The sequence below is a fragment of the Micromonospora sp. GCM10011541 genome (genome assembly GCF_042650725.1).
GTDB lineage: Bacteria > Actinomycetota > Actinomycetes > Mycobacteriales > Micromonosporaceae > Micromonospora > Micromonospora sicca.
The window spans coordinates 56856-113537 of sequence record NZ_JBHSBP010000010.1 but is presented as its reverse complement, the minus strand read 5'-3'; the positions used below and the strand labels follow the sequence as shown (position 1 = coordinate 113537).

Sequence of the window (56682 nt, the reverse complement as noted above, 5' to 3'; positions counted from 1 at the left end):
GGCGCCCACCTCACCGACTGCCCGCGTTCGGACTGACGCGGGCTCGGCACGGTGCGGGGCGCGGCGGCTGCGGGAAGCGCCGACCGCCTCCGTTCCGGCTGGCGCCGGCCGCGCGACCGCCCCCGGTGTGAGCGAGGCCATGATCCTCGTTCCCGGGTCCGACGCTTTCGGGTCGGGACGTCATGAAGATCATCGTTACGCTGCGGTCATGGACATCGAGAAGCGCCTGCGCCGGGTGCGGGGGTGGCTGTGGGTCGTGCTGGTCGGTCTGTTCCTCAGCGGGGTGACCGCGTTCCCGCTGGAGATCGAGGTGCGCTGGCTGCTGCGGGCGCTCGACCCGCTCGCCGGCCAGCTTCCCGCGCTGGTCGGCTGGATCGAGCGGGTCCACACCGGACTCGTCGAGACCGGTGACCGCTATCCCTTCATGCGCTACGGCACCGACTGGCTCGCCTTCGCCCACCTGGTGCTCGCGGTGGCGTTCTGGGGGCCGCTGCGGGACCCGGTGCGCAACGTCTGGGTCGTCCAGGTCGGCATGCTCGCCTGCGCCGGGATCGTGCCGCTGGCGCTGATCTGCGGGCCGATCCGGGACATCCCCTGGTTCTGGACGCTGGTCGACCTGTCGTTCGCGGTCGGCGCCTTCCCGCCGCTGTGGATCGCGTACCGGCACATCCGGGCGATCGAGGCGGCCACCGCCGCGCCTGTTGATTCACCGGCGACATCAGCTTCATAGCGTCCGGCCGCCCACTGGCGCCCCCCACCGCACGACTCGGCCCGACCCGGGCCCGCCGGGCGGGACCGTCGGCCGGGCGCCCGCCCCGGATCAGCGGAGCGGGCGCCCGGCCGGCGGTCAGCGCGCCAGGATCTGGTGCGCCGCCCGCACCATCGCCCACGACTTCGGCTGCGCCGGAGCGGCGGCCGACCGCGCCGCGGCGGTGGTCAGCTCGGGGCGGCCGGCGGTGAAGAGCCAGGTGGTGAAGACCTCCGCCAGGTCCTTGCCGGAGATCCGCTCGGCGAGCGCCCGGAACTGCGCGATGGTGCCGTTGCCGTACCGGTGCCGGGCCGTCCAGGCCGGCAGGATGCGGAAGAACGCCTTGTCGCCGACGGCCAGCCGGATCTGGTGCAGGGCCATCGCGCCCCGGTCGTAGACCGCGCCGTCGAAGACCCGGTCGGCGCCCGGGTCACCGGGGAGCACCCGCCAGAACTCCGAGTCGGCCGGGTAGTCGGCGTACGTGAAGTCGAACAGCTCCTGCGCGGTGCCCTCGCCCTGCTCCTCCGACCAGAGCCACTCGGCGTACGAGGCGAAGCCCTCGTTCAGCCAGATGGCGCTCCAGTCCGCCACCGAGACGGAGTCGCCGAACCACTGGTGGGCGTTCTCGTGCACCACCACGTACGGGTTCGCGCCGCGCCGCCAGAAGCCGGGCCCGTACACCGGGCGGGTCTGCGTCTCCAGGGCGAACCCGATCCCGTCGATCGGGCCGGCCACGCCGCCCTGCGCCTCGAACGGGTAGGGCCCGAAGAGGCCGGTCTCCCAGTCGACGATCTCCGCGGTGCGCTCGATGCTGGCCCGCGCGGCCGGCTCCCGGTCGCCCAGCGTGGTGCTGTACGCGTTGGTCACCGGCTGCCCGTTCGGCGCGGTGTCGGTGACGATGTCGTACTGCCCGATGGCGAGGAAGGCCTGGTAGGTCGCGCCGGGCCTGGTGCTGCGCCAGCTCCACCGGGTCCGGTCGCCGGCCTCCGGGAGGGGATCGCGCGGCTGGACGCCGTTGCTGACCACCTCGACGCCGGTGGGCACGGACACCGAGATGTCCCAGGTGGCCTTGTCCTTCGGGTGGTCGTTGCTGGGGAACCACCACCAGGCCGACTCCGGCTCGTTGACCGCGAGCGCGCCGTCGGCGGTGCGGGTCCAGCCGGTGTAGCCGTTGACCAGCGTCTCCGACGGCACGCCGGCGTACTTCACCACGATGGTCAGCTGCTGGTCCTTGGCGATCGGCCGGGGCGCGGTCACCACCAGCTCGTGGACGCCCGCTCGATTGAAGGTGGCCGGCCAGCCGTTGACCCGCACCGACTGCACGTCGAGCAGGAAGTCCAGGTTGAACCGGGAGAGGGCCTGGGTGGACTTCGCCAGGATGGTGGTGGTGCCGGTGAGCCGGTCGGTGGCCGGCTCGTAGCGCAGCCGCACGTCGTAGTGGCCGACGTCGTAGCCGCCGTTGCCGTAGTCGGGGAAGTAGCTGTCGCCCAGCCCGGCGCTGCCGGGCCTCGGGGTGGCCGAGGCGGACGCCGGCCGGCCCTGGCCCAGTAGGGCGGCCTGGCCGGGGGCGCCGGTGGTGACGGTGCCGGCGGTGGTGACGGTCAGGGCGGCGATGGCCGCCGTGAGAACGCGTCGCACGAGGTGGACTCCCTCCATCGGGGTGTACGCACCGGCCAACCTAATCGACAGTTGTGAACGTCGCCGACCCGGTGGAGCGTTCCCGGCTATTCATTTTATGGAAATGTTTCGATAGCATTACGCACTAGTAACAACCGCTCCACCCCTGGCCACGCGCGCGGTCACGAGGGCTCCACCACCCGCTTCGGCAGCACGTCCACCTGCACCAACGCGGTGAACGAGGCCAAGAGCTTCGCCACGGCCACCCTGCCCGGCCGGCTCGACGCCACGTACGCCGCGATCCGGAACCGGGCCCCGAACGCCCGGCTCGTGGTGCTCGGCTACCCGCGGCTGTTCGAGACGAACTACTGCGGCCTGCTGGCGATGAGCACGTACAAGCGGACCATCCTCAACGAGGCCGCCGACCTGCTCGCCTCGGTCATCGCCGGTCGGGCCGGCGCGGCCGGCGCCACCTTTGTCGACACCCGGCCGTACTTCGCCGGCCACGGCGTCTGCGCCGCCGACCCGTGGATCCACGACGTCAGCGGGGTCGTCGAGGCGTACCACCCGGACGTCGACGGCTACCGCTACGGCTACCTGCCGGCGCTGACCGCCGCGGTCGGCTGACCTCGCCCGGCCCGTCGGCCGGTGGTCCACCCACGGGCCGCCGGCCGCCGGCGTGTTGCGGCCATCGGCGACAATGGACAGTCCTGGATCCACCCAGCGTGGCGGAGGTGACATGCGGGAACCCACCACCCGGCCCCGGCCCCGGCCCAACCGTGACAAGCTCCCGGGAGGCGGCGCGGAGCTGCTCTCCCTGCTGGCCTGGCTGCTCCGGCGGCCCCGTCGCGGCGACCGGCGACTGCCACTGCTCTGGCTGGTCCGCCCGGCCGGCGCGGGCGACGCGGCGGCGGTGCTGCGCCGGTTCGTCGGTCAGGGCACCGGGCGCCGGGTGCCGCACGTCGTGCTCGACCTGGCGGCCCGGCCGGAGACCGACGACGTCGCGGCGGTGCTGCGCGAGCTGCACCGGCAGCTCTGCCTGGAGGCCTTCGGGGCGGCCCGGCTGCGCTTCCGGCACTACCCGCTGGCCGACTGGCTGATGCACCAGACCCTCGCCGTGGGCGCCGATCCCGGCGACAGCGGACGGGCCGCGCTGGTCCGCCGGCTGCGCGACTGGCGGGGCCGACGCTCCACCGAGGAGCCCCAGGTCGGCGGCGAGTCGGGGCTCGGCACCGCGCTGCAGGTGCTGCTCTGGCTGCTGCGCCGGGCGGTGCCGAGCGCGGTGTTCCGGATCGCCGTGTCCGGACGGGTGCCGGTGGTCGGACGCCAGTACCGCTGGTTCATGCGGCAGCAGTACCTCGCCCCGCGGCAGTCGGTGACCTTCCTCGGTTTCGCCGAGCGGCTCACCGCCGGCTGGCGCGACGGCGAGCAGCCGGCCCAGGTGGAGAAGCTGCTGCTGCACGCCTTCCTGGAGGACCTGCGGCAGGCGTACCGCCGGCGGTTCTGGCGGCCCGGGGACTGGCGTCGCACCGCGTACCCGGTGCTGCTGCTCGACCGGGTGACCGTCGGCGGCGTCGGGCACACCCTGGTCCGGCTGCTCAACGACGTGCGCAACGAGACCGGCCGCAACGATCCGCTGCTCGTCGTGGCGGTGGCCGCCGACCCGCCGCCGGAGCTGCCCGCGGCCCGTCCGCTGCGGGAGGCCGAGCAGGCCTACGAGGAGTGGACCGAGGCCCTCCCGGAGACGCGGCGGCTGCGCCGGGTCGCGGCCTGGCTGGTCGTGCTGCGGCTCGGCGGCGGCGACCTGCTGCCGCAGCCCGGCGTCCCGCCGGCGCTGGTGGCGCCGGACCCGCCCTGGTGGTCGCGGCGGTTCCTGCCGGCGGCGGTGGCGGTGACCCTGCTGCTCGGCCTCGGCGCGTGGGCGAACGGCCGCTGGGCCCCGGACTGCCACCCGACGTTGAGCGGCCGGGTGAAGGTGCAGGTGGTCGACGGGGAGTGCGTCGGGTACAGCGACAGCGCGGCCCAGGTCTTCAACAGCGATCCGGGGCAGGACCGCCTGCGGGCGGTGCAGCGGCGGATCTTCGCGCAGAACCGGGCCGCCGAGGAGGTCTGGCGGCGCAGCGACCGGCGGCGGCCGTACCTGACGCTGGTCTACCTGGGCACCCTCACCGGCAACCGGACCCGCGCCGACGAGGAGTCGTACGTCTCCGAGCGGGAGGAGCTGGAGGGCATGGCGACCGCCCAGTACGCCCTGCTCAAGGAGTCGGCCGGGGCCGACGGCGCCGCCCTGCTGCACATCGTGGTGGCCAACGCGGGCCGGCAGATGCGCCACGCCGGGCGGGCGGTGACCATGCTGGAGGAGTTGGCCGGCGACGACCCGACCCTGCTCGGCGTGGTCGGCCTGGTGGAGAGCCGGACCACCACGGCGGCCGCGTTGCGCGAACTCAACCGGGTGGGCCTGCCGGTGCTCGCGCCCAACCTCTCCGCCGACCGGATGGACGAGAACTCCAGCCTCTACCTGCAGATCTCCGCGCCTAACCGGGACCAGGCCCGGCTGATCGAGACGTACGCCCGGCAGGTGCTGCGGGTGGGCGAGGCGCACGTCTACTACACCACCGGGGAGGACAGCTCGCTGGCCGAGGACCTCTACGTGTCCACCCTGGTCGACGGGCTGCGGGAGCGGTTCGGCGGCCGGCTGACCCGGCTCGACGAGTGGCGTACCGGGCGGCGGCTGACCGTCGAGTGCGGCTACCCCGGCGTGCTGCTCTTCGCCGGCCGCTGGTCGGAGTTCGACGGGTTCCTGCGCGCGCTCAAGGAGTGCGGCAGCGATCCGCCGCGCCACCCGCTCGCCGACGACTCGGTCAACCGGTACATGGCGAACCCGGGGCTGCGGGCGAGCGCACCGGGCAACCTGCCGGTGACGTACGTGTCGAAGGCCGCGCTGGCCACCTGCGCCGCGCTGCGGGCCGCGCAGGCCCGGCGTGACGACGCCCGGGGCAGCTTCCTCACCTGGGTCCGCGCCGACGACCTGCTCGACCCGCCGCGCTGCCGGGAGGGCGGCGGGACCGCGGTGGGGGAGCGGGTCAGCCTCGCGTACGACGCGTCGATGATGATGGTGCGGGCACTGGAGAGCCTCGCCGCCCGGCTCCGGCACGCCGACACGGGCCGTCGGTGGGAGCCCCGCTCGGTCAACCCGGTCGGGGTGCACGCGGAGGTGCTGCGCCAGAACGCCGCGGGCGGCTACCCGGGCGTCGGCGGGGTGATCCGGTACGGCCCGGACTCCGGCGAGCCGGTGGCCAAGCGGATCGCGCTGCTCACCGTGGCGCGGGTGCCGGACGTCGACGCCGAGCCGGTGGAGGTGTTCCACTGCGGCGCCGCCGACGGCGCGCCGGACCCGGGCTGCCGGCCCGGCTGAACGCCGGACGGCCGGCGGCCCCTCGTGAGGACCGCCGGCCGTGGCGCGACGCGGTCAGGCGTCGGTGACGTCCGCGTTGCTCGGCCGGCCCCACGGCCCGGTGATGGCGAAGACGTAGCCGGGGGACTGGATGTTGGCGAAGAGGATCTTCCCGTCCGCGCTGAACGTCGGCCCGGTGAACTCGCTGTCGTTCAACTCGTTGCGGGCCAGCGGGTACGCCTTGCCCTGCGCGGTCACCCCGACCAGGTGGGACACCCCCTCGCCGTCCTCGGCCAGGATCACCCCGCCGTACGGGGAGACGGTGATGTTGTCCGGCCCGTCGAAGTTGCCGGCGTCGGCGTCCGGGTCCTGGTTCACCCCGAAGATGGTCTTCAGGGTGACCGTCTCGGTCCGCGGGTCGTAGAACCAGACCTGCCCGTCGTGCTCGTTGATGCTGCCGTCGGAGTGCCGGGCGAAGCTCGCCACGAAGTACGCCCCGCCGTCGGCCCACCAGGCGCCCTCCAGCTTGCGGCTGCGGGTCACCTGCTCGTCGGTGAACTGCTTGCGCACCGAGACGGTCTTCGCGTCCCGGTCCGGCACGTCCACCCACTCCACCTTGTACCGGGTGCCCGGGGTGGTGGCCTCCGACAGGTCGGCGACGTGGTTGCTGCCGAGGTAGCAGCTCATCGCCTGGAGGCTGCCCGCGGTGTCGCCGTCGGGACGCTGCGCCAGCACGCGCAGCGCGCCCTTGCCGCCGCGGAAGCCGGCCGGCGGCGTCCACCGGAAGTACAGGCCGTTCGGCCCGCCGGCGTCCTCGGTCAGGAAGATCGCATGGGTGTACGGGTCGACCGCCACCGCCTCGTGCGAGTAGCGGCCGAGGAACTTCAGCGGCACCGGGTTCTGGTTGGCGGCCCGGTCGTGCGGGTCGACCTCGAAGACGTACCCGTGGTCGTAGAGGAACTTCCCGCCCTTGCGCTGCTCGGTCTCCTCGCAGGTCAGCCAGGTGCCCCACGGGGTGATGCCGCCGGCGCAGTTGTTGTGCGTGCCGGCCACGCTGACGTACTCACGCAGTCGCCGGCCCTGCCCGTCCACCTCGATGGTGGTGGTGCCGCCCTGAGCGCCCGGGTCGTAGGTCAGCCCGGCCAGCGCCGGCACCGGGTACGGCTCGCCGCCGCCGATCTCGTGGTTGTTGACCAGCACCGAGCCCTCCCGGCCGAGGAAGCAGCCGGTGCCGTCGGCGTCGCTGGGGGTCGGCTGGCCGGATTCCAGCAGGGTCGCGCCGGCCTGGGCCACGATGGTGTACGAGAAGCCGGGCGGCAGGGCCAGCAGGCCCGCCGGGTCGGGGACGAGGTCGCCGTAGCCGACCGCCGGACGGGTGGCGGCCCGGGCCGCCACCGGTCCCGCGATCGCTTCGAGGTTGCCGGCCACCACGATGCCGAGGCCGCCGGCCGCGCCGCCGCGCAGTACGGCCCGGCGGGAAATGGGGGAGGAGGTCACGTCGTCGCCTTTCCTGTTCACGATGGTTCCCTGAGCAGGCAAGCCGGACAGGACCAACGACGCCGGCGTGGCCGGCGGCGGGCGGGTGAACAGTCGACCAACCCTCGGTGCGTCGCGCGCCGTGCCGGGTCGGCGCGCGTCCGTTAGGGTTCCCCTCGATCGTGGACCGCGGCGGCGTCGGGGGGCAGAGGGTGGGCAGGCTCGCGACGGCGTACGGGCACGCGATCGCCGCGCACCGCGAGGCCGTACGGCGCTGGGAGGACGCCCGCCGGGCGCTCGCCGCCGCCGGGCCGCCGCCCCCCGACAACGCGGAGCTGGTCGCCCGGCTGGCCCGGGTCGGCGGCGACCTCGCCTCGGCGTCCGGCGCCGCCGACCTCACCGCCGCGCCGGTGCCGGTCCGCGTCGGCGAGGCGACCACCCTGGACGGGGGCTTTCCGGTGCTGCTGCCGCTGGCCGGCGGGATCCATCTCGCGGTGGACTGCGACGCCCGGGACCCCCGGGTCGGCGAACTGCTGCGGGCGGTGGTGGTACGGCTGCTCGCCGCCGCCCCGGCCGGCGCGGTCCGGGTCGCCGGGATCGACACCGTCGCCTTCGGGGCGGCCTTCCTGCCGCTGCGTCCCCTGCTCGACGCCGGGGTGCTCGCCCCGCCGGCCACCACCGCCGCCGACGTGGCCGCCCTCCTCGACGAGGCGGAGCGGCACGCCCGCGCCGCCCAGCACGCCGGCCCGGCCGACCGGGAGCTGCTGCTGCTCGTCGCCGCTTCCGCGCCGCCGCCGCGGGAACTGGCCCGGCTCGCCGCGCTGACCCACGCCGGCCCGGACGCCGCGGTCTGCGTCCTGCTCGCCGGTCACCCGCCGGCCGGCCCGGGGGACGCCCCGCCGCCGCTGGGCGCGACCACCCAGCTCCGGCTCAACGAGCGGTACGCGCTGGTCGGCGACCCGCCCGGGCAGCCGTACAGCGCCGACGGCACCGGGCTGGCCGCCGCGGTGCTGCTCGACGGGGATCCGCCCGCCGCTTCGGTGGCCGCGCTCGGCGCGCGGCTCGCCGCGGCCACCCGCCGCGCCGGGACGCCGCGCTTCACCGACCTGCTTCCCGCCCGGCGCTGGGCGGAACCGGCCGGACCGGGACTGCGGACGGTGCTCGGCCGGGCCGGTCGGGAGCCGGTGACGGTCGCCTTCGACGACGCCACCCCGCACTGGCTGGTGGGTGGTCGCACCGGGGCGGGCAAGACGGTGTTCCTGCTCGACGTGCTCTACGGGCTGGCCGCCCGGTACGCCCCGGCGGAACTCCAGCTCCTCCTGCTCGACTTCAAGGAGGGGGTGAGCTTCACCGAGTTCGTCCCCACCGAACGTGACCCGTCCTGGCTGCCGCACGCCCGCGCGGTCGGCATCGAGTCGGACCGCGAGTACGGCGTGGCCGTGCTGCGGGAGTTGCGCGCGGAGCTGACCCGGCGGGCCGACCTGCTCAAGCGGCACGGCGTCACCAAGCTCGCCGACCTGCCCCCGGACGCCCGGCCGCCCCGGATCGTCACCGTGGTCGACGAGTTCCAGGTGCTCTTCGCCGGCAACGACGCCCTCGCCCGGCAGGCCGTCGACCTGCTCGAGGAGCTGGCCCGCAAGGGCCGCTCGTACGGCCTGCACCTGGTGCTGGCCAGCCAGAGCACGACCGGCGTCGAGGCGCTCTACGGCCGGGCCGAGGCCATCTTCGGCCAGTTCCCGCTGCGGGTGGCACTGCCCGGCGGGGGCGGCGTGCTCGACCCGCTGAACGACGCGGCGAAGGCCCTGGAAGTCGGCTCCGCCGTGGTGAACACGGCAGGCGGGGCGGCGGGCGCCGACACCGTGGTCCGGTTCCCCGACGCGCACGCCGCCGCCAGGGACCTGGCCACCCTCCGCCACGAGCTGTGGACGGCCCGGCCGGCGGGTTCGCGACCACCCGCGGTCTTCCGGGGGTACGAGACGCCCCGGCTGACCGACCACCCCGCCTGGGCCGGGCTGCGACCCGGCGACGGGGTGCCGCTGGCCCTGGTCGGCCGCGCCGTCGACGTGGCCGGCAGCGCCGCCGGGTTCACCCTGGACGCCACCCCCGGCCGGCACCTGGCCGTGGTGGGCACCGCCACCGCCGGGGCGGACGTGCTCCGGTCGGCCACGCTCAGCCTGGCCCGGCAGCACGTCCCCGGCACCGCCCGCTTCCTGCTCGCCCCGCTCGCCGCCGGGGCGGTCGAGCCGGCCGACGACCTGGCCATGACCCTGGCCGCCGCCGGCCATCCCGTCGAACGCCTCGACGCGACCGCCGTGCCGGAGCGCATCGCCGTGCTCGCCACCCCGGATGACTCCGGCGGCACCACCGCCGGCCGGACCTACCTCGTGGTGTTCGGCATGGACGCCGCCTCCGCCGCGCTGGGCGTCACCGACCCGGCCACCTTCCGCTCGGGACACGACGACCTGCGGGCGCTGCTGCGCCAGGGACCGGGCCACGGGGTGCACCTGCTCGGCTGGTGGCGGGGGCTGCGCCGGCTGGCCGAGGACCTCGGCGGCGCGCAGCACCGGGACGACGTCGCCTGCCTGGTCGCGCTGAACGTGCCCGGCGCCGACCTCGGCCTGCACCTCGGCGTGCACGACCTCGGCTACACCCCGCGCGCCGGCCGGGCGCTGCTGGTGGACCGGCACGACCAGCGCGTCCGGCTGATCGTTCCGTTCGTCCATTCCGGACCCGAGCCGGACGGGGGTGAGGGCCGGTGACCGCCCTGGAGGAGTACGCGGCGCTGGCCCGGCAGCTCTCCGCCCAGCGGCGCGGCGCGGATCGGGCCGCCATCGCCGAGGCGGAACGCCGCCGGGCGCTGCAGGCCGGGCTCGACCAGCTCGGCCGGCGGCTCGCGGCCCAGCGGCAGCGGCTCGGCCAGCTCGGCCGGGCCATCGGCGCCGCCACGCCCGGCACGGACCTCGCCGTCCCGTCCGGCGCCGACACCGCCTCGTCGGACGCCGACCTCGCCGCCGCGTCCGGGCCGGCGGTGCCATTGGCCGTGCCCGCCCCGACCGTCATGGCGCCGTCCGGTCCCGGTCACTCCGGAGCGGTGGGTTCCGGCGGCGCAGCCGCCGCGCCGGGGCGGCCGGGGGTCGGGGCGTACCCGCCGGGGGTGGTGGTGGCGACCGGCGCGAGGCCCACGACGGGCGTCGGGGTGCCGGCGCCCCGCGCGGCGGAGGCCGACCCGGCGGCCGAGTTGGCGGCGGCCCGGCAGCTCGCCGACGAGGCGGACCGGCACGGGCAGTGGGCCGACGCGCTCGCCCGACGGCCGGCGCTGCTGCCGACCTGGTCCCCGCCGGCCCGGGCGGCCGCCGTCTACACCTGCTGCGCGCTGGCCGGGGCGGTGCTGATGCTGGCCATGGTCGTCGCCTCCGGCCTGGCGATGGTCGGGCTCGGCACCCTGTACGCCTCGATGTGCGCCGGCCTGCCGGTGGCGTCGTTCGTCGCCGGCTACCTGGTGCTCGGCCGGTGGGGACGACCGGTGATCGACGGTGACGCCCCGGCGTCGCGGTTCGTCCCGCTCGGCTTCGTCATCTGCGTCCTGCTGGTGCCGCTGGTCTACTGCGCGTACCTGCTGGCGTTCCGCGTGCTGCGCTGAGCGGGCCGGAGTTCGTCCGCGCCGTCCAATGCCAGCCGGGCCACCTCGGCCGCGCAGCCCCACGAGAGGGTGACCCCCGCGCCCCCGTGGCCGTAGGCGTGCACCAGCCGACGCCCGGGCGGGCTGCCCGGCGCCACCGCCACCCGCGGGCCGCCGTGCCGGGCCGGTCGCAGCCCGACCCGTTCGCCGAGCACCGGCGCGGTGGCCAGTTCCGGCACCAGGGCCATGCACCGGCGCCGGATCGCCGCCGAGGTGGCCGGGTCGGGCCGGGTGTCCCACTCGCCCGGCTCGAACGTGCCGCCCAGCACCACGTCGTGCCGGCGCGGGTGCACGTAGGTGATGCCCGCCGGATTGTCCTCGTCGCGGACGGAGGTGGTCAGCCCCGGGTTCGCCACCAGCACGAGCTGACCGCGGACCGGGTGCACGGCCGGGTCGTCGGCGAGCCGACCGGCGGCCAGCCCGGTGGCGTTGACCACCGTCGGCGCCAGGGCGAAGCCGTCGGTGAGCCGGTCGAGCCGGCCGCGCAGCAGCCGTCCGCCGGCGCCGGCGAACCGCTCCCGCAGCCAGCGGAGGTACGGCGGCATCTCCACGGTCGGCGCGGTGAACCGCAGCTCCGTCGAGTACGGCCCGGCGCCCGGCGTGGTGACCAGGTCCGCGGTCGCCGCCGCCCACCAGGGCGGGCCCGCCCACGGCCGGCGCAGCAGCATCCGGGTCGGCCGGGCCACCACCCCCGGTACGCCCGCCGCGGCCTGCCGGCCCAGCTCGGCTTGGGTCTCCCGGGCCCAGCGCAGCACCCGCGGGTCCGCCTCGGTGTGGCTGGGATACCAGACCGCGGCGGCCACCGCCGAGACGGTGTCCGCCGGGTCATCGGCGGCCAGCAGGGTCACCCGCGCGCCCCGTTCCCGCAGCCGCACCGCCGCGGTCAACCCGATGATCCCGCCACCGACCACCACCACGTCCGCCCGGTCCGTCATGGTCAGCCTCCGTTTCCAATCATGTTGCGTGGGTGAGCTCATGATTGGATGTCCTGCCTTGCGGTGGGACGGTCCCGGTGTTGCCCGCTTTGGCGGTGCCGGGTTGACGTTTCACGGCCACCAGCCCCGTGGGCGGGGTCTTACGGTCGGCTCCACGTCCGTTTCGCGTCTCCGAGCCACTCCCGGCGACGGTGACCGCGAGCGCGGCCAGGTTCCGTGCGGCGTTGACGTCCCGGTCCAGGACGAGGCCGCACAGGGTGCAGGTGTAGGTGCGCTCGGACAGGGCGAGTTTGGTTTTCACTACGCCGCAGCCCGAGCAGGTCTTCGAGGACGGATACCAGCGGTCGGCCACCACCAGCCGCCCGCCGTTCCATGAGGTTTTGTAGGCCAGTTGCCGGCGTAGTTCGGCGAACCCGGCGTCGGCGATGCGCCGGGCCAGCCGCCGGTTGGCGAGCATCCCGGCCACGTTGAGGTCCTCGACCACGATGGTGCCGTACTCGCGGGCGAGCCGGCTGGTGAGCTTGTGCAGGCCGTCGCGGCGCAGATGAGCGACCCGGGCGTGCGCCCGGCCGAGCCGGGCGCGGGCCCGTTCCCACCGCTTCGACGCACGCTGGCCGGTGCGCCGGTCAGGGCCGACCCGGCGACAGACGCGCCGGGCCAGACGCCGCATCCGGCGGGCGGCGGCGTCCAGGTAGCGCGGGTTGGGCTCCACCTCACCGGTGGACAGCACCGCCAGATGCGTCACACCCAGGTCGACACCGACTGTCGCATCCGGGCAGGTCGGCATACCCTGGACGCGCTGCACCGCGCAGGTGAAGGACACGTACCAACGGCCACCGTCGCGGCGCACCGTCGCCGACAAGACCCGACCGGTGCCTGCCTCCAGGCGGCGGGCGAGCTTACGGGCGGACTCGTGCAGCCTCAACCGGCCCAGCCGGGGCAACACCACATGCCTACGGTCCGGCTCGACCCGGATCGCCCCCGTGGTGAACCGCACCGACGGGGTCGACCGGCGGCGTGACTTGAAACGCGGGAACCCCACCCGCCGCCCGGCACGCTTACCGGCCCGGGAGTCCGACCAGTTCTTCAACCCCCTGGCCAGCGCGTCCAGACCCGTGTTGAACGCCTCCTTCGAACACTCGGCCCACCACGGCGCCACATCGGCCTTCGCCGCGTTCCACGCCCTGCGTAGCGCCGACAGAGACCAGCCGATCGTGGGGGTGAGGTGCTCGTCGAGGATGCCGTAAGTACGTTCGGCGGCCCGCTGGTCCATGACCGCTATGACCCGGGCCAGCGCCCAGTTGTGGGCCACCCGCGCCGCACCAGCATGCGCGAGCACCATCCGCTCCTGGCGGGGTGTCAGGTCCAACGCGAACCGGTACGCCTGCACCACACTCAACCGCTCGCGGCCCGCCACGCCCAGCAGCGTAACCATCCGATACGACATTCATCCGCAACCACCACCGCCACACCCCCAGGGCACCGACCCCCGCCGACCGCCTGATCCCCCGTCACAACGCACCACCCACACCGCAAGCCGCTCTTTTAAGGCCACCAACGCATACCAACACCTACTCAACCGGCAACAGTTGACACCCCCGTCGGACCGCCCCCAGCGGGCGGCTGGACCCGGATCGTCTCCACGCGGGACGGTGCGGTCCAAGACGCGTCCACCGCCCGGATCCGTGACCTGGTCCGGGGCCGGGGCGGCCGGCTCCGGTTGGCATACACCCGCTCGGCGCGCGGCGGCCGGGTGGACGCGCTGATCGCCCGCTTCCGGGCGGAGAACCCGGAGGTGGAGGTGGTCGCCGAGACCGGCTGGACGGCGCCGAACGTCGCGGGCCTGCTCGCCGGCCGCCTCGACGCGGCCTTCGTCCGCCCGCCGGTGCCCGAGCCGGGCCTGACCTGCCGGATCGTCGACACCGAGGAGCTGCTGCTGGCCGTGCCGGCGCGGCATCCGCTCGCCACCGGCCGCCGCCGGCTCGACCGGGCCGAGGTGGCCGGCCTCCCCGCGGTGATGTGGCCGCGGGAGAACGGCCCGGGCATGTTCGACCGCACGATCGCCCAGATCTGGCCGGACGGGAGCTTCCACCTGGTCCGCCAGGAGCCCGACGACGAGCAGTTGCTGCGCGCGGTGGCCGAGGGGGAGGTGGTCGCGGCCGTGCCGGCCGGCCGGGCCCGGGCGTTGACCCTGCCCGGGGTACGGCTGCGCCGGTTCACCGCACCGACGCCGACCGTCGACATCGGACTCGCCTGGCGCCGGGGCACCACCAACCCCGCCGTACGCCGCCTCGCCGCCCTGCTCGCCGCCGGCTGACGGGTGCCGGCCGGGCCGTTGTCGTGTCAGGATCTGTCCCCGGCCCCTCGGCGTGATGTGGCCGGGGCGGTCGACCGCGTCATGCGGGTAGACGAGGACCAGTCCAGGGGAGGGCGCGTGAGCGCGGCGCAGATCATGGCGAGGCTGGCGGCGGCGGCCCAGAAGCTGGACGAGGCGAAGGCCAAGACGGCCGCCGCGGCGCAGGACGCCGCCGAGGCGCGGGCCCTGGTCGCCGGCGCCCTCGAAGGCGTGGCGGCCGGTCCGCTGGTCGGCGCGATCGACGCGTACCGGCAGGCCCTCGCCCAGGCCGCGCAGGGCGGCGAGCCGGCGAAGCAGCATGTCCAGGAGACCATCGCCAAGGTCCAGGCGCTGGGCAGCTGACCGGGGTCACCGGGCCCGGGCCCAGGTGAGGAAGCGCTCGGTCAGGTTCTCCGGTGCGGCGCGCCCGTTGAGCTGGGAGAGCTGGGCGCCGGCCTCGGCCATCAGGGTGCTCAGGTAGACCAGCAGCGCGGTACGGTCGGCGCGGTACTCGACCAGCAGGGCCAACCGCGCCGGTTGGTAGGGCCACTCGGCGCCACAGGCCCGGCAGCGCCACAGTGGACGTATTGGCAGGTGCGGCCGGGACGGCCGGCTCACCGCGGATTGCCGTTCTGCCACCACCCGCCGGCCCGCCAGCGCTGCGCCCTGGTGAGGTTGCCGGCGCGGCCCGGGTTGGTCGTGGGGAAGACCTGGGTCGGGGCGCTCGTCCATGTTGGCCGCTCGTTGAGGGGTGTCCGGTGCTGGGGGGCCGGGAGCGTCGGTTCGGGCCTGCTGCGCCATAACAGGAAACGCATGGGGGAGGCCTCCTTCAGAGTGGATGGGGATCGCCTCGACGGCCTTGGCGGGGTGGTCCTGCGCCGACGCCGCCGGGCTGCTCGCCTCCACCGCGCCGTTCGCAGCTCAGCCGCGTTCAGCGATTCGCCTTGACCAGCAGGGCGAAGCGAACCTCGGGGCAGGGGTAGTCCTCGCCGCAGTGGCAGAGCCAGCGGGTGACCCGGCGCGGGGGATGTGCGAAGAGGATGTCGTCGGCATCGTCCATGTCTTGCTCGGACACAAAGGGCGGTTGGTCGCGTTGCTCGTCCACGGGTGTCTCCCGTCGGTCTCCCTCGGCTCGGCTGCGGTGTTGCGGGCATGCGCAGTGTCGCTCAGGACGTCCGGCATGGGTGGGCTCCGGCACGCCCGGCCGTCCCGGGGGACCGGCCGACCGGGCGCTCTGCGCGGTGGGAAAGGACCAACTCCAAGGGTGCTGACCAGGGAGCCGATCAGCTTGGAGCCTATGATAACAAGCTATCGCAGTCAAGCTATCACTTGCGATAACAAGGCGAGGAGTGGTCGAATAGCGGTGCTGACCAGGGAGCACCGCTATGCCGCCAAGCCCCAAGTGGGTTGAGCTTGCCGAGCACATCCGCAAGCAGATCTCCTCGGGCGAGTTGTCGCCCGGAGAGAAGCTGCCCTCCACCTCGCAGCTCTGTCAGATCCACGGCGTCTCCGCGATCGTCGTGCGGAACGCGATGCTGACCCTCAAAGCCGAAGGCCTCGTCGTGGGCGTGCCAGGAGTCGGTGTCTTCGTCGCCGACCGCTGAGGCCGGCCGCTCGCTGTGGCCAGTCGACCTCATCACGGAACTGGCGGAGACATGGCGCTGACCAAGGCTGACCCTTCCGACCCGCTGCTGGGCGCCGAGGTGATCGCCCAGAGATCGTCAAGGACCTAAAGGCGGTGCCGGCTGAGTTCGTCGCCATCGCCGACGCGCTCTCCCGGCGGGAGGCGGCAGGACCGGCCGAGTAGGGTCAGCTCCGCGACCGGGGCAGGCAGCACTTCTTGTACTTGCTGCCTGACCCGCGCCAGCACGGCTCGTTGCGGCCCGGCGGCCACGGTATCGGGTCGGCCTCCGCGAGCAGGGAGTCGGCATACTCGTCCACCGTCGTCAGGTCCGTCGGGTCGAGGTCGGCGTCCCCGGCGAAGGTGGCCAGGCCCTCCGCGGAGCCGGCGACGAGCCCCAGCTCGGTCACGCCCTCCTCGGCCAGCGCGACCAGGTGGCGCTCGGCCCGGGCCCGGTGGTCGTCCCAACCCGTCCCGTACGTCTCCGCCAGCGCCGGCCAGCGCAGCAGCAGCGCGTTGAACTCCGGCCGGGGCCAGAAGACGATCCCGTTCGGACCGTCGTCGAGCTGGTCGAGGGCTCGTGAGCTGGCGGCCCGCAGCCGGTCGGCCAGGTTGTCGAGGTCGTCGTGGGGCAGCTCCATCTCCCCGCGTAGCCGGTGCCGCTGCTGAACGAGTCCGTACACCATGGCGGCGGTCTGCTGCTGCGACTCCTCCGCCGCGTACGGCCGGTCCGTGCTCCGGTCCAGGAGCTCGCGGACCGCGTCGGTCAGCCAACGCTCGGCGAGGTCGTCGTACCCGACTTCCTCCAGCACCTCGGTCACGTAGATTGCGGTCGGGTCGACGGTCAGCAGCGGGCGCAGCTCCTCCAGCCCTGCCATGGCGTCGTCGACACGGCCCAACCGGTGCAGCAGCCGGGCGCGCATCGCTCGGGAGTAGCCGTCGGGCTCGCCGTGGGTGCGGTAGACGTCGATGGCGCGTTCGGTCAGGGCCAGCGCCCGTTCCGGGTCGTCCTCCTCCCGTTCGACGATCTCCGCGGCGAGGGTCAGCGCGTACCCGAAGTCGCGCTTGTCCAGGATGTGGCCGCCGTCGACCGCGTCGACCAGGCGCGTGACCAGCGCCTCCGGGTCGGGCGCGGAGTGCGCGACGTGAGCGATCTCGTCGAGGTCGTCGCTGCTCAGTAACTCGGTGGAGGGGGTCATCGCACCTCCCGTGATCTGCCCGGACGAATCGGCACAGCGTAACGCCGCCGACCGGTGGCAGAACCGTTGACACGAAGGAGATCCGGCGGTCAGCGGTGCGTGACGCCGCCGCGCAACCGATTCATGCGCCCGAAATGCCTGATCGCGCTCCCATCGGGAGTTCACGTTACCCGTCCGTAACTTTTCATTGACGAGCACGAATTGTGACCCGCATCATCGTTCCACGATCGATCGGATCCCCCCACCCACCGTCCCGGCTCCCCGGGTGCCTCCCACCGGAGGTGCAGCCATGCTGCTCCGAACGATCCTCGCCGCCACCACCGCCGTCGCCGCCCTGCTGGTCCCGGCCACCGCCGCCCAGGCCGGCCCCCATCGCGCCACCACCAGCGCCGCAACCACCACCAGCGCCGCAACCGCCACCAGCGCCGCAACCGCCGGCACCGCGGCCGGCACCGAGGCGATCGCCGCCGCCGGCGCCAACCCCGTCATCGTCGTCGGGGGACTGATCGGCGTCTCCATCGCGTACGAGCCGATCGCCGCCCGGCTGCGCGCCGACGGCTTCCGGGTCTCCATCTACCAGCTCCCCGGGCTCGGCTTCGGCGACATCCGCGAATCCGCCCGCGCCCTCGCCGCGTACGTCAACCAGGTCCGCGCCGCCACCGGGGCGGCCAAGGTGGACCTGGTCACCCACTCCGAGGGCGGCCTGGTCTCCCGCTGGTACGTCAAGTTCCTCGGCGGCGTCGACAAGGTCGACCACTACCTCAGCCTCGGCAGCCCGCAGCAGGGCACCTACGCCGCCAACATCCTGAAGTTCGTCGGGCTCGGCAGCTGCGCCGGCATCGTCGCCTGCGAGCAGATGTCGATCGGCTCGGACCTGCTCACCGCCCTCAACGGCGGCGACGACACGCCGGGATCGGTGCGCTGGACCACCGTCCGGACGTGGCAGGACGAGCTGGTCTGGCCGATCGACAACGCCGGCCTCGCCGACGGGGCGACCAACGTGCTGATCCAGTCGTGGTGCCCGCTGCGGCTGGTCGGCCACCTCGGTCTCATCCTCGACGGGACGACCTACACGGTGGTCCGCCAGGCGCTCACCGACGCCGCGATCCGCCCCAACTGCTTCGCCCTGTAGCGCGCCGGAGACGGCCGGCCGCCGAGGTGGCGGCCGGCCGTCGCGCGTACGGGAGTCAGGTGGCCTTGGCGAGCGCCTCGAACTCGCCGTCCGTGAGCTTCACCTCGGCCGCGGCGATGTTCTCCTCAAGGTGCGCCACGGAGGACGTACCCGGGATGGGGAGCATGACCGGCGACCGGCGCAACAGCCAGGCGAGCGCGAGCTGCGCGGGCGTCGCGCCGTGCTCGGTGGAGATCTCGTCCAGCGGACCGCCCGGCTTGGCCAGGTTGCCGGTGGCGATCGGGAACCACGGGATGAACGCCAGGTCGTTGCGCTCGCAGTGGTCGAGCACGTCCTCCGCGCTGCGGTCGGCGAGGTTGTAGAGGTTCTGCACGGAGACGATCGGGGTGATCTTCCGGGCCGCCTCGATCTGCTCCACGGTCACCTCGGACAGGCCGATGTGCCGGATCTTGCCCTCCTGCTTGAGCAGCGCCAGCTCGCCGAGCTGGTCCTCCAGCGGCACCTTGGCGTCGATCCGGTGCAGCTGGTAGAGCCCGATGCTGTCCAGGCCCAGGTGGCGCAGGCTCAGCTCGCACTGCTGGCGCAGGTACTCCGGGCGACCCAGCGGCCGCCAGTCGCCGGGGCCGGAGCGGGACAGCCCGGCCTTGGTGGCGACGACCAGGTCGTCGGGGTACGGGTGCAGCGCCTCCTTGATCAGCAGCTCGCTGACGAAGGGCCCGTACGAGTCGGCGGTGTCGATGAACGTCACGCCCAGCTCGTACGCCCGGCGCAGCACCCGGACCGCCTCGGCCGGGTCCTTCGGATCACCCCAGACCCCGGGCCCGGTGAGCTGCATCGCCCCGTAGCCCAGCCGGTCCACCTGGAGGTCGCCACCGATCCGGTACGTGCCGGAGGCCTTCGCGGGCTGCTTGCCGGGGTCGATCGCCATGAGCCGCTCCCATTCCTGTTCCGTCGTCGTCAGCGTCCGGTGTTGTTCCCGCAATACGGCGGGCGCAACATCCGGGCCCGGGTTGTGGGCGGAGACACGCCCAGCCGGGGTGATCGTTTCCGATCCTGCCGCGCCGCGACCCCTGCGGGGACGGAGGGCCCAGCAGGTCGGCTACCGGGCCGGCGCGGGGCAGTTGCGGCGAGCGCCCGCTACGGCCGTCCGGCACGTGCGACGCTGTGCCCGGGTCGGACGTACGTCGGGAGGGGGCGCCATGTCGGGAACGCCGCAGGTCGACTTCGCGCTCGACACGTTCGAGTGCATCGTGCTGTACCCGGGGCCGTCCGGTCGGGCCCTGCCGGACGAGACGGTGCAACGGTTGCAGGCCGAGCACGTCCAGCACATGCGGGCGCTGCAACGGCGGGGCATCCTCCTGGTCGACGGCTCGGTGGACGGGCCGGCCCGCGAGCCGGACCCGCCGATCGGCTTCGGCCTGGCCCGGACCGGCTCGGTGGACGACGTCCGCAGCGTGATGGAGGCCGACCCCGCCGTGCAGGCCGGCCTCTACCGGGTGGACGTGCTGACCTTCCTCTGCCCGGCCGGCTCGCTCGAGTTCCCGCTGGCCAAGACGCAGACCTGAGGCCGGCCTCAGCTCCGGCCTCTGCCGGACCGCCCCCGCGGCGCAGTCGACCAGCGCGTCCAGGTCGCGTCGCCAGGTTCCCTCGCCGACTCGTGCGGACGCCCGCGGCCGCCGTGGACCCGCCGCCGGGTGGACTCCAGGAGGACCTCAGTCGGGGCACAAAGGCGAGCGGTACGATTTCGGCCGCGCGGTCGCCGGTGCCCGCCGACATACGATGTTCCGGTGCGGTTCCGTCCGCCCGCTGCGCGGGGATCGCGCCGTTGGACAAAGTTCCGCAGCCCGCAAGGGATCGGCCGGCAGGTCGATCCGAAGGAGAGACTAGCCTGATGGGCGTGACACGCCGCGCGAAGATCGTCTGCACCCTCGGCCCCGCCACCTCGTCCCCCGAGCGCATCCGGGGCCTGGTCGAGGCGGGTATGAACGTGGCGAGGCTCAACTTCAGCCACGGCAGCCACTCCGACCACGAGTCGGTCTACCGCCTGGTCCGCGAGGCGGCCGAGGCGGCCGGCCACCCGGTGGCGATCCTCGCCGACCTGCAGGGCCCCAAGATCCGGCTGGGCCGGTTCGCCGACGGCCCGCACGAGTGGCGCACCGGCGACTCCGTCGTGATCACCGGGGACGACATCCTCGGCACCAAGGACCGCGTCTCCTGCACCTACCGCAAGCTGCCGCAGGAGGTGAAGCCGGGCGACCGGCTGCTGATCGACGACGGCCGGGTCGCCGTCGAGGTCAGCGACGTCACCGGCAACGACATCCGCTGCCTGGTCACCGAGGGCGGCCCGGTGTCCAACAACAAGGGCATCTCGCTGCCCAACGTGGCGGTCAGCGTGCCGGCGATGTCGGAGAAGGACGCCGAGGACCTCCGCTTCGCCCTCGGCCTGGGCGTCGACCTGATCGCGCTCTCCTTCGTCCGCTCGGCCGAGGACATCAAGCTGGTGCACGGCATCATGGCCGAGGAGGGCGTGTACCGCCCGGTGCTGGCCAAGGTCGAGAAGCCCGAGGCGGTGGACCACCTGGAGGCGATCGTGCTCGCCTTCGACGGTGTGATGGTCGCCCGCGGCGACCTCGGCGTCGAGATGCCGCTGGACCAGGTGCCGCTGGTGCAGAAGCGCGCCGTCCAGCTCTGCCGGGAGAACGCCAAGCCGGTCATCGTGGCCACCCAGATGCTCGACTCCATGATCGAGAACTCCCGGCCGACCCGCGCGGAGGCCTCCGACGTGGCCAACGCGGTGCTCGACGGCGCGGACGCGGTGATGCTCTCCGGCGAGACCAGCGTCGGCAAGTACCCGGTGCTGACCGTCAGCACCATGGCGAAGATCGTCACCACCACCGAGTCCGGGTCGATCGGGGTGCCCCGGCTCCAGCACGACCCGCGTACCCACGGTGGCGCGCTGACCGTCGCCGCCTCCTCGATCGCCCGGGCCATCGGCGCCAAGGCGCTGGTCGCGTTCTCGCAGACCGGCGACACCGTCAAGCGGCTGAGCCGGCTGCACTGCGACCTGCCGCTGCTGGCCTTCACCCCGGTCCCCGAGGTGCGCAACCAGCTCGCGCTCTGCTGGGGCGTGGAGACCTTCCTGATGCCGTTCGTGGAGCACACCGACGACATGTTCCGTCAGGTCGACCAGGCGCTGCTCGGCCTCAACCGGGCCAACCCCGGCGACTACGTGGTGATCGTCGCCGGCAGCCCGCCCGGCACCCCGGGCTCCACCAACACCCTGCGGGTGCACCAGCTCGGCTCGCTGGTCGACGCCGCTTCCGCGCGGGCCCTGCAGTGACCGAGCGTCCGGCGGCCGGGCAGGCCGCGGTCGACCAGTTGCTGGAGGTCCTCGACCTCGAGCACACCGGCGAGATGGCCTTCCGCGGGATGAGCCCGCCGGTCGGCCCGCAGCGGGTGTACGGCGGGCAGGTCGCCGGCCAGGCGCTGGTCGCCGCCGGTCGCACCGTCGACCCGGACCGCTTCGTGCACTCGCTGCACGGCTACTTCGTCCGCCCCGGGGACCCGGTCGAGCCGATCGAGTACCAGGTGGAGAACGTCCGCGACGGTCGCTCCTTCTCGGTACGCCGCTCGGTGGCCCTCCAGCACGACAAGCCGATCTTCTTCATGTCGGCGTCGTTCCAGCGACAGGAGGAGGGCCTCGACCACCAGGCCCCCACCCCGCCGGACGTGCCCGGGCCGGACGACGTGCCCACCATGGCCGACCGGCTCTCCCGGTACCCCGAGCGGCTCGGGATCTGGGGGCAGATCCCGCGCCCGATCGATGTCCGGTATGTCGGCGAGCCCGGCTGGGTACGCCCCGGTGACCGGCCCGCCGACCCGTACCAGCGGGTGTGGATGCGCATCGACGGCAAGCTGCCCGACGATCCGCTGCTGCACGCCTGCGCCCTGGCGTACGCCTCGGACCTGACCCTGCTCGACTCGGTGCTGTCGGTGCACGGTGAGGTCTGGGGCCCCGGCGGTGTGGTGGGGGCGAGCCTCGACCACGCGCTGTGGTTCCACCGGTCGTTCCGGGCCGACGAGTGGTTCCTGTACGACTGCTGGAGCCCGTCCGCCTCCGGCGCGCGCGGGCTGGCCACCGGCCGGATGTTCACCACCGACGGCCGGCACATCGCCAGCGCGGTCCAGGAGGGGCTGCTCCGCCGCGTCGGCGCCTGACCGGCCGGCGACTGTGCCGTGACCGATCGGCCGAGGGTCGCCGGCCCGGGCGGCTGATCAGCGGACTAACCTTGCCGCATGCGTCTCTCCGCCCGGGTCGACTATGCCCTCCGCGCGGCGGCCGAGCTGGCCTCGGTCGCCGACGGCACGGTGGCCGGACGCAGCCGACCGGTCACCGCCGAGCAGATCGCCCGCGCCCAGGAGATCCCGCCGAAGTTCCTGGAGAGCATCCTGCTCCAGCTGCGCCGGGGCGGGATCGTGCACGCCCAGCGCGGTCCGGAGGGCGGCTACTGGCTGGCCCGGCCGGCCTCGGAGATCTCGCTCGCGGAGGTGATCCGGGTGATCGACGGCCCGCTGGCGCACATCCGGGGTCACCGGCCGGAGGAACTCGGCTACCAGGGCGCCGCGCGTGCCCTGCAGGACGTCTGGATCGCCTTGCGGGCCAGCGAGCGGGAGATCCTCGACCTGGTCACCATCGCCGACGTGGCCAGCGGCTCGCTGCCAGGCCGGGTCAACGAACTCGCCGCCGATCCGCGCGCCTGGACCTGACCCGCGCCTCCGCCGGGGCCGTTCGGCAATTCCCACCAACCGGATAGGGGACTTGACCGGAGCGCCTCCGTGCCGCATTGTCGACCAAGTCGATAGGAGATACCGAAAAGTCAGGGGGCGCTCGTGCGCAAGCTGCTGATCCTCGCTCTGGTCGGGCTCGCGGCGCAGCTGGTCGACGGCGCGCTGGGCATGGCGTACGGGTTGACCTCGTCCACCCTGCTGCTCTTCGCCGGAGTGGCGCCGGCCGCCGCCTCCGCGTCGGTGCACCTGGCCGAGATCGGCACCACGCTCGCGGCCGGAGTGGCGCACTGGCGGTTCGGCAACGTCGACTGGCGGGTGGTCGGCCGGATCGCGGTGCCGGGAGCGATCGGGGCGTTCGCCGGCGCCACCTTCCTGAGCGCCATCTCCACCGAGGCCGCCGCGCCCTGGATGGCCGCGATCCTGTTCACCCTCGGCGCGTACCTGCTGGTGCGCTTCTCCCGACCGCTGCGGGCGAACCGGGCCGCAGGCCCGCTGCGCGGGCGGTTCCTCGGCCCGCTCGGCCTGGTGGCCGGCTTCGTCGACGCCACCGGCGGCGGGGGCTGGGGGCCGGTGGCCACCCCGGCGCTGCTGGTCTCCGGCCGGATGGAGCCGCGCAAGGTGATCGGCTCCGTGGACACCGCCGAGTTCGTGGTGGCGGGCGCGGCCAGCGCCGGCTTCCTGATCGGCCTGGGCGCCGAGGGCTTCCTGCTGCCCACCGTGGCCGCGCTCCTGGTCGGCGGCCTGGTCGCCGCGCCGATCGCCGCCTGGCTGGTGCGGATCGTCCCGGCCCAGCTGCTCGGCGCCACCATCGGCGGGGTGATCGTGCTGACCAACGCCCGCACGCTGATCCGCGCCGGTGAACTGGGCGGTCCGGTCCCGCCCCTGCTGTACGTGCTGCTCGCCGCCGGCTGGCTCGTCGCGCTGGTCCTGGCGGTGCGCGCGCTGCGGCGTACCCGCTTGGCCCGGGCCACCGCCCAGGCCGCGCTCGCCGCCGACCCCGCCCCGGCGACGGTCGCCGCCGAAGCGGTCCCGGCGACGGCGGTCGCCGCCGACGCGAGCGGGGCGGTCGAGCCCGCGACCGCCGACGCGGACCGGCCCCGTCGGCTGGCCGCGGCCGTCGAGGGCTGATCCCGCTCCCGGCGCCTGCGCCTGAGAGGTGGGACCCCGCCCCCGGCCCGGCACGTGCGCGGCGGGCGCCGGCCGACGAACCCCGTGACAACGGTCGTGGCCGCCGCGAGATCTCGACGTACGTCACCGACGGTTGCTGCCCCGCGCGGCCGGCCTACCCGCAGCACGTCCTTTGCTCTGCTTCAACCAGCGCAACACCCCGCTGACCAGCGCATCCTCGTCCGCGGCTGGCGATGGCCAGGCGGATCCCGCGACTCTGCGTGACTGTTGCCTCCGCTGAAGCAGAGCAAAGGACGTCCGTGACAACGTGGCACGCCTTGCCGGCGCCGGCCGCCGCGCCTTGCCGGTGCCGGCCGCCGCGCCTTGCCGGTCCGGTCGCCGCGTTGTCCGGTCGGCGGTCAGCCGGCCGGCAGGTCCTCAGCCGCCGCGGAGAGCAGATCCCACGCCTCGTCGACGTGCGTCTCGGTGGTCAGCGGCGAGCCGACCGCCAGCCGCAGCGTGTACCGCCCCTCCACCCGGGTGTGCGTCAGGTGCACCCGGCCGGTGTCGTTGACCCGGCGCAGCAGCTCGGCGTTCGGCTCGTCACCCGCCCGCAGCCGGAAGCAGACCAGCGAGAACGGATGCGCGGCGGCCAGCTCGAACCGGTCGTCGGCCGCCACCCGCGCCGCGAAGCGGGCGGCGAGCGCCACTCCCGATCGGATGTGCGCCCGCAACCCCTCGACGCCGTACCAGCGGAGCACGAACCAGAGCTTGAGTGCCCGGAACCGGCGGCCCAGCGGCACCTGCCAGTCCCGGTAGTCGATCACCGCGCCGGACTCGGTGGCCGCGTTGCGCAGGAACTCCGGCATCACCGTCAACGCCTCGATCAGTTCGCCCCGCTCGGCCACCCAGAACGCGTCGCAGTCGAAGCCGGTGAGCAGCCACTTGTGCGGGTCGAAGCAGTAGGAGTCCGCGCGCTCCAGGCCGGCGTGCGACCAGCGCAGCTCCGGGCAGACCGCGGCCGCTCCCGCGTACGCGGCGTCGACATGCAGCCAGACGCCGTACTCCGCGCAGATGCTGCCGATCTCCGGCAGCGGGTCGACGGCGGTGGTGGAGGTGGTCCCGATCGTCGCCACCACGATCGCCGGCGTCACCCCGGCGGCCCGGTCCGCCTCGATCGCCGCCCGCAGCGCCTCCGGGCGCATCGCCTGGGTCCGCGGGTCCACCTCGACCGCTCGGACCCCGTCGGCGCCCAGCCCCGCGATCCGGGCGGCCTTCTCGATCGAGGAGTGCCCCTGGGTGGAGGTGTACGCCCGGTACCGCCGGTCGATCCCGTCCGCCCGCCAGCCGCCCTTGCTCGCCCGGTGCAGCGCGCCCAGCGTGGCGACCAGCGTGGCCGAGGACGCGGAGTCCTGGATCACCCCGCCGCCCCGGCCGGCGGAGCGGAACCGCTCCGGCAGGTCCAGCAGCCCGGCGAGCCAGTCCAGCATCACCGTCTCCAGTTCGGTGCAGGCCGGCCCGGTGGCCCAGAGCATGCCCTGCACGCCGAGACCGGAGCTGACCAGGTCGCCGAGGACGCTCGGGCCGGAGGTGTTGGCCGGGAAGTAGCCGAAGAAGCCGGGATGCTGCCAGTGCGTCAGCCGCGGCGCGATCACGTTGTCCAGGTCGGCGAGCAGCGACTCGACCGGCTCGCCCCGGTCGGTCGGGCCGGCCGGCAGTGCGGCGGCCACCGCCCCCGGCGGGTCCTGCGACGTCACCGGTCGCTGCCCGAGCGTCGTCCAGTAGTCCGCGATCCAGTCGACCACCGCGTACCCGGCGCGCCGGAACTCCTCGGGGTTCATGTGCTCAGCCATGACCCCGAGTCGATCAGGTGGGTTGTCGCGGATCAAGGGGCGGGAGGGGGAAAGGCAGGCACCGGGTCGCCGACCGCGGAATCCGCAGCGCCGGCGACCCGGTGCACCACACCGCAGCACTCCCGACCCGTCCCGACCGGGAATGCCGTACCACCACCGGTCACAAAGCTAGGGGAGCTCCGCGACGGTGGGGTGACGTCGCTATGAAGAGCATGTTTCAGCCGTTCCGGCGCAGCCCGCCGGCCACCTGCTCGGCGACCAGCTCGAAGGAGCGCACCCGGTCGGCCACGTCGTACACCATCGTGGTCAGCATCAGCTCGTCCGCGCCGGTGCGCTCCAGCAGCTCGCCCAGCTGCCGGCCCACCGTCTCCGGCGAACCCATCGCCTGACCCTCGCGGCGCTGCCGGACGAAGTCGCGTTCCAGCTCGTCGTACGGGTAGGCCGCCGCCTCCTCCGGACTGGCCAGCGGCTCCGGGCGACCCGAGCGAAGCTTCAGGAACGACAGCGAACTCGGACCGGCCAGCCACTCCGCTCGCTCGTCGGTCTCCGCGCAGACCACGTTCACCGCGACCATCGCGTACGGCTGTTCCAACCAGCGCGACGGCCGGAAGCTCTGCCGGTACAGCGCCAGCGCGGGCAGGGTGTTCTGCGCGCTGAAGTGGTGCGCGAACGAGAACGGCAGCCCGAGCAGCCCGGCGAGCTGGGCGCTGAACCCGCTCGACCCGAGCAGCCACACCGTGGGGGACTGGCCGCGCCCCGGGGTGGCCGTGATCGGCCCCGGCTCCGCACCGCTGAAGTAGTTCATCAGGTCCGCCAGCTCCCGGGGGAACCCCTCGGCCGACAGCCCCTCCATGGTCCGGCGCAGCGCCAGCGCGGTCACCTGGTCGGTGCCCGGCGCGCGGCCGATGCCCAGGTCGATCCGGCCCGGGTGCAGCGCGTCCAGGGTGCCGAACTGCTCGGCCACCACCAGCGGCGCGTGGTTGGGCAGCATCACCCCGCCCGAGCCCAGCCGGATCGTCGAGGTGTTGGCGGCCAGGTGGGCGAGCAGCACGGCCGGAGCCGAGCTGGCGATCGCCGGCATGTTGTGGTGCTCGGCCACCCAGAACCGGTGGTAGCCCAGCTCCTCGGTGCGGCGGGCCAGCTCGGTGGTGTGCCGCAGCGCCTCACCGGAGGTCGCCCCACGGGCCACCGGAGCAAGATCAAGAACAGACAGGGGTACGTCGATCACTCGTTGAGCAACCCCGCCCGTGCCGGAATTGTTCCGGCTGGTGCCCTAGCCCATACCGCGCGCCTGCTCGAAGATCAGGCTGGTCTGGGTGTGCTGCACCGCCGGGTCCACCGCCAGGTGGTCGAGCACGAAGTCGCGCAGCGCGTCCCCGGAGGCCGCCCGCACGTGCAGCACGTAGTCCTCCGCGCCGGCCACGTGGAACACCGACACCACCCCCGGCAGCCGGACCGACCGGGCCCGGAACGCGTCCACCACCGCCCGTTCGTGCGCGGTCAGCCGCACCGACACCAGGGCCTGCAACGGCAGTCCCACCGCGGCCGGATCGACCTCGGCGTGGAAGCCGCGGATCGCCCCGCACTCGCGCAGCGACCGGGTCCGGGTCAGGCAGGTGGAGGGCGCCACCCCCACCCGCTCGGCGAGGGCGTTGTTCGGCAGCCGGCCGTCGGCGGCCAACTCGGTCAGGATCGCGCGGTCGACATCATCCAAGGCCGTGAACGGCCGCACATCGTTCGGTGCAACGGGCATGGGAGCATCCTCCACCGAATCCGCGAGCGTTGGAAGAGCCAGTGACAGAATCTTCTTCGTAGCTATTGCTCCCAACTGCGCTGATGTTCGACCCTTCCGGTCATGACAGCCGTGGACACCAGAGCCGTGCACGCCGGGCGCGACGACCTCGCCGGTCTCGGCGTCCACGTACCGCCGATCGACCTCTCCACCACCAACCCGCTGCCCTCGGTCGACGAGGGCGGCGACGCGTACGAGACCCTCGCCACCGGCGGCACCCTCCCCGCCGGCGGCAGCGCCGTCTACCAGCGGCTCTGGAACCCCACCGTGGCCCGATTCGAGACCGCGCTCGCCGAACTCGAAGGCACCGCCGCAGCCGTCGCCTTCGCCAGCGGCATGGCCGCCTTCACCGCCGCCCTGCTCGCCGCCACCCGCGACGGGCAGCGGCACATCGTCGCCGTCCGCCCCCTCTACGGCGGTACCGACCACGTGCTCGCCACCGGCCTGCTCGGCACCGAGGTCACCTGGGCCCGCCCGGACGAGGTCGCCGCCGCCGTCCGCCCCGACACCGCGCTGGTCATCGTCGAGACCCCGGCCAACCCCACCCTCGACCTGGTCGACATCGCCGCCCTGGCCGACGCCGCCGGCGACGTCCCGCTGCTGGTCGACAACACCGTCGCCACGCCCGTGCTCCAGCAGCCCGCCCGGCACGGCGCCACCCTGGTGCTGCACAGCGCCACCAAGAGCATCGGCGGCCACGGCGACGTCCTCGCCGGCGTGATCGCCTGCGACACCGGGTGGGCCACCCGGCTGCGCCAGGTCCGCGCCGTCACCGGGGCGATCCTGCACCCGCTCGGCGCGTACCTGCTGCACCGCGGCCTGCAGACGCTGCCCCTGCGGGTCCGCGCCCAGCAGGCCGCCGCGGAGAAGCTGGCCGGCTGGCTCGCCGGCCACCCCGCCGTCGAGCGGGTCCACCACCCGTCGGCGCACGACCCGGCCGGGCTGGTCGGCCGGCAGATGTCCGGCACCGGCAGCCTGCTCGCCTTCGAGGTACGCGGCGGCGCGCCCGCCGCGGCGGCCGTCGCCGGCGCCTGCGAGCTGATTACCCACGCGGTGTCGCTCGGCGGGGTGGACACCCTGATCCAGCACCCGGCGTCGCTGACCCACCGGCCGGTTCAGGGGGAGGCCAAGCCGTGCGGCGGGCTGCTGCGGATCTCCGTCGGCCTGGAGGACCCGGAGGACCTGCGGGCGGACCTGGCCCAGGCGCTCGGGGTGATCTGACGCCTCGCGGCTGCGGACCCCGTGCGTCTCGCCGCCCGGCCCGGGGCGCTGTCCGGCGTCAGGACTTCGGGCCGACGTGGCAGTCCAGCGCGGCGACCGCGTCCCGCCGCGCGACGGAGAGGGAGTTGCGGCGGTTCATCTTCCACGCGATGCCGAGCTGGTCGAGCGCCCACTGGCAAAGGCCCATGATGTCGGTGGATTCGTTGGTGAACATGTAGCGCGGGTAGACGTACTCCTTGCCCCGGACGGTGACCCGGTTGCTGAACCGGCAACCGTCGGAGTGGAACAGGCCGCGCAGAAAGTCGCCCGGTTGCGCCGCCACGATCTCCCGTTGCCACTCGGCCAGCACGATCGGCCGCTCATGCTTCTTGCCGGGTCCGTGCTGTGGCAACAGGCACGGCCAGTGTCGGCCGTAGCTCTGCACGGCGACGCAGCCCTGCCGGTGCACGCGCTGCACCGAGGCCGCCAGGACGCTCTTCATCGCTTCTTCGCAGGCGTCGATCAGGCCGGGCCAGGCGTCGGCGCAGAAAATGCGCAGCACCGGAACCCGGACAGTGGTGACCAGGTGTCCGTCACCGAGGTAGAGGCCGAGCAGATAGGCGTACTGACCGGAATCTGTCGGATTGTCGACGTCGGGGCGGCAGCGGAAGCAGCGCAGCGCGGTGCCCTGTTGCTTCGGCTCCGGTCGGACTTTGCACCAGTGTCGGACGGTGGGATAGGAAACCCCGACGGCGCGGGCGGCCTCAGCAACGGTCGCGCCGGCGAGGTACAGATGCCGCGCTCGAGCGCGTACTTCGGGTGGATGCACGTACGCATCTTCGAACGCCAGTACGACAATTTCGGTGCCCCCGGTGGGACTCGAACCCACACTGTCGGAGGTTTGAGCTCCGTCTCTCTTCCATTGGAGTACAGGGGCTTGCGTGATTCAGCCTCAACAGAATACCGACTAGGCTAAGGGCGGCGACACCCGGCACGGCGGGTGTCGGGGCTCAGACTGGTGGGAGTGGCTCGTGGCCGAGACGCAGACGGATGCCGAGCGCAGGCGCGTACTGATCGCCGAGGACGAAGCGCTCATCCGGCTGGACCTGGCCGAGATGCTGGTCGAAGAGGGTTACGAGGTGGTCGGCGAGGCCGGTGACGGCGAGACCGCCGTCAAGCTCGCCGAGGAGCTCAAGCCGGACCTGGTCATCCTCGACATCAAGATGCCGATCATGGACGGGCTGGCCGCCGCCGAGCGGATCGCCGGCGCCCGGATCGCCCCGGTGATCATCCTGACCGCGTTCAGCCAGCGGGACCTGGTGGAGCGGGCCCGGGCGGCCGGCGCGATGGCGTACCTGGTCAAGCCGTTCCAGAAGAGCGACCTGGTGCCGGCGGTGGAGATCGCCCTCTCCCGCTACTCGGAGATCGCGGCGCTGGAGGCGGAGGTGGCCGGCCTCACCGACCGGCTGGAGATCCGCAAGACCGTGGAGCGGGCCAAGGGCGCGCTGATGACCACGTACGGGATGACCGAGCCGCAGGCGTTCAAGTGGATCCAGCGCACCGCGATGGACCACCGGATGACCATGAAGGAGGTCGCCGAGCGGATCCTCGCCGAGACCGCCGGCGGCGAGGTGACCCAGCCCGCCTCCTGACCGCCCGCCCTCCGCCGCGACCGTCGCCGCGCGGCCGGCGCACGTCCTCGGGCCGGCGAGTGGTGGCGGGGGAATCCGGCGGGTCGACGGATCCCGTGCCTCGTCGACGGTCGATACGATCACGGCCATGCGTGCTCGGCGTCCGCTGGCGGTGCTCGGCCTGACGGCCGTGCTGCTGGCCGGCTGCCGGTCGCCCGGGCGCGCCGACCCGGCCCCGGAGCCGGCCCGCCCGGCCTGGCAGCCGGTGACGCTGCCGGTGCCGCCGGGCGCGCCCGGGCGGCTGCTGCTGCGGGACGCGACGGCCTGCGCGGGCCGGTGGTTCGTGGTGGGCGCGGTCGCCGACGCGGCGGGTGGCACCCGTCCGGCGGCGTGGACCAGCACCGACGCCGCCGCCTGGACAGCGCTTCGGCCGGTGCCGGCCAGCCCGTACGGCGCGGAGAACGTGCTGACCGCGGCGGGCTGCCGGGACGGCCGGCTGGCGGCGGTGGGCGGCAAGAGCGGCGGGGTGCACGGCAATCCGCGGATCAGCACCTGGCGGCAGGTGGCCGACGGGTCGCTGGTGGAGGTGCCGGCCGAGTTCGAGGTGTTCGGCGGCCCGGACGCGGTCAACGTGGGCCGCATCGCGGGGGGCCCACGCGGCTGGCTGATCGCCGGTAACCGGGCCACCGGGGCGGCGGCCTGGGTCTCCGCCGACGGGACCGATTTCCGGTTGGTCAGCGGGGTGCCGGGGCTGGCCACGGACGCGGCCGGCCGGCCGTGGGCGGCGGACGGCACGGCGACGGCCTCGGGGTGGCTCATGGTGGGCTCGGTGCTGCCGTCGGCGCGTACCGGCGTGGATCCGGCGGTGTGGACGTCGCCGGACGGTCGGGCCTGGCGGCGCGCGGCGCTGCCGGCGGCTGGGGTCGACGCGGACCTGCAGCGGGTGGTCCGGGTGGGGGAGCGCGCGGTGGCCGTGGGCCGCCGGGGCGACGGCCTGGGCGCCTGGCTGGGCGAGGGTGACGGTTGGCGGCCGGGTGGCGGGTTCGGCGATGCCGGGACGGACCGGCCGGGCCGGGTCTGGGGGCTGACCGCCGTGGCGGGCGGCGCGCTCGCGGTGGTGGCCGGCGGGGCGACGGGCTGGTTCTCGGCCGACGGTGTCGGTTGGTCCCCGGTGGCCCTGCCGGTGGCGGTGCCGGGAGGCAGCGACCGCACGGTGGCGGTGGCCGGTGCCGGGGAGGCCGTTCTGTTGCTAGAGGACAACAATTCGGGGGCCCGGATCTGGTCGGCGCGCGGGCCGTGGAGTCCCGGCTGAGCCTCCCACCAGCGTGTTTCCGCCCGGTGTCGGATGTCCGATTTTCCCACGGCACGGGCGCGCGTGTTACAGCAGATCTGTGAAAACGGCCACTCAACGTAACGGTTAGGTCAACCCCTCTTCCTAGGTCTACCGGCGCGCCCCGCCAGTGGGATAACGTCCCGGCCCAGACCGGGATCGCGGTCGGTCCGGCCCACCCTCGCAAGGTCCAATTCGCGGCGGGTGGTTCGGGTCTTCGGACGGAGGAGGGTACGAGCCGTGAGGCAGAAGCTCGCACGGGTGCTTGGTGGCGTAGCCATCACCGCGCTCGTTTTCAGTGGCGCGGCCTGCAAGGCCGACAGTGGTAGTGACGCGGGCGGCGACAAGGCCGCCTGCGACCTGAAGATCGGCTTCTTCGGCCCGCTGACCGGTGACGCCGCGGGTCTCGGTATCCACATGCGCAACGGCACCAAGCTGGCCATCGACCAGTACAACAAGGACAACGCGGACTGCAAGGTCAACCTGGCCGAGTACGACTCGCAGGGTGACCCGGCCAAGGCCCCGGCGCTGGCCCAGCAGGCGGTCGGCGACACCAAGGTCGTCGGCATCATCGGCCCGGCCTTCTCGGGCGAGTCCGAGGTCGCCGACCCGATCTTCGACGAGGCCGGCCTGCCGATCATCACCCCGTCGGCGACCCGCCCGAGCCTGAGCACCAAGAACTGGAAGATCTTCCACCGGGGCGTCGGTAACGACACCTCGCAGGGCCCGGCCGCCGGCCGCTACATCAAGAACGTCCTCAAGGCCGAAAAGGTCTACGTCGTCGACGACCAGTCGGCGTACGGCGCCGGCCTGGTGGACGAGGTCAAGAAGGTCATCGGCACCGTCGCCGGCGAGGACAAGATCCAGGTCAAGCAGACCAACTTCTCCGCCGTCGTCACCAAGATCCAGAGCAGCGGCGCGAACGTCCTCTTCTTCGGTGGTTACTACACCGAGGCCGGCCTGCTGCTCAAGCAGCTCAAGGGCGCGGGCTGGAAGGGCACGATGGTCGCCGGTGACGGCGTCAACGACGCCAACTTCATCAAGGTCGCCGGCGAGCAGGTCGCCGAGGGCACGATCCTGACCTGCCCGTGCGCCCCGGCCACCGCGGCCAAGGGCTCCTTCGTGACCGACTACAAGGCGGCCTTCGACAACGCCGAGCCGGGCACCTACGCCGACGTGTCGTACGACATCACCAAGATCTTCCTGGAGGGCATCAAGAGCGGTAAGTCCTCCCGGGCGGACCTGCTCCAGTTCGTCAACGGCTACAACAAGGCGGGTGGCGCCACCGGCGTGACCTACAAGTTCGAGGCCAACGGCGAGCTGGACCCGGCCCAGGTGCTGGTCTGGGCCTTCAAGGTGAACGCGGGCAAGGTCGTCCCCGACATCGAGATCCCCAAGGCCTGACCGGTTCTGTCCGGTCCCGCCAAGGGACACCAGGTGTGTGCGGCCGGGAGCTTTTCTCCCGGCCGCGCCGCTTGGCCGCACAGTTGGAGCCCCCTTTTGAACTTCGATGAGCTGTTCGGGAACTTCCCGGCGCTGACCATCACCGGGCTGGAACAGGGCGCGATCTACGCGCTCGTCGCCCTCGGCTACACCCTGGTGTACGGCGTGCTACGCCTGATCAACTTTGCCCACTCCGAGGTCTTCATGGTCGGTACCTTCACCGCCCTGTGGACCTGGCAGGCCCTCGGCTACGACCAGAACTCGGCCGCCCCGGCCCTCGGCCCGCTGATCCTGGCGGTCGTCGCCGGTCTCGTGGTGGCGATGGCCGCCTCGGCGCTCACCGCGGTCACGGTCGAGCTGGTCGCCTACCGGCCGCTGCGCCGCCGCAACGCGCCGCCGCTGGCCTTCCTCATCACCGCGATCGGCGCGTCCTTCGTGCTCGCCGAGTCGTTCGGCATCGGCACCAGCCGGGCCCCGTTCGGCATGCCCACCCTGATCCCGGGCAAGACGGTCTTCACCGTCTTCGGAGCCGCGGTGACCAACCTCCAACTGCTGATCCTCGCCGTGACCCTGATCATGATGATCGGCCTGGACCAGTTCGTGAACCGCAGCCGGCTCGGCCGGGGCATCCGGGCCGTCGCCCAGGACGCCGACACCGCCGCCCTGATGGGCGTCAACAAGAACCGGGTCATCCTGCTGGTCTTCGTGCTCGGCGGCCTGATGGCCGGCGTGGGCGCGCTGCTGTGGGACCTGCGGTTCGGCTTCACCAAGTTCAACGTCGGCTTCCTGCTCGGGCTCAAGGCCTTCTCGGCCGCGGTCCTCGGCGGCATCGGCAACCTGCGCGGCGCGCTGCTCGGCGGCCTGCTGCTGGGCGTGGTGGAGAACTACGCCGCCGGCCTGTTCGGCGGCGAGTGGAAGGACTTCACCGGCTTCGTGCTGCTGATCGTGCTGCTGATGTTCCGGCCGACGGGTCTGCTCGGCGAATCCCTGGGGAGGGCGCGGGCATGACCACCACCGTGGACAAGAAGCGGCGCGGCTCCGCGCTGAAGGGCCGCTGGGCGGCCATGCCGAAGCAGGTGCGCTGGGCGGGGATCGCGGCGCTGATCGTGCTGCTCTACATCCTGCCCAACAAGTGGTTCTACGAGTACCTCGGCTTCCCGATCGGCAGCGACTACTTCGCCTTCTACACCACCCGCTCGGACTTCGCCGGGGTGCTCTTCGACACCGCGGTGTTCGTGCTGCTGGCGGTGGGGCTCAACGTGGTGGTCGGCTTCGCCGGCCTGCTCGACCTCGGCTACTTCGGCTTCTACGCGCTCGGCGCGTACACAGTCGCGCTGCTGACCTCGCCGGAGAGCCGATTCGGGACGAACTGGCCGTGGCTGGCGGCGGTGCCGCTGGCGGTGATGGTGGCGATGGTCTCCGGCGTGATCCTCGGTGGCCCGACGCTGCGGCTGCGCGGTGACTACCTGGCCATCGTGACCCTCGGCTTCGCCGAGATGATCCGGCTCTACGCCGCCCGCCAGGACGGCCTGCTGCAAGGCCAGCGGGGCATCCCGGCGATCCCCCACCCGCCGGGCTCCGGCACGGACGGCAAGCCGCTGTTCGGCGTGGTGGACGCCCGGCCGTACTACTGGCTGATACTGACACTGATCCTGGTGGTGCTGCTGCTGGTCCGGAACCTGGCCAACAGCCGGGTCGGCCGGGCCTGGGTGGCGATCCGGGAGGACGAGGACGCCGCCGAGATCATGGGCGTGCCGACGTTCAAGTACAAGCTCTGGGCGTTCGCGATCGGCGCGGCGGTGGCCGGCCTGACCGGCGCGGTCTTCGCCGGGAAGCAGACGTTCATCAACTCCGACCAGTTCGTGCTGGAGAGTTCCATCCTCGTGCTCGCCGCGGTGATCCTCGGCGGTGCCGGCAACATCAAGGGCGCCATCGTCGGCGGCGCGGTCACCTGGTACCTGCCGGAGTGGCTCCGCGGGGTCGGCGACCTCATCGGGGTGGAGTTCGACGCCGCCGAGTACCGGATCCTGGTCTTCGGCCTGGTCGTCATCATCATGATGATCTTCCGGCCGCAGGGTATGGTGCCCAACCGTCGGCGGGCGGCCGAGTTCGCCGACCGGCGCAAGGAAGCGGTTCCCCAGGAGACGGTGCCCAATGAGTGAGCCGCAGATGCACAGCGAGCGGGACGAGACCAGCGAGCGGGACATCGCCGACGACGGTCGCAGCACCGTCGGCACCCCGCCGGAGAAGGGCGCTGACACGCCGGTGGAGCCCACCCCCGGCGGCACGGACCCGGCCGGCCGGGAACCGCTGCTGGAGGTCGACCACGTCACCCTCCGCTTCGGCGGTGTGGTCGCCCTCAACGACGTCGCGTTCACCCTGTACAAGGGGGAGATCCTCGGCCTGATCGGCCCGAACGGCGCCGGCAAGACGACCTGCTTCAACGCGATGACGGGCGTCTACCGGCCCACCGAGGGTGAGATCCGGTTCCAGGGGCAGCGGACCAACGGCAAGCGCCGGTCCTGGATCACCAAGGCCGGCATCGCCCGGACGTTCCAGAACATCCGGCTCTTCCCGGAGATGACCGCGCTGGAGAACGTGATGGTGGGCGCGGACGCCCACCACAAGACCAGCGTCATCGCCGCCATGCTGCGCCTGCCGCGGCACTGGCGGGAGGAGCGGGAGGGCCGGGAGAAGGCGTACGAGCTGCTGCGCTTCGTCGGCATCGAGCGCCGCGCCGGGGAGCTGTCGCGCAATCTCTCGTACGGCGAGCAGCGCCGGCTGGAGATCGCCCGGGCCCTGGCCACCGATCCCACCCTGCTCTGCCTGGACGAGCCGGCCGCCGGCTTCACTCCGGCGGAGAAGGAGGAACTGCTCGGCCTGATCCGTAAGATCCGGGACAACGGCACCACGGTGCTGCTGATCGAGCACGACATGCGCCTCGTCATGGGCGTGACCGATCGGATCGTGGTGCTGGAGTTCGGCAAGAAGATCGCCGAGGGCCTGCCGGCCGAGGTCCGTGAGGACCCGAAGGTGATCGCCGCGTACCTGGGGGTGCCGACCGATGCTGCTTGAGATCAACGACCTGACCCTGCTCTACGGGCGGATCCAGGCGCTGCACGGGATCAGCCTGACGGTCAACGAGGGCGAGGTGGTCGCGCTGATCGGCGCCAACGGCGCCGGCAAGACCACCACCATGCGGGCCATCTCCGGGCTGCGCCCGGTGGCCCAGGGCTCGATCATCTTCGACGGCACCGACGTCACCCGGATGCGCGCCGACCTGCGCGTGGTCCGGGGCATCGGGCAGGCGCCCGAGGGCCGGGGCGTCTTCCCTGGCATGAGCGTCGTGGAGAACCTGGAGATGGGGGCGTACACCCGCCGGGACCGGGGCGGCATCGCCGAGGACATGAAGATGGTGATGGACCTCTTCCCCCGGCTGGCCGAGCGGCGCAAGCAGGCCGGCGGCACGCTCTCCGGCGGCGAGCAGCAGATGCTCGCGGTGGGTCGGGCGCTGATGGCCCGGCCGCGGCTGCTGCTGCTCGACGAGCCGTCGATGGGGCTCGCCCCGATGCTGATCCAGCAGATCTTCGAGATCATCACCCGGATCAACGAGCAGGGCACCACCATCCTGCTGGTGGAGCAGAACGCCCAGCAGGCGCTCTCCCGCGCCCACCGGGGCTACGTGCTGGAGACCGGCCGGATCGTCAAGGAGGGCACCGGCCAGGACCTGCTGCACGACCCGGCGGTCAAGGAGGCGTACCTCGGCGTGGCCTGAGGTCGTCGTACCGACGCGGCCGGCCGCCCCTCGCGGGGTGGCCGGCCGTGGGCGTTTTCGCGCGCGGCGCGCCGGAGGCCCGCTTTCCGGTGCGGCGCGGGTGCCGCCGCCGAAGGGATGTCGGTCGTACGGACTAGAGTCGCTGCCGTGACAGCTACGACGCCGCGCCTGCTCCTCGTCGACGGACACTCCCTGGCATACCGGGCGTTCTTCGCCCTGCCGGTGGAGAACTTCTCCACCACGACGGGTCAGCCCACCAACGCGGTCTACGGCTTCACCTCGATGCTGATCAACGTGCTCCGCGACGAGCAGCCCAGCCACATCGTGGTCGCGTTCGACGTCTCCCGCCGCTCCTTCCGCACCGAGAAGTACGCCGAGTACAAGGCCGGCCGCAGCGAGACCCCGACCGACTTCAAGGGTCAGGTCAGCCTGGTCAAGGAGGTCCTCGCCGCGCTGCGCATCCCGGTCGTGGAGAAGGAGGGGTACGAGGCGGACGACGTCATCGCCACCCTCGCCTGCCAGGCCCGCGACCAGGGCATGCAGGTGCTGATCACCAGCGGCGACCGGGACGCGTTCCAACTCGTCGGCGACAGCATCACCGTGCTCTACCCGCGCAAGGGCGTCTCCGACCTGGCCCGGATGGACCCGGCCGCGGTCGAGGCGAAGTACGGCGTCGGCCCGCAGCGCTACCGCGACCTGGCCGCCCTGGTCGGTGAGACCAGCGACAACCTGCCCGGCATCCCCGGTGTCGGCCCGAAGACCGCCGCGAAGTGGATCAACACGTACGGCGGGGTGGAGGGCGTCATCGCCCGGGCCGACGAGATCAAGGGCAAGGCCGGCGACAGCCTGCGCGAGCGGCTCGCCGACGTGATCCGCAACTACGAGATCAACTGCCTGGTCTCCGACCTGGAGCTGCCCGTCCGTCCCGAGGACGCCCGCTGGCAGGGCTGGGACCGGGAGGCCGTGCACCAGGTCTTCGACACCCTCCAGTTCCGCATCCTGCGCGACCGGCTGTACCAGTACCTGGAGGCCGTGGAGCCGGAGGCGGAGGCCGGGTTCGACCTGACCGGGGAGATGCTCACCGAGCCCGGGGCGGTGGCCGGCTGGCTGGAGACGCACGCCCCCGCGGGCACTCCCATCGGCCTGGCGGTCAAGCTCGACACCGGCCCCAACCGGCGGCACACCGCCACGGTGACCGGGATGGCCCTGGCCACCGCCGCCGGCGCGGCCGCCTGGTTCGACCCGGCCACCCTCGACCCGGCAGACGAGTCGGCCCTCGCCGGCTGGCTGGCCGACGGCGAGCGCCCCAAGGTGCTGCACGACAGCAAGCCCGTCGTGCTGGCCTTCGCCGCGCACGGCTGGGAGCTGGCCGACATCGCCCGGGACACCCAGATCGCCGCCTACCTGGCCCGCCCCGACCAGCGCTCCTACGACCTCACCGACCTGGCGCTGCGCTACCTGCACCGGGAGCTGCGGGTCGACGCGCCGGAGACCGGCCAGCTCACCCTGGAGGGGCTGGGCAACGACGGCGAGGCCGAGCAGAACCTGATGCTCCAGGCCCGGGCCACCCTCGACCTGGCCGACGCGATCGACGCCGAGCTGACCCGCGACGGCGAGCAGTCGCTGCGGCTGATGGCCGGGGTGGAGCTGCCGCTGATGCGGGTGCTCGCCGCCATGGAGCGCACCGGCATCGCCGCCGACACGCACTACCTGTCGGAGCTGGAGGCGCACTTCGCCGCCGAGGTGAAGGCCGCCGCGCAGGGCGCGTACGCGGCCGTCGGGCGGGAGTTCAACCTCGGCTCGCCCAAGCAGCTCCAGGAGATCCTCTTCACCGAGCTGGGCCTGCCGAAGACCAAGAAGATCAAGACCGGCTACACCACCGACGCGGACGCCCTGCAGTGGCTCTACGCGCAGCAGCCGCACCCGGTGCTGGAGCACCTGCTGCGCCACCGGGACGTGGCCAAGCTCAAGTCGACCGTCGACGGGCTGCTGAAGTCGGTCTCCGACGACGGCCGGATCCACACCACCTTCAACCAGACGGTGGCCGCGACGGGCCGGCTCTCCTCCACCGAGCCCAACCTGCAGAACATCCCCATCCGCACCGAGGAGGGCCGGCGGATCCGCCGCGCCTTCGTGGTGGGGAAGGGCTACGACTGCCTGCTCACCGCCGACTACAGCCAGATCGAGATGCGGATCATGGCGCACCTGTCGTCGGACGACGCGCTGATCGAGGCGTTCAACTCCGGCCACGACTTCCACGCCGCCACCGCCTCGTCGGTCTTCTCCGTGGAGGTCGGCGCCGTCACCGCCGACCAGCGGCGCAAGATCAAGGCGATGAACTACGGGCTGGCGTACGGGCTCAGCGCGTTCGGCCTCTCCCAGCAGCTCGGGATCAGCGCCGAGGAGGCGCGCGGGCTGATGGAGAACTACTTCGCCGGCTTCGGCGGCGTCCGCGACTACCTGCAGGAGGTGGTCGCCCGCGCCCGCCAGGACGGCTACACCTCCACCATCCTCGGCCGCCGGCGTTACCTGCCCGACCTGGTCAGCGACAACCGCCAGCGCCGGGAGATCGCCGAGCGGATGGCGCTCAACGCCCCGATCCAGGGCTCCGCGGCCGACATCATGAAGGTCGCCATGCTGCACGTGGACAGCGCGTTGCGCGACGCCGGCCTGCGCTCCCGGATCCTGCTCCAGGTGCACGACGAGCTGGTCCTCGAGGTCGCCCCTGGCGAGCGGGAGACCCTGGAGGCGCTGGTGCGCAAGGAGATGGGCGAGGCGTACCCGCTGTCGGTGCCGCTGGAGGTCTCCGTCGGCGAGGGCCGCGACTGGAACAGCGCCGACCACTGATCCGCGGGTTACCGTCCCGGTCCGCGGCGCGCCTTCGGTGGGGCGCCGCGCCGCTCCAGTGCCCGCCGGGACGGCCCGCCCGGCGGCGGAAGCGGAGCCTTGAGGGGGTCGTGGCCCCAGTTCATCAGGGAGTACCGCCACCGGGTCTCACGGACGTCGCCGCTCGGTCGCTGCGCCATGTGCCGCCGTACGTACCCGACGACCTTGCGCATGTGCTTGTAATCGCCCTCGGAGAGTTGCTCGCGCTTGCGCCGCAGCAGCTCAATGATCCTGCGGCCGGACTCGTGGCCGACCGACTCGCCGCCCCTGGTGCCCTTCTTGCGCCAGCCGACGTGCTTGGACTGGTCGGACTCCAGCCAGTTCCGCAGTTCGCCGGGCTTCATGTTCACCGCCTCGGTGAACTCCCGATAGGTGTCCCGGCCCTCGTCACTTCGGCTCACGGCGCAGCGCCTCCGGGCGGTGGGCGACGTCCCGGCCCGAGTCGTCGTTGCGGATCCGGTACTGCGGGTCCTCGGCGGACGCGTTCACGGGATGCCCGCGGATGTGCGTCCGGTCGATGAGCTTCTCCTTGACCACGCCGTGCGCCCGCCCGCTGTGGCTGGCCCAGGAGACGTGGTCGCCCCTGCGGAACTCCTTCTCAGCCATGCCCACCGGGTACCCGGGGCCGGCGGGCGGAAACGACGGCTACCGCTCGGCCGGCTTCTCGGCCACGAAGATGGCGGTGCCGGGGAAGAGGCGGCCGCGCAGCGGGCTCCACTGCCCCCAGATCCCCTCGTGTCCCGCGGGCCACTCCGGCTCCACCAGATCCAGGAAGCGGAACCCGGCGCCGACGATCTCCCGGATCCGGTCGCCGAGGGTGCGGTGCTGCTCGACGTACGTGGCCACCCCGTGCTCGTCCTGCTCCACGTAGGGGGAGCGGTCGAAGTACGAGTGGACCGCGGTCAGCCCGCCCTCGCCGGGGTCGTCGAGGAAGATCCAGCGCATCGGGTGGGTGACCGAGAAGACCCAGCGGCCGCCGGGGCGTAGCACCCGGAACACCTCGCGCATCACCGCCGCCGAGTCGTCGACGAACGGGATCGCGCCGAACGCCGTGCAGGCGGTGTCGAACGCCGCGTCGGCGAAGGGCAGGGCGAGGGCGTCCGCCTGTACCAGCGGGACGCGTACGCCGGTGCGGGCGGCGGCGCTCTCGGCGTGCCGCAACATGCCGGCGGACAGGTCCAGGGCGATCGGCCGGGCGCCCTGGGTGGCCAGCCACCGGGCGGCCGCCGCGGCGCCGGAGCCGAGTTCCAGCACCCGGCGCCCGGTCAGGTCGCCGAGCAGCCGGGCGTCGGCCTCGCGCAATCCCTCGGGGCACCAGACGAAGTCCACCTCGCCCAGGAACCCGCCGTGCTCCGCCTGGTAGTCGTCGGCGTCGGTGTCCCACCAGCCCCGGTTGGCCCGGCGTACCTCGGCGTCGCCGACCCGGCGTCGGGTCACCCTGTCGTCATCCACGCGCTCACGCTAGGCCCCGTGCGCCGTCGCCCGTCGGTCGGCCGCGCCGAACGGGTGGGACGGATGGTTGCCGGTGTGACGGACGAGACAGGCGTGGCACCTTACCGTTCGAAATCTCCGCTTTCGCAGCTGACGAGGTCGCGAGGACATGGGAGGGCTTGCACGCTGTGGTAATGCAGCGGGTAGGCTAGACGATGCGCTCGCGGATCGTGTGCCTCGGCAGGGAGCAGGTGCGCGGTCACCGGAGCCACTAATGATCTTCACTTGGCGATCGTTCGGTGTGCCCGGAGGCGGATCCGCTGGCGCGAAAAGGTCACCGCGACACCACGCCTGCTGTGACAACCCATCCGACCGGAGCAACCGCCCACATGACGAGCAGCATCGAGGCCCCCTCGAGCGCCACCCGGGTCACCCACGACGATCTCGGTTCCGAGGAGGCTTTCCTCGCCGCGATCGACGAGACCATCAAGTACTTCAACGACGGCGACATTGTCGAAGGCACCGTCGTCAAGGTCGATCGGGACGAGGTCCTGCTCGACATCGGCTACAAGACCGAGGGCGTCATCCCCTCTCGGGAGTTGTCGATCAAGCACGACGTGGACCCCGCCGAGGTCGTCTCGGTCGGTGACCACATCGAGGCCCTGGTCCTCCAGAAGGAGGACAAGGAGGGTCGTCTGATCCTCTCCAAGAAGCGGGCGCAGTACGAGCGGGCCTGGGGCACGATCGAGAAGATCAAGGACGAGGACGGTGTCGTCCGCGGCTCGGTCATCGAGGTCGTCAAGGGTGGTCTCATCCTCGACATCGGGCTGCGCGGCTTCCTGCCCGCCTCCCTGGTCGAGATGCGGCGGGTGCGCGACCTGCAGCCGTACGTCGGCCGCGAGCTCGAGGCCAAGATCATCGAGCTGGACAAGAACCGCAACAACGTGGTGCTGTCCCGCCGGGCCTGGCTGGAGCAGACGCAGTCCGAGGTGCGCACCGAGTTCCTCAACAAGCTCCAGAAGGGGCAGGTCCGCAAGGGCGTCGTCTCCTCGATCGTCAACTTCGGCGCGTTCGTCGACCTGGGCGGCGTGGACGGCCTGGTGCACGTCTCCGAGCTCTCCTGGAAGCACATCGACCACCCGTCCGAGGTCGTCGAGGTCGGCCAGGAGGTCGAGGTCGAGGTCCTGGACGTCGACCTGGACCGCGAGCGGGTCTCGCTGTCGCTGAAGGCGACCCAGGAGGACCCGTGGCGGCAGTTCGCCCGCACCCACGCGATCCAGCAGATCGTGCCGGGTAAGGTCACCAAGCTGGTGCCGTTCGGCGCCTTCGTCCGGGTGGACGACGGCATCGAGGGCCTGGTCCACATCTCCGAGCTGGCCGAGCGCCACGTGGAGATCCCGGAGCAGGTCGTCCAGGTCGGCTCCGAGGTCATGGTCAAGGTCATCGACATCGACCTAGAGCGCCGCCGGATCTCGCTGTCGCTCAAGCAGGCCAACGAGGGCTTCGTCGAGGGCGAGGAGCACTTCGACCCGACCCTCTACGGCATGGCCGCGACCTACGACGCCGAGGGCAACTACATCTACCCGGAGGGCTTCGACCCGGAGACGGGCGAGTGGCTCGAGGGGTACGACAAGCAGCGCGAGACCTGGGAGAACCAGTACGCCGAGGCCCGTCAGCGCTGGGAGGCCCACACCAAGCAGGTGCAGACCTCCCGGGCCGCCGACGCCGAGGCCGCTGCCAACCCGGCTCCGCCCGTGTCCGCCGGTGGCACGACCACCACGACCACCACGGCCCCGAGCCGGCAGGCCGAGGAGCCGGCCGGCACCCTGGCCACCGACGAGGCGCTCGCCGCTCTGCGGGAGAAGCTCGCCGGCGGCAAGTGACCCGCTGACGACGACGGGCCCCGCCCCGCGATCCGGTTTCCACCGGGTCGCCGGGGGCGGGGCCCTCGCCGTTGCCGCCACGCGAACCCCCCGGACCGGGTGGACCAGTTCGGCGAGGTGGGGCTGTCCGGACGGCCCTGATGCCCCCCACATCCGGGAACTGCCGTCGACCGCCCCGCCCGGGCCGACCCGGGGGCGAGCCGGTCGGACCGCCGGGCGGCCCACGGGTCCGGATCAGGGGCCGGGCCCGGTTTGGCGGCGGGCTGGTGATCGGGTTGACTGGTCCGGTGCTGATGGTGGGACTGACCGGTGGGATCGGCTCCGGAAAGAGCGCCGTGGCGGCCCGGCTGGCCGCGCTGGGCGCGGTGGTGATCGACGCCGACCAGGTCGCCCGCGAGGTGGTCGCCCCGGGCAGCGCCGGGCTGGCCGAGATCGTGGCGACCTTCTCCGACCGGGTGCTCGACGCCCACGGCGCGCTGGACCGGGCGGCGCTGGCCGCGGTCGTCTTCGCCGACGAGGAGGCCCGCCGCCGGTTGGAGGGGATCACGCATCCCCGGGTCCGGGCGCGGACCGCCGAGCTGGTCGCCGCGGCGCCGCCGCACGCCGTGGTGGTCAACGACGTACCGCTGCTGGTGGAGGTGGGGCTCGCGCCGACGTATCACCTGGTGGTGGTCGTGCAGGCGGCGGTGGCCACCCGGCTGGAGCGGCTGACCCGCGACCGCGGCATGGACCGCGCGGAGGCCGAGCGGCGGATCGCCGCGCAGGCCGACGACGCCCGCCGGCGGGCGGCGGCCGACGTGGTGCTGAGCAACGACGGTGACCTGGCGGAGCTGCACGCGGCGGTGGACGGCCTGTGGCGCGACCGGCTGGTCCCCTACGAGGAGAACGTGCGGGCGCGGCGGGCGGTCCGTCCGGAGCGGGTGGTGCTCACCGAGCCCGACCCGACCTGGCCGCAGCAGTACGCCCGGCTGGCCGCCCGGATCCGGCACGCGCTCGCCCCCGCCGACCTGCCCATCGAGCACATCGGCTCGACCGCCGTGCCCGGGCTCGCCGCGAAGGACGTCATCGACATCCAGCTCGGGGTGCCGTCGCTGGCCGAGGCGGACGGGCCGATCGCCGAGCGGCTCGCCGACGGCGGCTTTCCCCGGCTGCCCGGCGACTGGTGGGACAACCTTCGTCCCCCCGGCGGCGGACGGTGGGAGAAGCGGTTGCACGGCAGCGCCGATCCCGGCCGCCCGGTGTACCTGCACCTGCGGGTGACCGGCTCGCCGGGCTGGCGGTACGCCCTGCTGACGCGCGACCACCTGCGCGCCGATCCGGACCAGCGGGCCGCCTACCTGCAGCTCAAGCGGGAGCTGGCGGCGTCGGCGCCGGACGGCGCGACCTACGGCACGCTGAAGGACCCCTGGTTCGACGAGGAGCACCTGCGGGCCGAGGAGTGGGCCGGGCGGACCGGCTGGCGGCCCTGACGGGCCCGCTCAGCGGGCCGTCGACGGAAACGCGGTCGTGGGCAGCGCCGGGACCGGTGCGGGGGTGAGATCGAGCTGCGCCCACACGCCGCGCCCGGTGCGCAGCTCCACCCGGCGCAGCAGCCCCTCCCGGTCGATCCAGTAGCGCAGCTGCGCCCCGTGCTCCCGCAGCTCGACGACGTCGACGGTGCGGTCGGCCAGCCGGTCGGCGCGCAGCCGGACCGCCGACCGGGCGTCGGCCGGCGTGCCGACGGCTCCCAGCGCGGCGCCGACCAGCCGGTCCAGGTCGTCGGTCGGAGGCGTGGGGCGCGGCCAGGGGAGGCCGGCCGGCGGCGGCAGCGGCGGCCGGGCCGGCGGCTGCGTCGTGCCGCCGTCCGCCGGTACCTCCACCCGGGCGACCCGGCCCGCCTGGTGACGCAGCAGGGTCCGGCGTCCGGGCGTGCCGATCTCGCCCACCGCCAGGTACGCGGCGGAACCCGCCCAGCTCAGCCAGCCGGCGGCTCGCAGGTTCTTGGTCGGGCCGAGCGGCGCGATTCCGGTCAGCGCGGCGCCACCGGCGGCCCGTAGCCGGGTCGGCAGCCCGGCCAACCGGACGGCCTCGGCGTCGGTGAGCGCCCGTGGCAGGCCGGGACGGCCGCCCAGCGCGTCCACCGGGCGCAGGGTCGGCCGGTCGCTGCGTTCCAGCTGCACGGTGACCTCGGTGTCGTCGGGCAGCCGCCCCACCAGCCGGTGCAACCGGGCGTCCCGGTCGAGCCAGAGCCGGAACTGTCGGACCGGCGCCGGCGTCGCCGGGGCCACGGCGGCCGGGCCGGCGGCGAGCGGCGCCTCCAGCACGTCCACCGACGTGCCGGCGGTGGACTCGCGGCCCAGCCAGCGCGCCCCGACGGCGACCGGGTCGGGCCGGTCCGCGGCCAGGGCGAGGAGCAGGTCGAGCACGGCGGCCAGGCCGCGCTCGGGGGGCGGTTCGCGCAGCTGCCAGCGGTCGGCCGGGGGCACCAGCGGCGGCGGGGCGGGGGTGGCCGCCGCGGTCGGGTCCGGCCGGGCCACCAGCACGGTCGGCGTGGCCTGGACGAGGCCCCGGTCCGCGCCCGCACCGGGACCGCCGACGTCCAGGTAGACCAGCGGGCGGGCCCAGTCGACCCAGCCGACCAGTTCGGTCCGGGCCGGCCCGGCGCCGACGGTGACGTGCACGCCGGAGCGGACGTCCCGGTGGGCGGTGACTCGCATCGCGGCCAGCCGTTCCGCCTCGGCGGCGCTCAGCGGGCGGGCGGGGTCGGCCGGCTCGGACGGCCCCCAGCTCAACAGCCCGGCGACCAGGGCGGCGGCGGAGGCGGCCGCCACCACCCCGAGCGCGAGCAGGGTGCTCCGGCGTCGGCCCGGCCGCCGCCGTCGGCGGCCCACGCCGTTCGGCTCGGCCCCGGGGTCGGGCTCCGGCCCGGAGTCGGCCGGGGTGATGCCGGTACGCGGTGCGGCCGTCTCGGTCGGCGGTGTGGCGGCCCGGCGGCGTCGGGCGCGGCCGGCGGCGGGTGCGGGGGTGGGGCGGGGGGCCCGCCCGGGAGAGCTCTCCACACGTGGAGAACGCGGCTGCCGGACTCGGGTGACGAGCAGGGGCGCTCGCGGCGGCCGGTCAGCGCCTCCAGCGCGACCACGTCGGATGCGCACGCCGTGATGTCCGGGTGCTGCGACCCTCGGTGCCGGGGGCGGCCGTCCCCTGAGGGGGGCCGCCGGCCCGGTCGGCCGCCGCGAGCGGCCTACGTGAAGAGCCTAGCCGCGTGAGATGTGGCACACAATGGGAATATCGAAGCCGATCACGGACCCTCCGTGGTCGGCCGGGAAGTGTCGGACCTGCGGCGTACCGTTGTGGTCATGGCGCTCGACATTCCCCGGCTCGACGGCCGCTTCCAGGTCGTCAGCGAGTTTCAGCCGGCCGGCGACCAGCCGGCAGCCATCGACGATCTTGAGCGCCGGGTCCGGCGCGGCGACCGCAACACGGTGCTTCTCGGCGCGACCGGCACCGGCAAGAGCGCCACCACGGCGTGGCTGGTCGAGCGGCTGCAGCGGCCGACCCTGGTGCTCGCCCCCAACAAGACCCTCTGCGCCCAGCTGGCCAAGGAGTTCAGCGAGCTGCTCCCGCACAACGCGGTGGAGTATTTCGTCTCCTACTACGACTACTACCAGCCCGAGGCGTACATTCCGCAGACCGACACCTACATCGAGAAGGACTCCTCGATCAACGAGGAGGTCGAGCGGCTGCGGCACAAGGCGACCATGTCGCTGCTCACCCGGCGCGACACGATCGTGGTGGCGACGGTCTCGGCGATCTACGGCCTGGGCACCCCCGAGGAATACCTCGAGCGGGCCGTCCGGGTCGCCGTCGGTCAGGAGATCGAGCGGGACAAGCTGCTGCGCCGGCTGGTCGACATCCAGTACACCCGCAACGACATGGCCTTCCAGCGGGGCACCTTCCGGGTCCGCGGCGACACGCTGGAGATCATCCCGGCGTACGAGGAGCTGGCGCTGCGGATTGAGTTCTTCGGCGACGAGGTGGAGAAGCTCTACTACCTCAACCCGCTCACCGGCGACGTGGTCCGGGAGGTCGACCACCTGCTGATCTTCCCGGCCACCCACTACGCGGCCGGCCCGGAGCGGATGGAGCGGGCGGTCCGCGGCATCGAGGTCGAGCTGGGCGAGCGGCTGGCCGAGCTGGAGCGGCAGGGCAAGCTGCTGGAGGCGCAGCGGCTGCGGATGCGCACCACGTACGACATCGAGATGATGCGCCAGGTCGGCTTCTGCTCCGGCATCGAGAACTACTCCATGCACATCGACGGCCGGCTGCCCGGCAGCCCGCCGCACTGCCTGCTCGACTACTTCCCGGACGACTTCCTCACCGTGGTCGACGAGTCGCACGTGACCATCCCGCAGATCGGCGGCATGTACGAGGGCGACGCGTCCCGCAAGCGGATGCTCATCGACCACGGCTTCCGGCTGCCGAGCGCGGCCGACAACCGGCCGCTGCGCTTCGACGAGTTCCTGGAGCGGGTCGGCCAGATGGTCTTCCTCTCCGCCACCCCGGGCCCGTGGGAGCTGGAGCAGGCCCAGGGTGAGTTCGTCGAGCAGGTCATCCGACCGACCGGCCTGATCGACCCCGAGGTCATCGTGAAGCCCACCAAGGGGCAGATCGACGACCTGATGCACGAGATCAAGCTACGCACCGAGCGGGACGAGCGGGTGCTGGTCACCACGCTGACCAAGAAGATGGCCGAGGACCTCTCGGACTACCTCCTGGAGAACGGCATCCGGGTGCGCTACCTGCACTCCGAGGTCGACACGCTGCGCCGGGTCGAGCTGCTGCGCGAGCTGCGCAAGGGCGACTACGACGTGCTGGTCGGCATCAACCTGCTGCGCGAGGGCCTCGACCTGCCCGAGGTGTCGCTGGTGGCGATCCTGGACGCCGACAAGGAGGGCTTCCTGCGCAGCGGCCGGTCGCTGATCCAGACCATCGGCCGTGCCGCGCGTAACGTCAGCGGCCAGGTGCACATGTACGCCGACAAGATCACCCCGTCGATGGCGGCCGCGATCGACGAGACGAACCGGCGGCGGGCCAAGCAGGTCGCGCACAACGAGGCGCACGGGATCAGCCCCGAGCCGCTGCGCAAGAAGATCCACGACATCCTCGACGACATCTACCGCGAAGCCGAGGACACCGACAGCCGGGTCGGCGGCGCGGCGCGGCAGCTCTCCCGGGGCAAGGCGCCGGTCAAGGAGACCCGCAGCCGCAGTCGGGCCGGCGGTGCCGCCCCCTCGCGGGAGGGGATGGCCCGGGCCGACCTGGCGAACCTGATCCAGGAGCTCAACGACCAGATGCTGGCCGCCGCGCGCGAGCTGCAGTTCGAGCTGGCGGCCCGGATCCGCGACGAGGTTGCCGACCTCAAGAAGGAACTGCGGGGGATGGACGCCGCCGGCGTGAGGTGACGGACGGAGGCCGGGGATGGGGACCTTGGAGGTGGTCGTCGGTCGGCCCGACGTCCGGCTGCGGCCGTTCGTCGACCGGTACGTCGGCTACCGCGAGCGGGCGGAGCTGCCGGTGGCACGCCGGCAGGCGGCCGGCGCCTTCGTGGTGCTCATCCTCGGCTGGGGCGCGCCGCTGGACGTCGTCGACCCGAGGTGCGCCGAGCGTGGGGCGCATGGCGTCGACTCCTTCGTGGCCGGCACCTTCGACGCGTACTGCCTGACCCGCACGGTCGGGGTGGGCACCGGGGTGGAGCTGCTGCTGGCGCCGTTGGCGGCCCGCCGGATCCTCGGCGTGCCGTTGGGCGAGCTGGCCAACCGGGCGGTGGCGGTGGAGCGGTTCCCCGGCGGGTGGCTCGACCGGCTTCGGTGCCGGCTCGCCGAGACGCCCGACTGGCCCGGTCGGTTCCAGCTGCTCGACGCCGCCCTGGCCGCGCGGCTGGCCGCCGCCGAGCAGGTCGATCCCCGGCTGGAGTGGGCGTGGCGACGGCTGGCCGGCAGTGCCGGGCGGGTGGGCGTCGGCCCGCTCGCCGAGGAGCTCGGCTGGAGCCGCCGTCACCTGGCCACCGTGTTCCGGCGCGAGGTGGGGCTCCCCCCGAAGACCACCGCCCGGCTGCTCCGGTTCGCGGCGGCGCACGCGGCGCTGACCGGCGACCGGCAGGCGGGCGAGGGCGCCGCGGCTGGCGCGGCCGAGCTGGCCGTCCGCCACGGCTACTGCGACCAGTCCCACCTGATCCGCGAGTTCCGGGAGTTCGCCGGGGCGACCCCGGCCAGCCTGGCCAGGTCACATTCGTCCAATCCGGGGTGACCGGCGGGGCGCACACTGGCGGAATGCGAACCATCTATCCGATCTTCAGGTATCCCGATGCCCGCGCCGCCATCGACTGGCTCTGCACCGCGTTCGGTTTCACTGTCCACGCGGTGCACGAGGCCCCGGACGGCTCGGTGGCGCACGCCGAGCTCACCCTGGACACCGGCATGATCATGCTCGGCGAGCGGTCCGGGCCGCGGCCCCGACCGGCCGACGACGACTGGTCGGTCTACGTCGCGCTCGACGATGTCGACGCGCACTGCGCGCGCGCCCGCGCCGCGGGCGCCGAGATCGTCCGGGAACCCTTCGACACCGACTACGGCTCCCGCGACTACGCCGCCCGCGACCTCGCCGGCCACGTCTGGTCGTTCGGCAGCTACCGGCCCTGATCCGGCCGAGACCGAGGCGGGGCGGGTCGAGCACCGGGAAGGGCTGGAGGCGTCCGCCGTGGCCCCGGGTCGCCGATGCGCCCCAAGGCCGATCCCATGCCGCGCACCCGACCGCCGGTCGCACTCCGCAAGGGAGGTATTGCCCTGAGTGACGGCCGTGCGTACTCTCCGTCGGTGGGAGGCTGGAATGCCGTTGTCAGCAAGTCCTGTCATCCGGCGGGTGCGGCTCGGTGCCGAGCTGCGCCGGCTGCGTCACCGGGAGTCGCTCACCCTGGAGCAGGTCTGCGGCCGGCTCGGCTGGGCGTCCACGTCCAAGTTGTCGCGGATCGAGCTGGGGCAGAGCCGGCCGGATCTGGCCGACGTGCTCGACCTGCTCGACGTCTACGCGGTGCCGCCGGGCCAGCGGGAGGCGCTCATCGTCATCGCCCGGGACGCGGCGACCGGCCGCGGCTGGTCGAAGGCGCTCGGCGAGATGGGGGAGCGGCAGCGGGCGTACGCGGAGTTGGAAGCGGGCGTCGCCCGCCTCGTGGAGTACCAGCCCGCCGTGGTGCCCGGGCTGCTCCAGACCCCGGCGTACGCGCGCCTGCGGGTGACCGCCGGCGCGCTGCTCGACGACGAGGTGGACGTCGAGGCCGACGTGCGGGCCCGGCTCGCGCGGCAGGAGGTGCTGCGCCGGGCGGACCCACCCGACTACACCGCGCTGCTCGACGAGCGGGCCTGTGACCGCGGCGGCACGCCGGTCGAGGTCTGGCGGGAGCAGCTGCGGCACCTGGTGGCCCTCGCCGACCGGCCGAACGTCACCGTCCGGCTGGTGGCGCGGGACGCCGCGCCCCACGGCGGCATCCACCCGTTGACCGGGTTCTCGCACTACGCGTTCCCGGACCCGGCCGATCCGCGGACCGTGCTGGTGGAGACGCTCACCAGCGACCTGCGCCTGGTGACCGATACCGAGGTGACCCGGTACGAGCGGCTGGTCGAGTGGTTGCTCGCGGTCGCGCTGCCGGCCGACGAGACGGCGGAGCTGCTGGCCCGGTGGGCCGAGCAGCCGGTGGTGCCGCGCCCCCGCGCCGCGCCGGACGTCCCGAACGGCCGCTGACCTGGCCCGGACCGGTCACTGGCCACCCCCGCACGGGGTGTCGGCGCGCGGCCACCGGGCCCGGCGCCCCCGATGCCCGTCGGGACCGGCGGCCGGCGCGTCGCACGCACGCTAACCGGGGGGTACGACAGGTCAGGCCGGCACGTCGACGAAGTGCTCGACCAGGGGCGGGCCGGCGAAGTGCGGGCCGATCAGCGCGCGCCACTGCGGGAACCGGTCGCTCTGCCGGAAGTTGACGTCGTGCGCCTCGACCGAGTCCCATTCGACCAGCAGCACGAACCGGGAGGGGGACTCGACGCCCCGGGTCATCCGGGCCGAGCGGCAGCCCTCCGTGCCGGTAAGGATCGGGTACGCCTGCGCGTACGCGGCGGCGAAGGCGTCCTCGTGCCCGGGCGTTACGTCGATCAGCGCGACCTCAAGAACCATTCCCGAAGCCTCGCACGGCGCCCGTGCCGCGTGGGGGCAGGGGTCTTGCAGCAGGCCGCCGAACTGCGGGGTGCCGGTGGTGGAGCTGCGTGGGCGGCACGCCGAGCGGCTGGCCACGGCGGTGGCGGCCGGCTGGCCGCTCGCCGACCCGCTCCAGCCCGCCTCCTGAGGCGCCCGCTGCGCGCCTTCCGAAGGCACACCTAGCCTCCTAGGATGCCGTAGCGGGCGCGGCCCGCGGCACGCCGAAAAGTGATCCCATCGTCAATCGGGGCCGCCGGAGATGCGCCGGCCACCCCGGATGGTGAAGAATGGCGGCCGAGGAGGGGAGTATTCCCCCGCGACGGAGTCGTCAGCACGGACGGCCGCCGACCCTGGCGGCACGACCCGGCTCCGTCGGTCAGTGGCCCGTCACCGGGTCGGTGGCGGAAGAGACCTCCGACAGTCACCAGAGTCAGCGTCGACGCACCCCGGCCCCTCACCCGGCGTACGGTGTGCCCGACGCTGCGTGTCTGCCGGAGGATGGAATTGAACGTGTCCGGATGGGTGTGGGCTGGGACTCTCGTCGCGATGACGGCGGTCCTGCTCGTCGACCTCTTCATCATCGGTCGGCGCCCCCACGAGCCCAGTGTGCGGGAGTCGAGCCTCTGGGTCGGCTTCTACGTCGGGTTGGCCCTGCTCTTCGGGGTCGGCCTCTGGCTCACCTCCGGCCCCAGCGCGGCCGGCCAGTTCTACACCGGGTGGCTCACCGAGTACAGCCTCTCGGTGGACAACCTCTTCGTCTTCGTGATCATCATGGCCCGGTTCGGGGTGCCCCGGCAGTACCAGCAGAAGGTGCTGCTCGTCGGCATCGTGCTGGCACTGGTCATGCGGGGCGGCTTCATCGCCGCCGGCGCCGCGCTGATCGCCCAGTTCTCCTGGGTCTTCTACATCTTCGGCGCGTTCCTGATCTACACCGCGGTCAACCTGGCCCGGCAGGGCGAGCCGGACGAGGACGAGTTCAGCGAGAACCTGCTGATCCGGTGGAGCCGCAAGGCGCTGCCGATCTCCCGGGACTTCGACGGCGCGAAGATGACCACCCACCAGAACGGCCGGCGGCTCTTCACCCCGATGCTGATCGTGATGATCGCGATCGGCACCACCGACCTGATCTTCGCCCTCGACTCGATTCCCGCGATCTTCGGCATCACCCAGCAGCCGTACCTGGTCTTCACCGCGAACGTCTTCGCGCTGATGGGGCTGCGACAGCTCTACTTCCTGCTCGGCGGGCTGCTGGACCGGCTGATCTACCTCAGCTACGGCCTGGCCGTGGTGCTCGGCTTCATCGGGGTGAAGCTGGTGCTGGAGGCCCTCGCCGACAACAACCTGCCGTTCGTCAACGGCGGCCGGCACGTCGGCTGGGCTCCGCACATCCCGATCTGGCTCTCCCTGACGGTCATCCTCGGCACGCTGGCCGTGGCCACCGCGGCGAGCCTGGTCAAGTCGTCCCGGGACCGACGCCGCGAGCTGGCCGCAGCCCGGCGCTGAGCCCGCAGTCGAGGAAAGGGGCGCTCCCGTCGTCGGGAGCGCCCCTTTTCCGCGTACAGGTCAGACGCGGTGCGCGCCCACCAGGGTGGCCTCCCGGTCGGGGGGAAGCCGCTCCTCGACCACCCGGCGCTGGAGGTAGCAAGCGTGCAGCATCCGCCGGTCGTCGCCGTGCGGGTCGGTGCTGACGATGCCGACGTGGTGGATCTGGCGGCCGGGCCGGGCGAAGAAGTAGAGATCGCCGGGGCGTTCGTCGCCGAGCGCCAGCGGGGTGGTCGCCCCGGCCTGGGCGTGGGCGTCCCGGGGGAGCGTCAACCCGAACCGGCGCCAGGCCAGGCGCACCAGACCGGAGCAGTCGATGCCGTGGCTGGAGAGGCCGCCCCAGATGTAGACGAGGCCGCGGAGGCGGTCGGCGACGGCCAGGGCCTCCTTGGCCTCCGGCCGCTCCTGCGGGAGCGGGACCACGTCGGTCTCGGCGACCCAGAGCGGGTCGACGCGACCGGGAACGTGGCACGGCAGCCAGCCGTCGAAGAGCGGTCCGGCCCGGAACAGTCGGGTGCCGAGCCCCACCCCGGCCAGCGCCGGCGGGCCGCCGGGCGTGGCGTGCAGGTCGGTGGCGAGGGCGTCGACCACGAACTGCGGGGACCGCTGCCGTTCGGGCCGGAGCGGAGCCAGCTGGGCGGCGGGCAGCCAGCCCGGGTAGCCGCGCGGGTCGAGCTGCGCGGCCGGCTGCTCGACGGCGACCACGTGCGCCCAGCCGTCGGCGCGCAGCTCGGTGACGAGCACCCGCTCACCGAGCAGCAGTTGGCTGAGCACGCAGTCGCCGACCTGCTGGTCGTGGTCGAGGCCGGCGATCCAGGCCGGGACGTCCGGGTCGCCGGCGAGGGCGGGGCCGTCGACCGGCCGGACCGCCTCGGGGGCGGCCCAGAGGGTCGCCACCGGGACCCGGACGACGGCCTCGCGGCCCGGTTGCAGCTCCACGTCCACCCCCACCTCGCGCCGCTGTCTCCCGCGACCCTATGAAAGATTCCAACGGCCATCAACTGCGGGTCTGCATCTTTGCTTCAGTCGCCACCGAGGTGACACCGAGACCGGGGGCGTCCGGCAGCACGACGGTGGCGCCGTCGTACCGGATCCCGTCCCGCACCGGTGACCAGGCCAGCCACCAGGCGGCGTCCAGGTCCGACACCGCCGTGGTGCCGTAGGCCGCGACCAGGCTGGCCGCGGCGCCCACGCCGATCTGACTCTCCATCATCGAGCCGACGATCGTGCCCATCCCGTACGCGGCGGCCAGGTCGAGCAGCGTGCGGGCCGGGTGCAGGCCGCCGCACTTGGCGAGCTTGACGTTCACCATGTCGGCCGCCCGGCGGCGGATCACCTCGACCAGGTCGCGCACGCCGAAGACCGACTCGTCGGCGAGGATCGGCAGGTCGACGCGGTCGCTGACCCAGGCCAGCCCGTCCAGGTCCCAGCGGGCGACGGGCTGCTCGACCAGCTCGACGTCGAGGCCGGCGTCCTCGATGCCGCGGATCACCCGGACCGCCTCGCGCGGGGTCCAACCCTGGTTCGCGTCCAGCCGGATCCGCACCCCCGGCCCCACCGCGGAACGGACCGCGCGTACCCGGTCCAGGTCCCCGCTGGCGTCGGTGCCGACCTTCAGCTTGAGCACGTCGAACCCTTCGGCCCGGCGCTGCTTGGCCGCGTTGGCCAGGTCCATCGCGTCGCCGGCGGCCAGGGTGACGTCCGTCGGGACCCGCCGGGTGGTGCCGCCGAGCAACCGGACCAGCGGTACGCCGAGCCGCCGGGCGGCCAGGTCATGCAGCGCCACGTCGACGGCGCCCTTGGCGGACTCGTTGCCGGCCACCGCCCGTTGCACCTCGGCGCACCGGGCCACCAGGTCGTCGGCGTCCCGCCCGAGCAGGGCCGGCACGATCATCTCCCGGACGCACGCCTCCGCGCCGGCGATGGACGCGCCGGTCACCTGCCAGACCTGCGGCGCCTCGCCGAAACCGGACCGCCCGTCGTCGTCGATCACCTCGACGACCAGGGTGTCCACGGTGGTGGTTCGGCGCAGCGCGGTGACGAACGGGGTGTGTAACGGGGCGGAAAGCCGGTGGGTGCGTACCGCGGCGATCGTCATGTGCGGCACCCTATATGCAGGCGGGCGCGAACAGGGGAGGCCGGATGGTGCAGCGGGACTGGCAACTGGTGGGCGCGCCGAACGCCCGTGATCTGGGCGGCCTGCCCGCGGCGGACGGGCGGCGGGTGCGGGCCGGCCGGCTGATCCGCACCGCGGCGCTGGGCCGGTTGACCGACGAGGACCTGCCGGTGCTGGGCAAGCTGGCGCCGGCCTGCGTGGTGGACCTGCGGGGCGCCGCCGAGCAGGAGGTCGCCCCGCCGGACCGCGTGGTCGGCGAGCCCCGGGTGGTGCACCTGCCGGTGTACGACCCGGCGCACCCGGTCTTCACGTACGTCTCGGCGGTGCTGCTCGGCCACGACCTGGACGCGTACGACGAGCTGGCCCGCGAGGGCATGCCGGCGGCGATGGCGCGGATCTACCGGTGGTTCGTCACCGGGGAGGCGGCCCGGGCCGGTTTCGGGGCGGCGGTGCGGCTGGCGGCCGAGGAGCGGAACCTGCCCCTGCTGTTCCACTGTTCGGCCGGCAAGGACCGCACCGGCTGGCTGGCCGTCGTCCTGCTCACCGCGCTCGGGGTGGACGAGGCGACGATCCGGGCGGACTACCTGCGGCACAACGAGCTGACCGAGAGCCTGCGCGAGGTGCTGCTGGCCGCGATGACCCGGCGGCAGCCGGAGCTCCACCCGGCGACGGCCCGGCCGCTGCTGGAGGTGCGGGCGGAGTACCTCGACGCCGCGTACGACGAGGTGCGGCGGGTGCACGGCTCGTTCGGGGCGTACCTGCGCGACGGGCTGGGCGTGACCGACGAGGTGGTCGCCGCGCTGCGGGACAACCTGCTCGACTGAGGCGTCCCGCCGGGGCGGGACCGTTCCGGCCGGCGGGAGCGTCAGGCGGCGCCGGCCAGGGTGTGGCGGGCGTCCCAGACGCGGGCGGAGATGTCGGCGATCAGGCGGCAGGCGTCGTCCTCGACCCCCTCGCCGGTCGGCCCGCCGTCGGCCAGGTCGGTGGTGGTGCAGACGACGATCGCGTACGGCGGGGCGTCGGTCGGGAAGACCACCCCGGCGCCGTGCCGTATCCCGCGTACCCAGCCGTTCTTGTGCGCGATCCGGGTGCCCTCGGGCAGCCCGGCGGCGAGGTCCTCCCGGTGCTCCTGGGCGAACAGCACGTCCAGCATCGCGGCGCAGCTCGCCGGGGCGGCGAGCGGGCCCGGACGGTCGACGCCGGCCGCCAGCCCGCCGAGCAGGGCGGCGAGGTCGGCGGCGGTGACCAGGTTGGTGATGCCGGCCTCCCGGGCGGCGAAGTCCTCGATGCCCCGGCCGGTGACGCTGTGCCGGGCCCCGCCCAGCGCCCATGCCTGCGCCACGGCCGGCAGCCCGACATGGCCGAGCACGATGTTGGTGGCCAGGTTGCTGGAGCGCACGATCATCCGCTCGGCGAGCCAGCGCAGCGGCGCGGTGCCGCCGACCCGGTCCCACACGGCGTCGTCGTTGTCGTAGTCCCGGGTGCAGGAGAACCGGGGCGCGCCCGGCAGCGCGGAGTCGAACGCGTTGCGCACCGGGATCGGCGCGTC

Annotated in this window: 52 protein-coding genes, 1 tRNA gene and 1 pseudogene (2 of these 54 running past the window's edge); 32 read left to right on the top strand and 22 right to left on the bottom strand. The window is 73.3% G+C overall.

Annotated elements, in window-relative coordinates; translation table 11 throughout:
- Positions 1–36, top strand: the end of a protein-coding gene (locus tag ACFOYX_RS04925) for an MFS transporter (RefSeq protein WP_322442363.1). It extends 1569 nt beyond the left edge of the window; 36 of the gene's 1605 nt are visible here — the last part of the coding sequence; its start codon lies beyond the left edge, outside the window; its stop codon occupies positions 34–36.
- 172 nt (positions 37–208) lie between these two features.
- Positions 209–730 (top strand): hypothetical protein, encoded by a 522-nt coding sequence (locus tag ACFOYX_RS04920; RefSeq protein WP_109800011.1) that lies wholly within the window; start codon positions 209–211, stop codon positions 728–730.
- Between the two features lie 117 nt (positions 731–847).
- Here ACFOYX_RS04920 and ACFOYX_RS04915 read toward each other — a convergent pair whose 3' ends face one another.
- Positions 848–2386: a M1 family metallopeptidase gene (locus ACFOYX_RS04915; protein WP_322442362.1), complete on the bottom strand. Its 1539-nt coding sequence runs from the start codon at positions 2384–2386 to the stop codon at positions 848–850.
- Between the two features lie 174 nt (positions 2387–2560).
- On the opposite strand from ACFOYX_RS04915, the pseudogene ACFOYX_RS04910 reads away from it, so the two are divergent.
- Both ACFOYX_RS04910 and ACFOYX_RS04905 read left to right on the top strand, forming a co-directional pair.
- Positions 2561–2992: pseudogene (locus tag ACFOYX_RS04910) on the top strand (GDSL-type esterase/lipase family protein); the annotation flags it as partial.
- A gap of 112 nt (positions 2993–3104) precedes the next feature.
- Positions 3105–5780: a hypothetical protein gene (locus tag ACFOYX_RS04905; RefSeq protein ID WP_377533826.1), complete on the top strand. Its 2676-nt coding sequence runs from the start codon at positions 3105–3107 to the stop codon at positions 5778–5780.
- A 54-nt stretch (positions 5781–5834) separates the two neighbouring features.
- Here the strand turns inward: ACFOYX_RS04905 and ACFOYX_RS04900 are convergent, their stop codons facing one another.
- Complete coding sequence (locus tag ACFOYX_RS04900; RefSeq protein ID WP_322442360.1) at positions 5835–7277, bottom strand: alkaline phosphatase PhoX; 1443 nt, start codon at positions 7275–7277, stop codon at positions 5835–5837.
- Between the two features lie 170 nt (positions 7278–7447).
- On the opposite strand from ACFOYX_RS04900, the gene ACFOYX_RS04895 reads away from it, so the two are divergent.
- The gene (locus ACFOYX_RS04895) at positions 7448–9994 is read left to right on the top strand and encodes an FtsK/SpoIIIE domain-containing protein (protein WP_322442359.1); all 2547 of its coding nucleotides are present in this window, start codon (positions 7448–7450) and stop codon (positions 9992–9994) included.
- Positions 9991–10875 carry a hypothetical protein gene (locus tag ACFOYX_RS04890; protein WP_322442358.1) on the top strand — a complete coding sequence of 295 codons (885 nt, stop codon included), beginning with the start codon at positions 9991–9993 and terminating at the stop codon, positions 10873–10875. The genes ACFOYX_RS04895 and ACFOYX_RS04890 overlap by 4 nt, the downstream gene beginning before the upstream one ends.
- Here ACFOYX_RS04890 and ACFOYX_RS04885 read toward each other — a convergent pair.
- On the bottom strand, positions 10836–11849 hold the full coding sequence (locus tag ACFOYX_RS04885; protein ID WP_322442357.1) for an FAD-dependent oxidoreductase: 1014 nt from the start codon (positions 11847–11849) through the stop codon (positions 10836–10838). The two genes, ACFOYX_RS04890 and ACFOYX_RS04885, sit on opposite strands and share 40 nt — an antisense overlap.
- Before the next feature lie 19 nt (positions 11850–11868).
- Complete coding sequence (tnpB, locus tag ACFOYX_RS04880) at positions 11869–13266, bottom strand: IS607 family element RNA-guided endonuclease TnpB (protein ID WP_322475057.1); 1398 nt, start codon at positions 13264–13266, stop codon at positions 11869–11871.
- A gap of 144 nt (positions 13267–13410) precedes the next feature.
- Between tnpB and ACFOYX_RS04875 the strand changes: the two genes are divergently transcribed.
- Positions 13411–14166 (top strand): LysR family substrate-binding domain-containing protein, encoded by a 756-nt coding sequence (locus ACFOYX_RS04875; protein ID WP_377533839.1) that lies wholly within the window; start codon positions 13411–13413, stop codon positions 14164–14166.
- A gap of 117 nt (positions 14167–14283) precedes the next feature.
- Positions 14284–14547, top strand: coding sequence for a DUF6244 family protein (locus ACFOYX_RS04870; RefSeq protein WP_109801921.1), 264 nt, complete (start codon positions 14284–14286; stop codon positions 14545–14547).
- 6 nt (positions 14548–14553) lie between these two features.
- Here ACFOYX_RS04870 and ACFOYX_RS04865 read toward each other — a convergent pair whose 3' ends face one another.
- The 3 genes from ACFOYX_RS04865 to ACFOYX_RS04855 all read right to left on the bottom strand — a co-directional run bounded on the left by ACFOYX_RS04865 (position 14554) and on the right by ACFOYX_RS04855 (position 15259).
- Positions 14554–14712, bottom strand: a complete 159-nt coding sequence (locus tag ACFOYX_RS04865; protein WP_322442048.1) for a hypothetical protein — start codon at positions 14710–14712, stop codon at positions 14554–14556.
- Positions 14713–14798: 86 nt separating this feature from the next.
- Positions 14799–14999: a hypothetical protein gene (locus tag ACFOYX_RS04860; protein WP_322442049.1), complete on the bottom strand. Its 201-nt coding sequence runs from the start codon at positions 14997–14999 to the stop codon at positions 14799–14801.
- 116 nt (positions 15000–15115) lie between these two features.
- Positions 15116–15259: a hypothetical protein gene (locus tag ACFOYX_RS04855; protein WP_322442050.1), complete on the bottom strand. Its 144-nt coding sequence runs from the start codon at positions 15257–15259 to the stop codon at positions 15116–15118.
- Positions 15260–15569: 310 nt separating this feature from the next.
- On the opposite strand from ACFOYX_RS04855, the gene ACFOYX_RS04850 reads away from it, so the two are divergent.
- Complete coding sequence (locus ACFOYX_RS04850) at positions 15570–15788, top strand: winged helix-turn-helix domain-containing protein (RefSeq protein ID WP_322442051.1); 219 nt, start codon at positions 15570–15572, stop codon at positions 15786–15788.
- A 205-nt stretch (positions 15789–15993) separates the two neighbouring features.
- On the opposite strand, the gene ACFOYX_RS04845 is transcribed toward ACFOYX_RS04850, so the two are convergent.
- Positions 15994–17004: an SEC-C domain-containing protein gene (locus tag ACFOYX_RS04845; protein ID WP_322442052.1), complete on the bottom strand. Its 1011-nt coding sequence runs from the start codon at positions 17002–17004 to the stop codon at positions 15994–15996.
- 289 nt (positions 17005–17293) lie between these two features.
- Here ACFOYX_RS04845 and ACFOYX_RS04840 point away from each other — a divergent pair, with 289 nt between their 5' ends.
- Entirely contained in the window at positions 17294–18136 is an 843-nt protein-coding gene (locus ACFOYX_RS04840; protein ID WP_322442053.1) for an alpha/beta fold hydrolase, read from the top strand.
- Positions 18137–18191: 55 nt separating this feature from the next.
- Here ACFOYX_RS04840 and ACFOYX_RS04835 read toward each other — a convergent pair whose 3' ends face one another.
- Entirely contained in the window at positions 18192–19064 is an 873-nt protein-coding gene (locus tag ACFOYX_RS04835) for an aldo/keto reductase (protein WP_322442054.1), read from the bottom strand.
- A 271-nt stretch (positions 19065–19335) separates the two neighbouring features.
- On the opposite strand from ACFOYX_RS04835, the gene ACFOYX_RS04830 reads away from it, so the two are divergent.
- From ACFOYX_RS04830 to ACFOYX_RS04810, 5 genes are all read left to right on the top strand, one after another.
- Positions 19336–19701 carry a YciI family protein gene (locus ACFOYX_RS04830; protein ID WP_109801928.1) on the top strand — a complete coding sequence of 122 codons (366 nt, stop codon included), beginning with the start codon at positions 19336–19338 and terminating at the stop codon, positions 19699–19701.
- Between the two features lie 326 nt (positions 19702–20027).
- Positions 20028–21476 carry a pyruvate kinase gene (gene pyk / locus ACFOYX_RS04825; RefSeq protein ID WP_322442055.1) on the top strand — a complete coding sequence of 483 codons (1449 nt, stop codon included), beginning with the start codon at positions 20028–20030 and terminating at the stop codon, positions 21474–21476.
- On the top strand, positions 21473–22354 hold the full coding sequence (locus tag ACFOYX_RS04820) for an acyl-CoA thioesterase II (protein ID WP_322442056.1): 882 nt from the start codon (positions 21473–21475) through the stop codon (positions 22352–22354). Before pyk ends, ACFOYX_RS04820 begins: the two co-directional genes overlap by 4 nt.
- A gap of 78 nt (positions 22355–22432) precedes the next feature.
- Positions 22433–22903, top strand: coding sequence for an Rrf2 family transcriptional regulator (locus ACFOYX_RS04815; RefSeq protein ID WP_322442057.1), 471 nt, complete (start codon positions 22433–22435; stop codon positions 22901–22903).
- A 123-nt stretch (positions 22904–23026) separates the two neighbouring features.
- Positions 23027–24052 carry a sulfite exporter TauE/SafE family protein gene (locus ACFOYX_RS04810; RefSeq protein WP_322442058.1) on the top strand — a complete coding sequence of 342 codons (1026 nt, stop codon included), beginning with the start codon at positions 23027–23029 and terminating at the stop codon, positions 24050–24052.
- Between the two features lie 398 nt (positions 24053–24450).
- Here ACFOYX_RS04810 and ACFOYX_RS04805 read toward each other — a convergent pair whose 3' ends face one another.
- The 3 genes from ACFOYX_RS04805 to ACFOYX_RS04795 all read right to left on the bottom strand — a co-directional run bounded on the left by ACFOYX_RS04805 (position 24451) and on the right by ACFOYX_RS04795 (position 27637).
- Entirely contained in the window at positions 24451–25884 is a 1434-nt protein-coding gene (locus ACFOYX_RS04805; protein ID WP_322442059.1) for a pyridoxal-dependent decarboxylase, read from the bottom strand.
- Positions 25885–26101: 217 nt separating this feature from the next.
- Positions 26102–27112 (bottom strand): LLM class flavin-dependent oxidoreductase, encoded by a 1011-nt coding sequence (locus ACFOYX_RS04800; protein ID WP_109801934.1) that lies wholly within the window; start codon positions 27110–27112, stop codon positions 26102–26104.
- A 45-nt stretch (positions 27113–27157) separates the two neighbouring features.
- Positions 27158–27637, bottom strand: coding sequence for an Lrp/AsnC family transcriptional regulator (locus ACFOYX_RS04795; protein ID WP_109801935.1), 480 nt, complete (start codon positions 27635–27637; stop codon positions 27158–27160).
- 102 nt (positions 27638–27739) lie between these two features.
- Between ACFOYX_RS04795 and ACFOYX_RS04790 the strand changes: the two genes are divergently transcribed.
- Positions 27740–28897 carry a PLP-dependent transferase gene (locus ACFOYX_RS04790; protein ID WP_322442060.1) on the top strand — a complete coding sequence of 386 codons (1158 nt, stop codon included), beginning with the start codon at positions 27740–27742 and terminating at the stop codon, positions 28895–28897.
- 58 nt (positions 28898–28955) lie between these two features.
- Here ACFOYX_RS04790 and ACFOYX_RS04785 read toward each other — a convergent pair whose 3' ends face one another.
- Together ACFOYX_RS04785 and ACFOYX_RS04780 are read right to left on the bottom strand one after the other, a co-directional pair.
- Positions 28956–29705, bottom strand: coding sequence for a helix-turn-helix domain-containing protein (locus ACFOYX_RS04785; protein WP_322442061.1), 750 nt, complete (start codon positions 29703–29705; stop codon positions 28956–28958).
- A 35-nt stretch (positions 29706–29740) separates the two neighbouring features.
- Positions 29741–29813: transfer RNA gene (locus ACFOYX_RS04780), tRNA-Leu, on the bottom strand.
- 94 nt (positions 29814–29907) lie between these two features.
- Here ACFOYX_RS04780 and ACFOYX_RS04775 point away from each other — a divergent pair.
- The 8 genes from ACFOYX_RS04775 (at position 29908) to polA (ending at position 39902) form a co-directional block, all read left to right on the top strand.
- Positions 29908–30528: an ANTAR domain-containing response regulator gene (locus ACFOYX_RS04775; protein ID WP_109801938.1), complete on the top strand. Its 621-nt coding sequence runs from the start codon at positions 29908–29910 to the stop codon at positions 30526–30528.
- Positions 30529–30655: 127 nt separating this feature from the next.
- Positions 30656–31819, top strand: coding sequence for a hypothetical protein (locus tag ACFOYX_RS04770; RefSeq protein WP_322442062.1), 1164 nt, complete (start codon positions 30656–30658; stop codon positions 31817–31819).
- A 258-nt stretch (positions 31820–32077) separates the two neighbouring features.
- Positions 32078–33241 (top strand): branched-chain amino acid ABC transporter substrate-binding protein, encoded by a 1164-nt coding sequence (locus ACFOYX_RS04765; RefSeq protein ID WP_322442063.1) that lies wholly within the window; start codon positions 32078–32080, stop codon positions 33239–33241.
- 96 nt (positions 33242–33337) lie between these two features.
- Positions 33338–34288, top strand: coding sequence for a branched-chain amino acid ABC transporter permease (locus ACFOYX_RS04760; RefSeq protein WP_322442064.1), 951 nt, complete (start codon positions 33338–33340; stop codon positions 34286–34288).
- Positions 34285–35442 (top strand): branched-chain amino acid ABC transporter permease, encoded by a 1158-nt coding sequence (locus ACFOYX_RS04755; protein WP_322442065.1) that lies wholly within the window; start codon positions 34285–34287, stop codon positions 35440–35442. Before ACFOYX_RS04760 ends, ACFOYX_RS04755 begins: the two co-directional genes overlap by 4 nt.
- On the top strand, positions 35435–36355 hold the full coding sequence (locus tag ACFOYX_RS04750; protein WP_322442066.1) for an ABC transporter ATP-binding protein: 921 nt from the start codon (positions 35435–35437) through the stop codon (positions 36353–36355). The genes ACFOYX_RS04755 and ACFOYX_RS04750 overlap by 8 nt, the downstream gene beginning before the upstream one ends.
- Positions 36345–37055, top strand: coding sequence for an ABC transporter ATP-binding protein (locus ACFOYX_RS04745; RefSeq protein WP_109800664.1), 711 nt, complete (start codon positions 36345–36347; stop codon positions 37053–37055). The genes ACFOYX_RS04750 and ACFOYX_RS04745 overlap by 11 nt, the downstream gene beginning before the upstream one ends.
- A 147-nt stretch (positions 37056–37202) precedes the next feature.
- Complete coding sequence (polA, locus tag ACFOYX_RS04740) at positions 37203–39902, top strand: DNA polymerase I (RefSeq protein WP_322442067.1); 2700 nt, start codon at positions 37203–37205, stop codon at positions 39900–39902.
- 8 nt (positions 39903–39910) lie between these two features.
- On the opposite strand, the gene ACFOYX_RS04735 is transcribed toward polA, so the two are convergent.
- The 3 genes from ACFOYX_RS04735 to ACFOYX_RS04725 are packed head-to-tail and all read right to left on the bottom strand — an operon-like array spanning position 39911 to position 41393.
- Positions 39911–40342, bottom strand: coding sequence for a DUF3140 domain-containing protein (locus tag ACFOYX_RS04735; RefSeq protein WP_109800662.1), 432 nt, complete (start codon positions 40340–40342; stop codon positions 39911–39913).
- On the bottom strand, positions 40329–40547 hold the full coding sequence (locus tag ACFOYX_RS04730; RefSeq protein WP_322442068.1) for a DUF2945 domain-containing protein: 219 nt from the start codon (positions 40545–40547) through the stop codon (positions 40329–40331). Before ACFOYX_RS04730 ends, ACFOYX_RS04735 begins: the two co-directional genes overlap by 14 nt.
- 39 nt (positions 40548–40586) lie before the next feature.
- Entirely contained in the window at positions 40587–41393 is an 807-nt protein-coding gene (locus ACFOYX_RS04725; protein ID WP_322442069.1) for a class I SAM-dependent methyltransferase, read from the bottom strand.
- Positions 41394–41761: 368 nt separating this feature from the next.
- Between ACFOYX_RS04725 and rpsA the strand changes: the two genes are divergently transcribed.
- Together rpsA and coaE are read left to right on the top strand one after the other, a co-directional pair.
- Positions 41762–43255, top strand: coding sequence for a 30S ribosomal protein S1 (gene rpsA, locus ACFOYX_RS04720; RefSeq protein ID WP_109800659.1), 1494 nt, complete (start codon positions 41762–41764; stop codon positions 43253–43255).
- Positions 43256–43542: 287 nt separating this feature from the next.
- Positions 43543–44724, top strand: coding sequence for a dephospho-CoA kinase (gene coaE / locus ACFOYX_RS04715; protein ID WP_322442070.1), 1182 nt, complete (start codon positions 43543–43545; stop codon positions 44722–44724).
- Between the two features lie 9 nt (positions 44725–44733).
- Here the strand turns inward: coaE and ACFOYX_RS04710 are convergent, their stop codons facing one another.
- Positions 44734–46293, bottom strand: a complete 1560-nt coding sequence (locus ACFOYX_RS04710; protein WP_322442071.1) for a hypothetical protein — start codon at positions 46291–46293, stop codon at positions 44734–44736.
- Positions 46294–46590: 297 nt separating this feature from the next.
- Between ACFOYX_RS04710 and uvrB the strand changes: the two genes are divergently transcribed.
- From uvrB to ACFOYX_RS04690, 4 genes are all read left to right on the top strand, one after another.
- Complete coding sequence (uvrB, locus tag ACFOYX_RS04705) at positions 46591–48696, top strand: excinuclease ABC subunit UvrB (protein ID WP_322442072.1); 2106 nt, start codon at positions 46591–46593, stop codon at positions 48694–48696.
- A 16-nt stretch (positions 48697–48712) separates the two neighbouring features.
- Complete coding sequence (locus ACFOYX_RS04700) at positions 48713–49540, top strand: helix-turn-helix domain-containing protein (protein WP_322442073.1); 828 nt, start codon at positions 48713–48715, stop codon at positions 49538–49540.
- 23 nt (positions 49541–49563) lie between these two features.
- Positions 49564–49932: a VOC family protein gene (locus tag ACFOYX_RS04695; protein WP_109802555.1), complete on the top strand. Its 369-nt coding sequence runs from the start codon at positions 49564–49566 to the stop codon at positions 49930–49932.
- 187 nt (positions 49933–50119) lie between these two features.
- Positions 50120–51028 carry a helix-turn-helix transcriptional regulator gene (locus ACFOYX_RS04690; protein ID WP_322442074.1) on the top strand — a complete coding sequence of 303 codons (909 nt, stop codon included), beginning with the start codon at positions 50120–50122 and terminating at the stop codon, positions 51026–51028.
- A 132-nt stretch (positions 51029–51160) separates the two neighbouring features.
- On the opposite strand, the gene ACFOYX_RS04685 is transcribed toward ACFOYX_RS04690, so the two are convergent.
- Positions 51161–51454, bottom strand: a complete 294-nt coding sequence (locus tag ACFOYX_RS04685; protein ID WP_322442075.1) for an antibiotic biosynthesis monooxygenase — start codon at positions 51452–51454, stop codon at positions 51161–51163.
- 525 nt (positions 51455–51979) lie between these two features.
- Between ACFOYX_RS04685 and ACFOYX_RS04680 the strand changes: the two genes are divergently transcribed.
- Positions 51980–52978, top strand: a complete 999-nt coding sequence (locus ACFOYX_RS04680; RefSeq protein WP_322442076.1) for a TerC family protein — start codon at positions 51980–51982, stop codon at positions 52976–52978.
- Between the two features lie 60 nt (positions 52979–53038).
- On the opposite strand, the gene ACFOYX_RS04675 is transcribed toward ACFOYX_RS04680, so the two are convergent.
- Positions 53039–53956 carry a C40 family peptidase gene (locus ACFOYX_RS04675; RefSeq protein ID WP_322442077.1) on the bottom strand — a complete coding sequence of 306 codons (918 nt, stop codon included), beginning with the start codon at positions 53954–53956 and terminating at the stop codon, positions 53039–53041.
- Positions 53957–54014: 58 nt separating this feature from the next.
- Positions 54015–55115: a dipeptide epimerase gene (locus tag ACFOYX_RS04670; RefSeq protein ID WP_322442078.1), complete on the bottom strand. Its 1101-nt coding sequence runs from the start codon at positions 55113–55115 to the stop codon at positions 54015–54017.
- A gap of 44 nt (positions 55116–55159) precedes the next feature.
- Between ACFOYX_RS04670 and ACFOYX_RS04665 the strand changes: the two genes are divergently transcribed.
- Positions 55160–55957 carry a tyrosine-protein phosphatase gene (locus tag ACFOYX_RS04665; protein ID WP_322442079.1) on the top strand — a complete coding sequence of 266 codons (798 nt, stop codon included), beginning with the start codon at positions 55160–55162 and terminating at the stop codon, positions 55955–55957.
- Between the two features lie 41 nt (positions 55958–55998).
- Here ACFOYX_RS04665 and ACFOYX_RS04660 read toward each other — a convergent pair whose 3' ends face one another.
- Positions 55999–56682 carry the 3' portion of a serine hydrolase gene (locus tag ACFOYX_RS04660; protein ID WP_322442080.1) on the bottom strand. Its footprint extends 189 nt past the window's final position, so 684 of the gene's 873 nt are visible here — the last part of the coding sequence; the start codon falls outside the window, past its right edge — the gene reads right to left on this strand; it ends in the stop codon at positions 55999–56001.

What these genes read in the sequence shown, in the direction of transcription:
- ACFOYX_RS04850 (WP_322442051.1), top strand. Translation starts at nt 15,570, where the DNA reads ATGCCGCCAAGCCCCAAGTGGGTTGAGCTTGCCGAGCACATCCGCAAG.
- ACFOYX_RS04905 (WP_377533826.1), top strand. Translation starts at nt 3,105, where the DNA reads ATGCGGGAACCCACCACCCGGCCCCGGCCCCGGCCCAACCGTGACAAG.
- ACFOYX_RS04790 (WP_322442060.1), top strand. Translation starts at nt 27,740, where the DNA reads ATGACAGCCGTGGACACCAGAGCCGTGCACGCCGGGCGCGACGACCTC.
- ACFOYX_RS04795 (WP_109801935.1), bottom strand. Translation starts at nt 27,637, where the DNA reads ATGCCCGTTGCACCGAACGATGTGCGGCCGTTCACGGCCTTGGATGAT.
- ACFOYX_RS04695 (WP_109802555.1), top strand. Translation starts at nt 49,564, where the DNA reads ATGCGAACCATCTATCCGATCTTCAGGTATCCCGATGCCCGCGCCGCC.
- ACFOYX_RS04830 (WP_109801928.1), top strand. Translation starts at nt 19,336, where the DNA reads ATGTCGGGAACGCCGCAGGTCGACTTCGCGCTCGACACGTTCGAGTGC.
- ACFOYX_RS04920 (WP_109800011.1), top strand. Translation starts at nt 209, where the DNA reads ATGGACATCGAGAAGCGCCTGCGCCGGGTGCGGGGGTGGCTGTGGGTC.
- ACFOYX_RS04860 (WP_322442049.1), bottom strand. Translation starts at nt 14,999, where the DNA reads ATGCGTTTCCTGTTATGGCGCAGCAGGCCCGAACCGACGCTCCCGGCC.
- ACFOYX_RS04665 (WP_322442079.1), top strand. Translation starts at nt 55,160, where the DNA reads ATGGTGCAGCGGGACTGGCAACTGGTGGGCGCGCCGAACGCCCGTGAT.
- ACFOYX_RS04755 (WP_322442065.1), top strand. Translation starts at nt 34,285, where the DNA reads ATGACCACCACCGTGGACAAGAAGCGGCGCGGCTCCGCGCTGAAGGGC.
- ACFOYX_RS04685 (WP_322442075.1), bottom strand. Translation starts at nt 51,454, where the DNA reads ATGGTTCTTGAGGTCGCGCTGATCGACGTAACGCCCGGGCACGAGGAC.
- ACFOYX_RS04835 (WP_322442054.1), bottom strand. Translation starts at nt 19,064, where the DNA reads ATGGCGATCGACCCCGGCAAGCAGCCCGCGAAGGCCTCCGGCACGTAC.
- ACFOYX_RS04730 (WP_322442068.1), bottom strand. Translation starts at nt 40,547, where the DNA reads ATGGCTGAGAAGGAGTTCCGCAGGGGCGACCACGTCTCCTGGGCCAGC.
- ACFOYX_RS04700 (WP_322442073.1), top strand. Translation starts at nt 48,713, where the DNA reads ATGGGGACCTTGGAGGTGGTCGTCGGTCGGCCCGACGTCCGGCTGCGG.
- ACFOYX_RS04815 (WP_322442057.1), top strand. Translation starts at nt 22,433, where the DNA reads ATGCGTCTCTCCGCCCGGGTCGACTATGCCCTCCGCGCGGCGGCCGAG.
- ACFOYX_RS04845 (WP_322442052.1), bottom strand. Translation starts at nt 17,004, where the DNA reads ATGACCCCCTCCACCGAGTTACTGAGCAGCGACGACCTCGACGAGATC.
- uvrB (WP_322442072.1), top strand. Translation starts at nt 46,591, where the DNA reads ATGGCGCTCGACATTCCCCGGCTCGACGGCCGCTTCCAGGTCGTCAGC.
- rpsA (WP_109800659.1), top strand. Translation starts at nt 41,762, where the DNA reads ATGACGAGCAGCATCGAGGCCCCCTCGAGCGCCACCCGGGTCACCCAC.
- ACFOYX_RS04770 (WP_322442062.1), top strand. Translation starts at nt 30,656, where the DNA reads ATGCGTGCTCGGCGTCCGCTGGCGGTGCTCGGCCTGACGGCCGTGCTG.
- ACFOYX_RS04885 (WP_322442357.1), bottom strand. Translation starts at nt 11,849, where the DNA reads ATGACGGACCGGGCGGACGTGGTGGTGGTCGGTGGCGGGATCATCGGG.
- ACFOYX_RS04805 (WP_322442059.1), bottom strand. Translation starts at nt 25,884, where the DNA reads ATGGCTGAGCACATGAACCCCGAGGAGTTCCGGCGCGCCGGGTACGCG.
- ACFOYX_RS04745 (WP_109800664.1), top strand. Translation starts at nt 36,345, where the DNA reads ATGCTGCTTGAGATCAACGACCTGACCCTGCTCTACGGGCGGATCCAG.
- ACFOYX_RS04840 (WP_322442053.1), top strand. Translation starts at nt 17,294, where the DNA reads ATGCTGCTCCGAACGATCCTCGCCGCCACCACCGCCGTCGCCGCCCTG.
- ACFOYX_RS04690 (WP_322442074.1), top strand. Translation starts at nt 50,120, where the DNA reads ATGCCGTTGTCAGCAAGTCCTGTCATCCGGCGGGTGCGGCTCGGTGCC.
- ACFOYX_RS04750 (WP_322442066.1), top strand. Translation starts at nt 35,435, where the DNA reads ATGAGTGAGCCGCAGATGCACAGCGAGCGGGACGAGACCAGCGAGCGG.
- pyk (WP_322442055.1), top strand. Translation starts at nt 20,028, where the DNA reads ATGGGCGTGACACGCCGCGCGAAGATCGTCTGCACCCTCGGCCCCGCC.
- ACFOYX_RS04670 (WP_322442078.1), bottom strand. Translation starts at nt 55,115, where the DNA reads ATGACGATCGCCGCGGTACGCACCCACCGGCTTTCCGCCCCGTTACAC.